This is a genomic window from Embleya scabrispora DSM 41855 (assembly GCF_000372745.1).
Classification (GTDB): Bacteria; Actinomycetota; Actinomycetes; order Streptomycetales; family Streptomycetaceae; genus Embleya; species Embleya scabrispora.
This window is the reverse complement of the sequence record NZ_KB889686.1, coordinates 1-54,814: the sequence shown is the minus strand read 5'-3', so window position 1 is coordinate 54,814 and position 54,814 is coordinate 1. Positions and strand designations below refer to the sequence as shown.

55 protein-coding genes and 2 pseudogenes (1 of these 57 cut by a window edge) are annotated in these 54,814 nt (G+C 72.6%); 26 read left to right on the top strand and 31 right to left on the bottom strand.

Annotated elements, in window-relative coordinates; translation table 11 throughout:
• From A3IC_RS0132230 to A3IC_RS73730, 3 genes are all read right to left on the bottom strand, one after another.
• A protein-coding gene (locus A3IC_RS0132230) for an NAD(P)H-binding protein (RefSeq protein WP_020554205.1) crosses the window boundary here: on the bottom strand, positions 1-208 show its beginning. It extends 662 nt beyond the left edge of the window; the window shows 208 of its 870 coding nt (coding positions 1-208); it begins with the start codon at positions 206-208; the stop codon falls past the left edge of the window.
• Positions 209-391: 183 nt separating this feature from the next.
• Entirely contained in the window at positions 392-658 is a 267-nt protein-coding gene (locus A3IC_RS0132225; RefSeq protein ID WP_158696177.1) for a hypothetical protein, read from the bottom strand.
• Between the two features lie 184 nt (positions 659-842).
• Positions 843-1,103 (bottom strand): DUF3099 domain-containing protein, encoded by a 261-nt coding sequence (locus A3IC_RS73730; protein WP_040877495.1) that lies wholly within the window; start codon positions 1,101-1,103, stop codon positions 843-845.
• 176 nt (positions 1,104-1,279) lie between these two features.
• Here A3IC_RS73730 and A3IC_RS0132215 point away from each other — a divergent pair, with 176 nt between their 5' ends.
• Positions 1,280-1,654 (top strand): serine integrase family protein, encoded by a 375-nt coding sequence (locus A3IC_RS0132215; RefSeq protein ID WP_020554202.1) that lies wholly within the window; start codon positions 1,280-1,282, stop codon positions 1,652-1,654.
• Positions 1,655-1,876: 222 nt separating this feature from the next.
• Here the strand turns inward: A3IC_RS0132215 and A3IC_RS0132210 are convergent, their stop codons facing one another.
• Together A3IC_RS0132210 and A3IC_RS0132205 are read right to left on the bottom strand one after the other, a co-directional pair.
• A complete protein-coding gene (locus A3IC_RS0132210; protein ID WP_020554201.1) occupies positions 1,877-2,722 on the bottom strand; it encodes a bifunctional 5,10-methylenetetrahydrofolate dehydrogenase/5,10-methenyltetrahydrofolate cyclohydrolase in 846 nt (281 codons plus the stop codon).
• Positions 2,719-3,339 (bottom strand): cyclodeaminase/cyclohydrolase family protein, encoded by a 621-nt coding sequence (locus A3IC_RS0132205; protein WP_020554200.1) that lies wholly within the window; start codon positions 3,337-3,339, stop codon positions 2,719-2,721. Before A3IC_RS0132205 ends, A3IC_RS0132210 begins: the two co-directional genes overlap by 4 nt.
• Before the next feature lie 150 nt (positions 3,340-3,489).
• On the opposite strand from A3IC_RS0132205, the gene A3IC_RS0132200 reads away from it, so the two are divergent.
• Positions 3,490-4,332 carry an alpha/beta fold hydrolase gene (locus A3IC_RS0132200; RefSeq protein ID WP_020554199.1) on the top strand — a complete coding sequence of 281 codons (843 nt, stop codon included), beginning with the start codon at positions 3,490-3,492 and terminating at the stop codon, positions 4,330-4,332.
• Positions 4,333-4,575: 243 nt separating this feature from the next.
• Here the strand turns inward: A3IC_RS0132200 and A3IC_RS0132190 are convergent, their stop codons facing one another.
• A complete protein-coding gene (locus A3IC_RS0132190) occupies positions 4,576-5,331 on the bottom strand; it encodes a metallophosphoesterase (RefSeq protein ID WP_020554198.1) in 756 nt (251 codons plus the stop codon).
• Positions 5,332-5,433: 102 nt separating this feature from the next.
• Here A3IC_RS0132190 and pdxR point away from each other — a divergent pair, with 102 nt between their 5' ends.
• The gene (pdxR, locus tag A3IC_RS0132185) at positions 5,434-6,852 is read left to right on the top strand and encodes a MocR-like pyridoxine biosynthesis transcription factor PdxR (protein ID WP_020554197.1); all 1,419 of its coding nucleotides are present in this window, start codon (positions 5,434-5,436) and stop codon (positions 6,850-6,852) included.
• 33 nt (positions 6,853-6,885) lie between these two features.
• On the opposite strand, the gene A3IC_RS0132180 is transcribed toward pdxR, so the two are convergent.
• Entirely contained in the window at positions 6,886-7,488 is a 603-nt protein-coding gene (locus A3IC_RS0132180; RefSeq protein WP_106669080.1) for a dihydrofolate reductase family protein, read from the bottom strand.
• Positions 7,489-7,703: 215 nt separating this feature from the next.
• Here A3IC_RS0132180 and A3IC_RS57685 point away from each other — a divergent pair, with 215 nt between their 5' ends.
• Both A3IC_RS57685 and A3IC_RS0132170 read left to right on the top strand, forming a co-directional pair.
• Positions 7,704-9,116: an oxygenase MpaB family protein gene (locus A3IC_RS57685; protein WP_052173914.1), complete on the top strand. Its 1,413-nt coding sequence runs from the start codon at positions 7,704-7,706 to the stop codon at positions 9,114-9,116.
• A gap of 446 nt (positions 9,117-9,562) precedes the next feature.
• Entirely contained in the window at positions 9,563-10,378 is an 816-nt protein-coding gene (locus tag A3IC_RS0132170; protein ID WP_158696176.1) for a hypothetical protein, read from the top strand.
• A 198-nt stretch (positions 10,379-10,576) separates the two neighbouring features.
• Here A3IC_RS0132170 and A3IC_RS0132165 read toward each other — a convergent pair whose 3' ends face one another.
• The 4 genes from A3IC_RS0132165 to A3IC_RS57675 form a co-directional block, all read right to left on the bottom strand.
• Positions 10,577-11,437: a pentapeptide repeat-containing protein gene (locus A3IC_RS0132165; protein ID WP_020554193.1), complete on the bottom strand. Its 861-nt coding sequence runs from the start codon at positions 11,435-11,437 to the stop codon at positions 10,577-10,579.
• 249 nt (positions 11,438-11,686) lie between these two features.
• Positions 11,687-12,178: a copper chaperone PCu(A)C gene (locus tag A3IC_RS57680; protein WP_020554192.1), complete on the bottom strand. Its 492-nt coding sequence runs from the start codon at positions 12,176-12,178 to the stop codon at positions 11,687-11,689.
• On the bottom strand, positions 12,175-14,478 hold the full coding sequence (locus A3IC_RS0132150; RefSeq protein WP_052173925.1) for a heavy metal translocating P-type ATPase: 2,304 nt from the start codon (positions 14,476-14,478) through the stop codon (positions 12,175-12,177). The genes A3IC_RS57680 and A3IC_RS0132150 overlap by 4 nt, the downstream gene beginning before the upstream one ends.
• A gap of 44 nt (positions 14,479-14,522) precedes the next feature.
• Positions 14,523-14,939: a hypothetical protein gene (locus A3IC_RS57675; protein WP_020554190.1), complete on the bottom strand. Its 417-nt coding sequence runs from the start codon at positions 14,937-14,939 to the stop codon at positions 14,523-14,525.
• 367 nt (positions 14,940-15,306) lie between these two features.
• Here A3IC_RS57675 and A3IC_RS57670 point away from each other — a divergent pair, with 367 nt between their 5' ends.
• Positions 15,307-16,086 carry a hypothetical protein gene (locus A3IC_RS57670; protein ID WP_158696175.1) on the top strand — a complete coding sequence of 260 codons (780 nt, stop codon included), beginning with the start codon at positions 15,307-15,309 and terminating at the stop codon, positions 16,084-16,086.
• Positions 16,087-16,918: 832 nt separating this feature from the next.
• On the top strand, positions 16,919-17,512 hold the full coding sequence (locus A3IC_RS0132125; RefSeq protein WP_020554187.1) for a sigma-70 family RNA polymerase sigma factor: 594 nt from the start codon (positions 16,919-16,921) through the stop codon (positions 17,510-17,512).
• A gap of 327 nt (positions 17,513-17,839) precedes the next feature.
• Here the strand turns inward: A3IC_RS0132125 and A3IC_RS0132120 are convergent, their stop codons facing one another.
• The 4 genes from A3IC_RS0132120 to A3IC_RS0132105 form a co-directional block, all read right to left on the bottom strand.
• Entirely contained in the window at positions 17,840-20,086 is a 2,247-nt protein-coding gene (locus tag A3IC_RS0132120) for a WD40 repeat domain-containing serine/threonine protein kinase (protein WP_079026806.1), read from the bottom strand.
• 743 nt (positions 20,087-20,829) lie between these two features.
• Positions 20,830-20,976 carry a hypothetical protein gene (locus tag A3IC_RS69040; RefSeq protein ID WP_158696174.1) on the bottom strand — a complete coding sequence of 49 codons (147 nt, stop codon included), beginning with the start codon at positions 20,974-20,976 and terminating at the stop codon, positions 20,830-20,832.
• Between the two features lie 52 nt (positions 20,977-21,028).
• Positions 21,029-21,508 (bottom strand): hypothetical protein, encoded by a 480-nt coding sequence (locus A3IC_RS57665; RefSeq protein WP_052173912.1) that lies wholly within the window; start codon positions 21,506-21,508, stop codon positions 21,029-21,031.
• A 248-nt stretch (positions 21,509-21,756) separates the two neighbouring features.
• A complete protein-coding gene (locus A3IC_RS0132105) occupies positions 21,757-22,059 on the bottom strand; it encodes a hypothetical protein (RefSeq protein WP_020554184.1) in 303 nt (100 codons plus the stop codon).
• A 581-nt stretch (positions 22,060-22,640) separates the two neighbouring features.
• Here A3IC_RS0132105 and A3IC_RS0132100 point away from each other — a divergent pair.
• The gene (locus A3IC_RS0132100) at positions 22,641-24,347 is read left to right on the top strand and encodes a bifunctional 3'-5' exonuclease/DNA polymerase (RefSeq protein ID WP_020554183.1); all 1,707 of its coding nucleotides are present in this window, start codon (positions 22,641-22,643) and stop codon (positions 24,345-24,347) included.
• Positions 24,348-24,615: 268 nt separating this feature from the next.
• Positions 24,616-26,124: an ABC transporter permease gene (locus tag A3IC_RS0132095; RefSeq protein ID WP_026218995.1), complete on the top strand. Its 1,509-nt coding sequence runs from the start codon at positions 24,616-24,618 to the stop codon at positions 26,122-26,124.
• On the opposite strand, the gene A3IC_RS0132090 is transcribed toward A3IC_RS0132095, so the two are convergent.
• The gene (locus A3IC_RS0132090; protein WP_026218994.1) at positions 26,073-27,071 is read right to left on the bottom strand and encodes a GlxA family transcriptional regulator; all 999 of its coding nucleotides are present in this window, start codon (positions 27,069-27,071) and stop codon (positions 26,073-26,075) included. The genes A3IC_RS0132095 and A3IC_RS0132090 overlap by 52 nt on opposite strands.
• Positions 27,072-27,211: 140 nt before the next feature.
• Between A3IC_RS0132090 and A3IC_RS0132085 the strand changes: the two genes are divergently transcribed.
• Both A3IC_RS0132085 and A3IC_RS0132080 read left to right on the top strand, forming a co-directional pair.
• On the top strand, positions 27,212-28,054 hold the full coding sequence (locus A3IC_RS0132085) for a S1 family peptidase (RefSeq protein WP_020554181.1): 843 nt from the start codon (positions 27,212-27,214) through the stop codon (positions 28,052-28,054).
• A 246-nt stretch (positions 28,055-28,300) separates the two neighbouring features.
• Positions 28,301-29,245, top strand: a complete 945-nt coding sequence (locus A3IC_RS0132080) for a GlxA family transcriptional regulator (protein WP_026218993.1) — start codon at positions 28,301-28,303, stop codon at positions 29,243-29,245.
• A gap of 36 nt (positions 29,246-29,281) precedes the next feature.
• Here A3IC_RS0132080 and A3IC_RS0132075 read toward each other — a convergent pair whose 3' ends face one another.
• Positions 29,282-29,818, bottom strand: coding sequence for a PPOX class F420-dependent oxidoreductase (locus tag A3IC_RS0132075; RefSeq protein ID WP_020554179.1), 537 nt, complete (start codon positions 29,816-29,818; stop codon positions 29,282-29,284).
• A gap of 221 nt (positions 29,819-30,039) precedes the next feature.
• On the opposite strand from A3IC_RS0132075, the gene A3IC_RS0132070 reads away from it, so the two are divergent.
• The 4 genes from A3IC_RS0132070 to A3IC_RS0132055 all read left to right on the top strand — a co-directional run bounded on the left by A3IC_RS0132070 (position 30,040) and on the right by A3IC_RS0132055 (position 34,021).
• A complete protein-coding gene (locus A3IC_RS0132070) occupies positions 30,040-30,375 on the top strand; it encodes a winged helix-turn-helix transcriptional regulator (protein ID WP_020554178.1) in 336 nt (111 codons plus the stop codon).
• A gap of 85 nt (positions 30,376-30,460) precedes the next feature.
• The gene (locus A3IC_RS0132065) at positions 30,461-30,970 is read left to right on the top strand and encodes a mycothiol transferase (RefSeq protein WP_020554177.1); all 510 of its coding nucleotides are present in this window, start codon (positions 30,461-30,463) and stop codon (positions 30,968-30,970) included.
• Positions 30,971-31,141: 171 nt separating this feature from the next.
• On the top strand, positions 31,142-31,813 hold the full coding sequence (locus tag A3IC_RS0132060) for a class I SAM-dependent DNA methyltransferase (RefSeq protein WP_020554176.1): 672 nt from the start codon (positions 31,142-31,144) through the stop codon (positions 31,811-31,813).
• Between the two features lie 162 nt (positions 31,814-31,975).
• Positions 31,976-34,021 carry an FUSC family protein gene (locus A3IC_RS0132055; RefSeq protein WP_020554175.1) on the top strand — a complete coding sequence of 682 codons (2,046 nt, stop codon included), beginning with the start codon at positions 31,976-31,978 and terminating at the stop codon, positions 34,019-34,021.
• Positions 34,022-34,188: 167 nt separating this feature from the next.
• Here A3IC_RS0132055 and A3IC_RS65530 read toward each other — a convergent pair.
• From A3IC_RS65530 to A3IC_RS0132035, 3 genes and pseudogenes are all read right to left on the bottom strand, one after another.
• Positions 34,189-34,915: pseudogene (locus tag A3IC_RS65530) on the bottom strand (alpha/beta hydrolase); the annotation flags it as partial.
• 86 nt (positions 34,916-35,001) lie between these two features.
• Positions 35,002-35,943 (bottom strand): alpha/beta hydrolase, encoded by a 942-nt coding sequence (locus A3IC_RS0132040; protein ID WP_020554172.1) that lies wholly within the window; start codon positions 35,941-35,943, stop codon positions 35,002-35,004.
• A gap of 283 nt (positions 35,944-36,226) precedes the next feature.
• Positions 36,227-36,373 carry an alpha/beta fold hydrolase gene (locus A3IC_RS0132035; RefSeq protein WP_020554171.1) on the bottom strand — a complete coding sequence of 49 codons (147 nt, stop codon included), beginning with the start codon at positions 36,371-36,373 and terminating at the stop codon, positions 36,227-36,229.
• A gap of 240 nt (positions 36,374-36,613) precedes the next feature.
• Between A3IC_RS0132035 and A3IC_RS0132030 the strand changes: the two genes are divergently transcribed.
• Positions 36,614-37,360 (top strand): Clp protease N-terminal domain-containing protein, encoded by a 747-nt coding sequence (locus A3IC_RS0132030; RefSeq protein WP_020554170.1) that lies wholly within the window; start codon positions 36,614-36,616, stop codon positions 37,358-37,360.
• Between the two features lie 130 nt (positions 37,361-37,490).
• Positions 37,491-37,727 (top strand): annotated as a pseudogene (locus A3IC_RS57660) (VOC family protein); the annotation flags it as partial.
• A 151-nt stretch (positions 37,728-37,878) separates the two neighbouring features.
• Here the strand turns inward: A3IC_RS57660 and A3IC_RS0132020 are convergent.
• A complete protein-coding gene (locus A3IC_RS0132020) occupies positions 37,879-38,421 on the bottom strand; it encodes an MOSC domain-containing protein (protein ID WP_026218988.1) in 543 nt (180 codons plus the stop codon).
• An 89-nt stretch (positions 38,422-38,510) separates the two neighbouring features.
• Between A3IC_RS0132020 and A3IC_RS69035 the strand changes: the two genes are divergently transcribed.
• From A3IC_RS69035 to A3IC_RS0132000, 4 genes are all read left to right on the top strand, one after another.
• Positions 38,511-38,648: a hypothetical protein gene (locus A3IC_RS69035; protein ID WP_020554167.1), complete on the top strand. Its 138-nt coding sequence runs from the start codon at positions 38,511-38,513 to the stop codon at positions 38,646-38,648.
• Positions 38,649-39,084: 436 nt separating this feature from the next.
• Entirely contained in the window at positions 39,085-39,744 is a 660-nt protein-coding gene (locus tag A3IC_RS0132010) for a pentapeptide repeat-containing protein (RefSeq protein ID WP_020554166.1), read from the top strand.
• Positions 39,745-40,097: 353 nt separating this feature from the next.
• Positions 40,098-40,592 carry an ABC transporter transmembrane domain-containing protein gene (locus A3IC_RS69030; protein WP_321184168.1) on the top strand — a complete coding sequence of 165 codons (495 nt, stop codon included), beginning with the start codon at positions 40,098-40,100 and terminating at the stop codon, positions 40,590-40,592.
• 73 nt (positions 40,593-40,665) lie between these two features.
• Entirely contained in the window at positions 40,666-41,451 is a 786-nt protein-coding gene (locus tag A3IC_RS0132000) for an AAA family ATPase (RefSeq protein ID WP_020554164.1), read from the top strand.
• A gap of 146 nt (positions 41,452-41,597) precedes the next feature.
• Here A3IC_RS0132000 and A3IC_RS0131995 read toward each other — a convergent pair whose 3' ends face one another.
• On the bottom strand, positions 41,598-41,804 hold the full coding sequence (locus A3IC_RS0131995; protein ID WP_020554163.1) for a hypothetical protein: 207 nt from the start codon (positions 41,802-41,804) through the stop codon (positions 41,598-41,600).
• 344 nt (positions 41,805-42,148) lie between these two features.
• On the opposite strand from A3IC_RS0131995, the gene gad reads away from it, so the two are divergent.
• On the top strand, positions 42,149-43,522 hold the full coding sequence (gad, locus tag A3IC_RS0131990) for a glutamate decarboxylase (RefSeq protein WP_020554162.1): 1,374 nt from the start codon (positions 42,149-42,151) through the stop codon (positions 43,520-43,522).
• An 80-nt stretch (positions 43,523-43,602) separates the two neighbouring features.
• On the opposite strand, the gene A3IC_RS0131985 is transcribed toward gad, so the two are convergent.
• The 4 genes from A3IC_RS0131985 to A3IC_RS0131970 form a co-directional block, all read right to left on the bottom strand.
• Positions 43,603-44,688, bottom strand: a complete 1,086-nt coding sequence (locus A3IC_RS0131985; RefSeq protein ID WP_020554161.1) for an enoyl-CoA hydratase/isomerase family protein — start codon at positions 44,686-44,688, stop codon at positions 43,603-43,605.
• Positions 44,689-45,028: 340 nt separating this feature from the next.
• On the bottom strand, positions 45,029-45,622 hold the full coding sequence (locus A3IC_RS0131980) for a TIGR03086 family metal-binding protein (RefSeq protein WP_020554160.1): 594 nt from the start codon (positions 45,620-45,622) through the stop codon (positions 45,029-45,031).
• A gap of 164 nt (positions 45,623-45,786) precedes the next feature.
• Complete coding sequence (locus A3IC_RS0131975; protein ID WP_020554159.1) at positions 45,787-46,002, bottom strand: hypothetical protein; 216 nt, start codon at positions 46,000-46,002, stop codon at positions 45,787-45,789.
• A 116-nt stretch (positions 46,003-46,118) separates the two neighbouring features.
• Positions 46,119-46,664, bottom strand: coding sequence for a carboxymuconolactone decarboxylase family protein (locus tag A3IC_RS0131970; protein WP_020554158.1), 546 nt, complete (start codon positions 46,662-46,664; stop codon positions 46,119-46,121).
• Positions 46,665-46,772: 108 nt separating this feature from the next.
• On the opposite strand from A3IC_RS0131970, the gene A3IC_RS0131965 reads away from it, so the two are divergent.
• Positions 46,773-47,330: a TetR/AcrR family transcriptional regulator gene (locus A3IC_RS0131965; protein WP_020554157.1), complete on the top strand. Its 558-nt coding sequence runs from the start codon at positions 46,773-46,775 to the stop codon at positions 47,328-47,330.
• Between the two features lie 37 nt (positions 47,331-47,367).
• On the opposite strand, the gene A3IC_RS0131960 is transcribed toward A3IC_RS0131965, so the two are convergent.
• Together A3IC_RS0131960 and A3IC_RS73725 are read right to left on the bottom strand one after the other, a co-directional pair.
• Positions 47,368-47,982: a CatB-related O-acetyltransferase gene (locus A3IC_RS0131960; protein WP_052173924.1), complete on the bottom strand. Its 615-nt coding sequence runs from the start codon at positions 47,980-47,982 to the stop codon at positions 47,368-47,370.
• A gap of 280 nt (positions 47,983-48,262) precedes the next feature.
• On the bottom strand, positions 48,263-48,607 hold the full coding sequence (locus A3IC_RS73725) for a PNPOx family protein (RefSeq protein ID WP_425387367.1): 345 nt from the start codon (positions 48,605-48,607) through the stop codon (positions 48,263-48,265).
• A gap of 121 nt (positions 48,608-48,728) precedes the next feature.
• Here A3IC_RS73725 and A3IC_RS0131950 point away from each other — a divergent pair, with 121 nt between their 5' ends.
• Complete coding sequence (locus tag A3IC_RS0131950) at positions 48,729-49,481, top strand: helical backbone metal receptor (RefSeq protein WP_020554154.1); 753 nt, start codon at positions 48,729-48,731, stop codon at positions 49,479-49,481.
• A gap of 42 nt (positions 49,482-49,523) precedes the next feature.
• On the opposite strand, the gene A3IC_RS0131945 is transcribed toward A3IC_RS0131950, so the two are convergent.
• Positions 49,524-49,958 (bottom strand): GNAT family N-acetyltransferase, encoded by a 435-nt coding sequence (locus tag A3IC_RS0131945; protein WP_020554153.1) that lies wholly within the window; start codon positions 49,956-49,958, stop codon positions 49,524-49,526.
• Positions 49,959-50,312: 354 nt separating this feature from the next.
• Positions 50,313-50,966, bottom strand: a complete 654-nt coding sequence (locus A3IC_RS0131940; RefSeq protein ID WP_020554152.1) for a M15 family metallopeptidase — start codon at positions 50,964-50,966, stop codon at positions 50,313-50,315.
• 281 nt (positions 50,967-51,247) lie between these two features.
• Between A3IC_RS0131940 and A3IC_RS0131935 the strand changes: the two genes are divergently transcribed.
• Together A3IC_RS0131935 and A3IC_RS62895 are read left to right on the top strand one after the other, a co-directional pair.
• Positions 51,248-52,222 carry a zinc-binding dehydrogenase gene (locus tag A3IC_RS0131935; RefSeq protein ID WP_020554151.1) on the top strand — a complete coding sequence of 325 codons (975 nt, stop codon included), beginning with the start codon at positions 51,248-51,250 and terminating at the stop codon, positions 52,220-52,222.
• A gap of 166 nt (positions 52,223-52,388) precedes the next feature.
• On the top strand, positions 52,389-53,501 hold the full coding sequence (locus tag A3IC_RS62895; RefSeq protein WP_158696173.1) for a WD40 repeat domain-containing protein: 1,113 nt from the start codon (positions 52,389-52,391) through the stop codon (positions 53,499-53,501).
• Positions 53,502-53,777: 276 nt separating this feature from the next.
• Here A3IC_RS62895 and A3IC_RS73720 read toward each other — a convergent pair whose 3' ends face one another.
• Complete coding sequence (locus tag A3IC_RS73720; RefSeq protein ID WP_425387371.1) at positions 53,778-54,311, bottom strand: transposase; 534 nt, start codon at positions 54,309-54,311, stop codon at positions 53,778-53,780.
• Positions 54,312-54,814 lie beyond the last annotated feature (503 nt).

Sequence of the window (54,814 nt, the reverse complement as noted above, 5' to 3'; positions counted from 1 at the left end):
ACAGCGTGTCCGCCCCCTCCAGGGCCCGCCGCATCGCGGCCCCGTCGTCGTACGACGCCGGGGGAGCCTTGACCGCACCGTCGAAGTCGGGCAGCCGGGACGCGTCCCGGCCCACCAGGCGCTGCGCCGTGCCGGCCTCGGCAAGCCGGCGGGCGACCCGGCCACCGATCTGCCCGCTCGCTCCGGTGACCGCGATGACTGGTCCCATGACGACGTCCTCTCCTGGCCCGACGGCCCCACGGCCAGACCCCACTCGACGGCCGCTCGGCACTCGCCGCTCGGGCACCGACCCTACTGCCCGGTTGTCCGACTTCCCTCGAACCGGGCACGCACGGCGCGCCCTTGCGTCACCGACCGCATCGACCCGTCGCCGGCGTCGTGCTCGGTCGGGTCAGCGGAGGTCGTCGATCGAGCCGAGTACCCGGTCCAGAAGCGGCCGGGCCCGGTCGACCAGGTCGTGTGCCTGGTCGGGGTACTTCGCGGCGAGGACCAGCGCGCCGATCACCAGCAGCAGCGTGAACACGCCACCGGCGCCCGAACGCCCGCCGCGCCGGCGACGGTCGTAGGCGGACACCTGCTCGCGAAAGACTCGCCTGTTGGTGTCGTGTTGGAACGCCTGAGCCTGCTGTGCCGCCTGCATACCCGGATCGATGGGCATCTCGGCCCCCTTCCCCCCTGCCCGCGCGCTCGCGGGTCGATGGCTGGGACGGGTCGGACGATTGCCGTGGTTCGTGGTCCCGGCGACTGTCACCGCGTCGGGACGAATCCGTGACCGCACGATCGCCGACCGGACGGTCCCGTGACCGCACGACCGCCGGTCCGAGATTTCGGGACGGCGGACGCTACTCGTCCCACCACCGGTCGCCGGGCTCACGGCGATTGGCCACGATCGCCGCGAACGGAGGGATCGCCATCGCGACCACCGTCATGCCCACGGCGGCCGGGAACGACCAGCGGTAGACCACCGTGCCGGCCAGCAGGAACAGCAGCAGGCAGATGCCCATCATCACGAAGTAGCGCTTGCGTCGACGGCGCTGGGACGGAACCGGCCCGGACGGAGTGGCACCCCCGCCACCGGGGCCGCCCGGATCGTTGGTGCTCATCTCTTCACGGTACGTCCCCGGGCCGCCGGGGGGCCGGCGCCGAGAGCGGGCCGGCCGGTCCCCGGGAGTTACTCCGAGATGACAATATTGGTATAGACCTTTCGGTCGGGACGGTGTTGACTTGCGCCGAGGCGGGACCGCGGGTCCGTGCCGATCGTCGGAAGGAATCAGTCGCCATGACGACCGTCTCCCCCGCGTTCGTCGGCGCACCCGTCGCCTACCTACGGTGCTATCCCCGCGATCCCTGGGAGATGGCCGCCCATCGCAACGCGCTGACCGCGTACGCGCAGGGCCTCGGTCTGAGCCGACCGGTGGTGTGCCTGGACAACGGTGTCTCCTCGCGCGAGGAGCAGCCCGAGTTGGAGAACCTGCTGGCCGATGTCATCGCCGGCGTCGTGCGGACGGTGCTGATACCGGGTCTGTGGGTCTTCGCCCTCGACCCGGAACGGGCCCGCGCCACGGCCGAGCGCTTCCGTGCCGCCGGCGCCGAGATCATCGACCTCCCGGGCCGCCGGCACGAACGAGACGGCCGCCGCGTCGCCCGCTGGTGACTACGCGCCGGCCGATCCGGCGCCACCGCACTCGCAACCGCAGCCGCCGTGCCGCTCGACCGCACCCCGTCGTCGATTCTCGAACCGGCTGCCTGTGCACGCCGAACTCGCCGCCGAGCGTCGATCGGCCCGGCCCGCGCTTGAGCACACCCGACCGGCGCTTGAGTACATCCGGCCGCAGACCGGGCCCGGGCGCACCGCTTCGACGCCCGGGGCACAGGCTCAGGGCGATGCCGCCGCGCGCACCGTGTGGCTCAGCAGCAGCGCCGTGGTCACCGGCCCCACGCCGCCCGGCACGGGGGTGAGCGCGCCGGCCACCGGTGCCACGGACGCCGCGTCCACATCGCCGACCAAGCCGCCGTCGGCGGTGGGGTTGGTGCCCACGTCGACCACGACCGCGCCGGGCGCGACGTGTTCGGCGGTGATCAAGCCGGGTCGGCCGACCGCGGCGACCACCACGTCGGCCGTCGAGGTCAGCCCGGCCAGGTCCTTGGTCCGCGAGTGGCAGATGGTGACCGTCGCGTTGCGGTCCAGGAGCAGGTGCGCGGCGGGCTTGCCGACCACCGTCGAGCGGCCGACCACCGCGACGTGCCGGCCGGCGAGTTCGATGCCGTGGTGATCCAGGATCGCCACCACCGCCTCGGCCGTGGCCGGTGCGAACGCGGGCAGCCCGGCGGCCAGTCGGCCGAGCGAGAGCGGATTGGCGCCGTCCACGTCCTTGCCGAAGGCGATCGCGCCGGCCAGGTCCTCCAGGGCCGCTCCGTCCGGCAGCGGGGTCTGCAGGATGATCCCGTGCACACCGTCGTCCGCGCCGAGCGCCTCGAGCGTGCCCCGGATCGCCTCCGCGTTCGCGTCCGCACCCAGGTCGACCACATCGCAGGTGATGCCGACCTTCGCGGCGGCCCCGGCGATCGAACGCACGTACCACGCACTGGACTCGTCGGCCGTGGCCACCACGACCGCGAGGGTGACCGGGGAGCCGGCCTCGGCGAGCAGCGCCGCCCGGGTCGTGGTCTCGGCGCGGATCGCGGCGGCAAGGTCCTTGCCGGAGAGCACCGTCGCGGTCATCGGGCGATCTCCTTGCGCACGGCCGCGGTGACCTGATCCGCGCGCACGGCGATGCCGTCCACCCGCGCGGCCTGCGCGGTGAACTCGGTGCGGGCCTGCTCGTCCCGGATCCCGCCGAGGTTGATCTCGATGTTCACCCGCGCCGTGGTCGCCGCCGCCCGCGCCGCCTCGGCCGCGGCGGCCACGTCGGTGATCACGTTGGGATTGCCGATCGGCAACAACTTTTCGGCCAGTTCGACGCACGCGGCGGCCAGCACGACCACCTCGGCGGGCGGCTTGGCCGCGCCGACCAGCGCGGCGGCGATCGTGGCCGAGCGCACGGCCTTGGCCTCGTCGGTGTCCCGGGGCAGTTTGTACGCCTCGGACACCGCGGTGAACGCCGCCGCGTCCTCCTCGGCCAACCGCAGTGCCACGCCCCGCAGTTCGTCGGTGAGCGCGACCACCTGGGCGATCGAGGAGGCATGCTCGGCGTACTTGTCGCCGGTGGTGTACCGCGCGACCATCCCCAGCAGCGCGGCCGCCTGTGCCGCGTGCAGTGCGGCGGCCGCACCGCCCCCGGGCGCCGGTACCCGGTCGGCGAGGCGGTCCAGGTATTCGCTGATCTTGTCGTCGCGCATCGCGCTCGTCCTTCGCTCGGTGGGGGCTACCGCACGTTCGGAAATCCTCGCACGAAGCACCGCGAAGCCTGGAAACAAGGAGGTGGAAGCCACCCGCGCGCCGGCCGAGAACCGGTTGTCCGGTTCGGGCGGCCCACTACAGTCGGCCGCATGACGCTTGCGCATGACAGGGACGGCGCCGGGCCGGTCGTGGTGTTGCTGCACTCGGCGGTCTGCGACCGGCGGATGTGGGATCCCCAGTGGTCCGTGCTGATCGACGCCGGATACCGGGTCGTGCGGCCGGACCTGTCCGGCTTCGGCCGCACGCCGCCCGCGACCGACCCGCGGCGCGACGCGGACGACGTGCTCGGCCTGCTCGACGCGCTGGGCATCGGGCGCGCGGCCCTGGTCGGCGCGTGCCACGGCGGCACGGTGGCCCTGGAGGTCGCCGCCCGCCATCCGGATCGGGTCGACTCGCTCGCGCTGTTGTGCGCCGGCCGCCCGGGCCACATCCCGTCCCCGGCGCTGCGTGCGATCGAGGCGCGCGAGCGGGCGCTGCTGGCGGCCGGTGACGCGGCCGCGGCGGTGGAGTTCGTGCTGGACACCCGGCTGGGCCCCGCGGCGGACGCGCTGACCCGCTATCAGGTGGGCGTGATGCAGCGCGACGTGTTCGACCAGCGGCTCGCCGCCGACGCGACACCGGCCCCGGGGGCGGCCGACGTCGACGTCGACCTGTCCGCGATCACCGCGCCGTGCCTGGTCGTCTCCGGCGCGCACGACCTCGCGGACTTTCGCGCGATGGCCGCCGAGACGTCCGGGGCGCTGCCGAACGCGCGGCACCTCGAACTGCCCTGGGCAGGCCACCTGCCCTCGGTCGAGCAACCACGTGAAGTGGCTGCGCTGCTGCTCGCCCACCTGGCGGAGCGACGACCGCACGAGCCCGTGCCGGCCGACGCCGCGGTGAGTGCGCGGGCGGTGCCCGGTGCTCAGGCCGTCCAGCCGTCGGCCGGCTGATCCCCGCGGCGATCCACGCACAACACGATCGCGGTCGCGTTGTCCTGTCCGCCCGCCTCCGAGGTCGTGGCGAGCAATCGGCCCGATACCTGTTGCCCACCGCGGTGCCCGCCGCCGCGCGCACCCGCACCGGCCCCGCCACGAAACCCGCCGAGGCCGTGCCCCCCGTGTGCTGCCGACGTCGTCCGAACATCGGCAGCCCTCTTCGCTCCGTTGGCGTTGCCGCGGCACGCCATCGGGCGATCAGACCACGGTGCGGAAGTGTGTGGTCAGCCGACCCTCGTCGTCGAGCCGGTGGAACGCCAGTGCGGGCGGCAGCTTCGGATCGACGAACGGGGCGTCGTCGTCCGCCCGTTCCCACGGCAGGTTGATCGTGGACACCACGCCGGGCGCCACGATCAGCGGCTTGCCGGCGAACGTGGTGGCCGCCGCGGTGTGCGCGTGCCCGCACAGCAGGCCCGCCACGTTGGATCGGTGGGCGATCACGTCGGCCAGCCGCTCGGCGCCGAACTGGCGGATCCGGTCGATCTCCGGGCTGCCCAGCTCCACCGGCGGGTGGTGGAAGGCCACGAACACCGGTGTGGTGGTGGGGGTGTCATCCAGGACGCCGGTCAACCAGGACAGCGTCTCGTCGGCCAGCAGGCCGTCCGCGCGGCCCGGGATGGACGAGTCGCACAGCGCGAACACCGCGCCGCCGACCGTGTGGTGCACCCGGTTGATCGGCTCGTCGCCTTCGGGCTCGTCGAACAGTCCCGCGCGAAAGGGCCCGCGCACGTCGTGGTTGCCGGGCAGGATCAGCACCGGGTGCCGGGACGCGAGCAGCGCCCGTGCCTCCTCGTATTCGGCGGGCAGGCCGTTGTCCACGATGTCGCCGGTGACCAGCACCGCGTCCAGGTCGTGGGGGAGCGCGTTCAGGTGGGCCATGGCTGCCCGGGTGCGCTCGGCCGCGTGCGGGCCGCCGTCGATGTGGGTGTCACTCAGGTGTGCGAACACGATCATGCGGGGGTCCTTGGGGGAGGCGGATGCGGTGGTTCCGGTGTAGTCGACCGCGATGAAGGCGACGCTACGCGGGCCACCGGACCATCGTTAAGATCCAGTGAAGTGTTCGAGGACTGGTCCAGTTTCCCGGTCGAGGCGATCGACCTGCACGTCGAGGTGGACACCGCCGAGGGTCGCCGCGTCGGCCTGGAGCGCGCACTGCGGGCGGCGGTACGGGCCGGGCGGCTGGCGCCGGGCGCGCCGCTGCCGTCCACCCGCGGGCTGGCCGCCGAGCTGGGCTTCGCGCGCGGGACGGTGACCGCCGCGTACGACCAGCTGGTGGCCGAGGGGTACCTGATCGCGCGTCAGGGGGCCGCGACCCGAGTGGCGGATCTGCCCGAGCCGGCCGCCCGGGACACGGCGGGCGGTGGATCGTTGCGGGCGGTGCCGCGATTCGATCTGCGGCCCGGGATGCCGGACGTGTCCGCCTTCCCGACCTCGGCCTGGTTGCGGTCCACCCGCCGGGTGCTGACCACCGCGGCGCCGGCCGACGTCCACGGCGTGGGCGATCCACAGGGCCGGCTCGAACTGCGCACCGCGCTGGCCGAACACCTCGGGCGCACCCGCGGTGTGCTGACCACGCCCGATCGCATCGTGATCACATCGGGCTTCTACCAGTCGGTCGGCCTGCTCGCGCGGGTACTCGCCGAGGCCGGGGTACGGGCGGTGGGCATGGAGGACCCCGGGCACAACGTCTACCGCGAGGTGATCCGCCGCGCCGGGCCGGCGGTGCTGCCGCTGCCGGTGGACGCCGGCGGTGCGCGGCTGAGGCGGCCCGCCGATCCGGCGATGGGGGCGGTGGTGCTCACCCCGGCGCATCAGTACCCGACGGGCGTGCCGCTGCGCCCCGCGCGGCGACACGAGGTGTGCACGTGGGCGCGCGCGAGCGGCGGGTTGATCGTGGAGGACGACTACGACGGCGAGTTCCGCTACGACCGGCAGCCGATCGGCGCGCTCCAGGGCATGGCGCCGGAGCACGTCGCCTACTGCGGATCGGTGTCCAAGACGCTCGGACCCGGCCTGCGGTTGGCCTGGATGGCGCTGCCCGGACATCTGGTCGAACCGGTGGTGCGGGCCAAGTTCCGGGCCGACTGGCACACCCAGGGGCTGGGCCAACTCGTTCTCGCCGACCTGCTCGCCCGGCACGACTACGACCGGCACGTACGCGCCTCGCGGATGAGCTATCGCCGGCGGCGGGCGTATCTGGTGCGCCGGTTCGAGACGGAACAACGGGCGGGGACGTTGCGGTTGTGGGGCGTGCCGGCCGGGTTGCACGTGCTGATGACCTTCCCCGCGGGCGGGCCGGTCGAGGAGCGGGTGCTGGCGCGGAGCGCGGAGCGCGGGATCGCGCTGCGGGGACTGGGCGAGCTGTGGCACGGGCCGGCCGCGGAACAGGGCGTCCTGGTGGGCTTCGCGGCGCCGCCGGCGCACGCGTGGACGGGCACCGTCGAGGAGTTGGCGGCGGTGCTGAGCGAGGGGTGAGACACGCCCCGGTTTCGGATGCGCGGTGGGACCTCAGCCCTGGCGGACCACCCGGAAGTACAGGTGCGTGACCCGCCGGCCCTCGATCACCCGGGTCGCCGCCAACTCGATCGGGGTGTCGGCGAGATGGTCGAAGAAGCGGATGCCCGAGCCCAACAACACCGGCACCAGATTGACCACGATCTCGTCGACCAGGCCCGCGTTCAGGCACTGGCGCACGATGTCCGCGCCGCCCACCCCCACCGACAGGTCGCCCGCCACCGCCCGGGCTTGCGCGACGGCGTGCTCCACACCGGTGGTGACGAACGTGAACGGCGCGTGCGGATGCGCGGCGACCCAGTCCTCGGGTACGTGGTGGGTGACCACGAACACCGGCACGCCGATCGGATGGCTGCCGCCCCATCCGTCGGTGAGGTCGAACAGGCGGCGTCCGGTCACGACCGCCGCCGTGTTGACCACCAGTTCGCGCAGGTGCCGGGCGCTGGCCTCCGAGGTGCGGAACGTCATCCCCCCGCCCGGTGCGGGCGTCTCCACATTCCCGTTCGAGTACCAGTCGAACAGCTCCGCCACGCCGCCCGACGGGTCGGCGATGAACCCGTCCAGCGACATCGTCTTCTCGGCCATCACGGTTGCCATCCGGCTGCCCTCCTCGGCGGTGGCCCGACCGGCACCGGCAGCGTTGGCCGGGTCGGCCCTTCCAGTCTCGGTGAGGTGGATCGTGACCGCTTCCGAAACTGGTCGGTGGAGCCGGCCCGCGACCCGAGTTCGGCGGTTTTGCGGATCGACCACGACACATGGTGACGAATTGTATCGTCTTGACTACATGCCGATCGGCGCGAGAGAGGCCGCATATGTCGGACACACCCCGAATGCCGGACCACCCCGAACGTTTCCCCGGCGCCGGCTCCCTCAGCTGGCGCTACCTGGGCCAATGGCGCCTGCTGACCACCATCGGTCGGGCGATCGTGCTGGAGACCGCGCATCCGGTGGTCGGTGCCGGTGTGGTGGAGTTCTCCACCTACCGGCGGCATCCGTGGCGCCGGGTCGAGCAGACTCTGCTCAGCCTGCAGCGGCTGCTCTACCAGGACCAGGCGGACCGCGAGCGCGAGGCGGATCGGCTGCGCCGGCTGCACGGGCACATCAACGGCGTGGATCCGGACGGACGCGCGTACTCGGCGCTCGACCCGGAGGCGCAGGCATGGGTGCACCTGACCGTGTTCGACGCGATGGTGCTGATGTGCGAACTCGGGGGCGATCCGCTCGACGACGAGCGGCAGGCCGAGCTGTACGCGGAATGGCTGCTGGTGGGACGGCAATTGGGGGTGCCGGCGAGCGCGATGCCGGACACGGTGGCGGAATACCGGGTCTGGTTCGACGAGACCGTGCGCGAGAAGCTGACGGCCGGGCGCGGGGTCGAGCAACTGCTGGACGCGCTCGGGCGGTTGCCCGCGCCGGCGCAGTTGTCCTTCGTCCCCGAGGCGGTGTGGTCGGCCGGGTGCGCGGTGCTGGGCGGCGCGATCCGCACCGCCGTCGCGACGACCCTGCCGCCGATCTATCGGGAGCGGCTGGGCGAGCGCGTCCGGGTGCCGTTCGGCGCCCGAACCGCGGTGTCGCTCGCGTGTCGAACCGTCGCGGTGGCAAGTGATCTGCTGCCCACGAAGTGGGTGTACATGCCGCTCGCGGCGACCTACATCGCGGCCAGGCGGGAGGCCGGGCGCGGGCTGCGTCGGTTCGGTCCGCGCGATCGCTCGGCCGACCCGGCCGCACAACTCGCCGACCTGTTCGTGCGGATCCTGGACCAGACCGGCGACGGGGTGCTGTCCTGGCCCGACCTGGCCGCTCTCGCCCGGGTGTTCAGCGATCGACTGGATCTGGCCGCAGTGGACGAGGAGGTCATGTACGCGGCCTTTCACGCGTGGTGGGACGAGTTGCGCGCGACGGCGGATGCGAACGGGGACGGCGTGGTCGACGCCGACGAGTACCGGGTGCTCGCCGAGGCCGCGCCGGGGGCCGCGATGGCCGCGCTGATGGTCCGGGTGGCCGCCGCGGTGGACCGGGACGGGGACGGCCGGATCGATCAGGATGACTACGCGCGTCTGCTCGGTGCGGACGACATGGCCCCGCACCGGATCGGTTGGCTGCACGCGATGGACGCGGACGGCGACGGGGTGGTCACCGTCGAGGAGTTCGCCGAGGCACTGCGCGAGAGCGTACTGGGCCGGGCTCGCTCGGACACGCTCGAATACGTGCTCGGCCGGGCCTGAGCGGGCGTGCGTCGACGGGCCCGGTGCCGGTTCGCGCCCTCGGCCCGTCGGCGCATGAGCCCTTCGGTGTGCGCGCCGGACGCGCCCCGGACATGCGCCGTGCGTGCGCCCGGCGGGAAGGGTCACGCGAGGGATTCGTGAGGTGACTGTGGGTGTCACATTCATGGAGAAAAGGGCTTCACGGCTGATATCGTGAACCACGAGGATAGGCGTGTGGCTTTGTTTATAAAGCGCCTTTCTCATCCTCGCGATCCCGCCCGATCCGGGTCGATCATCCTGCGCCTGCGGGCCACGCATAAGCGGTTCCACCGGCCGTTTTTCGTGCTGGGCCTTTCCGAATGTGTTCGATTCGTGTTCGAATTGTGCGCGGCGCCTTCTGTTCGGTCCTCTGGTTCGACGCGCGGTTCGACGTGCGGTTCGCGACATGTGACAGCGGAGGCGGCTCGATGAACATTTCCGACCGGAATCGACGCACGTTCACCGAGTGCGACGCGCGTACGTTGTCGGCCGCGGATGATGTCGCCGATCCGCCGGTCGAGAGCCGGGCATGGGCTCGGCTCGCGGACGCGATGAGCCGGGTGCTGTACACCTTCGAACGTGGGGACCCGGTGGGCCCGGAACCGTGCGCGCCGGTCGGCCGGGGGCCGGTCGAGGCCGCGATCGAACTGCGCGCCCGGACCCGGGAGATCCACACCGGGGTGCTCGGGCACGGGGAAGCGGTGCGACGTTCGTTCCGCGTGCTCGACTCGCTGCTCTCGGGCGGGGCGTGGCACCGGCGGGGAGAGGCGTTGATCGCGCTGTCGCTGGCCGCCGGTCAGGCCCGCCACCTGGGCAACCGCCTGAGCAACCTGCCGCATTCGGCATCCCTGCGGCCGACCGCGCTCGCCGCGGCGCTGGCGACGGCGCTCGCGGACAGCGCGCGTGCGCTGGACACGGCCCAAGCCCTCCTGCGCGAGACGGCCGCGCCCGACGGGTCGGCGCCGCGGGGCGCGATCCCCGGCACGGACGCGTTCGCGGCGACCGCTGCGGCGGTCCGGCTCGCGACCTGCCTGGAGGACGACGTCCGGGCCGAGGTGGTCGACGCGTCGGGGGTGGACCTGTCCCGACTGGACGCGGTCGATCCGGGCCTGCTCGCGGGCGTGATCTGGTCTCGGACGACCGTATGGCCGACCTGTATCGCGCAGCTCCTGAGAGCCCGGTCCGATCGGGTCGCGAACGGGGTGTACCAGGTGCGGTGGGTGTACGGCACGCGGGACGGGTGAGCCGCGCGAGCACCCGCGAGCACCCGCGAGCATTCGCGAATCGATCACGAATCACGACCGGTTCAGTCGGCTCTCACGAACTCTTCAGGAATGCCCGGCGGGGTCGGCGCCATGACCGACAGCGACGACGACCGGACCCACGACCGGACCGAAGACACTTTCGACCGCATCGCCTCCCCGGACGGGCGTGCGCGACGGTTACGTCCAGTGGGTGGGGCGGGTGAGGGTCGGGGGGAGGGTGGTGTGGGGGTCGCCCTTGGCGGCGTCGAGTTGGGACTGGATCAGGTAGAGGGCGTCGGTCAGGTCCGCGCCGCGCAGGTCCGCGTCACGGAAGTCGGCGCCGATCACGTCGGCCAGCCGCAGATCCGCACCGCGCAGGTCGGCGCCGATCAGGTACGCCCCGCGCAGGCTCGCGCCACGCAGGTCGGCCCCCTTGAGTCGGGCGCCGATCAGGTCCGCGCCTCGGCGGTCCTTCCTCTTGCCTCCGACACCGGCCCGGACCAGCTCGCTCGCTTGCAGCAGCAGCGGGTTGAGCTGTTGCCGCAGTGCCCCGATGTCGATCCGGAGCAGCTCGGCGGGCTCGCCCCGGGTGAGCCGCTCGGTGTCCTCGTAGGCGGCACGCAGCCGGCCGTGGATCGGGTGCGCCGGTGCCAAGGACTGCGCCTCGTGCAGATACCGGAGCAGTTCGTGCAGGTCACGCATGATCGGGAACACCCGGAACATCTGCTTCGCGGTATGCGGCGCCCGGCGCCAGTCCTGCCCCGCGTAGGTGACCTGGGCGACCTTTTGTCCCGCGCCGAAGCAGTCGTAGACCGTGCAGCCCGAGAAGCCGATGTCGCGCAGGCGCGTGTGTACGCCGCAGCCGAAGTCGTCCGAGCGCAGGTTGGGGCAGGCGCGCCCGGCCGGCTTGTCGAGGGCGAAGTCCGTCGAGGCGGCGAAGGCGGGCGCGACGCAGCACAGCGCGAAGCAGTTCGCGCAGTCGGCGCGCAGACTGTCGGCTCGTTCGTCGACGAGGCCCGGTTGCCGGCCGGGTACGGCGGGTTCGCGCTGGTCGGACACGGTGTGGGGACTCCTGCCGGATCGGGATGCCGCGAGCCGCCGCTCCGCCGCGCGCTCGGGATGATCTCCCATTGTCCCCGGTCGGCTCCCGACCTTTCGCCGGGGCGGTCGTCCGCGCCGCGGGGCTGCTCTGCGGTGACCACGGACTGCGCGATGCCACCGCACGGTGTCCGGGCGCGGCGGGCGTACAGGGCGGTACAGGGGGAATCGGCGTGCTGCCCGGGCCGGCGGCGGCGATGACCCCGGCGGTCAGGTCGTCCTGGCCGGGGTCCAGGTGCCGGGGCGGACGACGACGGCCGTGGTGTGGATCGGTGGGCTGTGCCGGAAGCGGAGGGTGAACGCGACGATCTGGCCCGGGGTGAGCTTCGGGGGTGTGCCGAGCATGATGTTGGCGCCGCTGGCGGTCATGCCCAGGAGACCGTTGGCCGGGATCGGCAGGGACTCGGTCATCCACATCCGACCGGCGTAGCCGCTGTACGTGTGGAAGCTGAAGCCCACGTCGGTGGTGATGGGTGTGCTGACCGAGACGAGTTCGTCGTCGGATGCGCCGGAGTTGCGGATGGTGAAGTAGGCGGAGGTCGCGTCGGCGTTGGTGGCCAGGTGTACGCGGCCGTCGCTGATCGAGAGCTTCGGGGCGCTGCCGGCTTGGCCACCGGCCGTCCAGGCGGTGAGCAGGGTCAGTGCGAGGGTGGCCGCCACCAGGGGGCCGGCGACCGTCTTGAGCAGGGCGAGGGGCTTCACGTCTGGTCCTGGTTCGCGTCGTCGGAGCGGCGGTCGGTGCGGGGATCGGTACCGCGGTCGGCGCTGCGCTTGGTGCGGTGGTCGGCGTGGTGCTCGGGACGGCGGTCGGTGCGGAATCGGGTCAGCCGCAGGCTGTTGCCCACCACCGCCAGCGAGCTGACCGACATCGCCGCGGCGGCCAGCATCGGATTGAGCAGGCCGGTCACCGCGACCGGGATCAGCACCACGTTGTAGCCGAACGCCCAGCCGAGATTGGCCCGGATGGTGCCGGTCGTGCGCCGGGAGAGCCGGATCGCGTCGGCGAGTGCGGTCAGGTCGTCGCCGACCAGCGTGACGTCCGCGGCGCCGATCGCCGCGGCCGTACCGCCACCCATCCCGATGCCCAGATCCGCCTCGCCCAGCGCGATGGTGTCGTTGATCCCGTCGCCGACCACCGCGATCGCCCGGCCCGGCTGGTCCTGGCGCAGCCCGCGGACCAGTTCGGCCTTGTCGTGCGGATCCAACTCGCTCAGCACCTCGTCGATGCCCACCGCGTCGGCGATCGCGCGCGCCGGCCCCGGACGGTCTCCGGTGGCCAGGACCACCGTGATGCCCAGCCGGTCCAGCGCCCGGATCGCGCCGGCCGCCTCCGGACGCACCGAGTCGCCCAACACCAACACCCCCGCCGGCGTGCCGTTCACCGTGGCGAGCACGGCGGTGTCCCCGGCCGCGTCCGCCTCGGACAGCGCCGCCCGCAGGTTCGCCGGCAACGACGTCACGTCCTCGGCGCCCGGCCGCAGCACCGCCACCCGCGACCCGTCCACCAGGCCGCGTACGCCGGTGCCCGGTTCGGCCGTGAAGTCGGCCACCGGCGGCAACGAGCCGAACCGCTCGGTCGCGGCCCGGGCCACGGCTCGACCGATCGGATGCCCGGACGCGGCCTCGACCGCGCCGACCAGGGACAGCAGTTCGCCCGGATCCACCCCCGGGGCCGGCTCGTGGCGCAGCAGGCTCATGCCGCCCGTGGTCAGCGTGCCGGTCTTGTCCACCACGACGGTGCCCACCCGGCGCAGCCGTTCCAGAGCCGCGGGTTCGCGGATCAGCACGCCCATTCGGGCACCGCGACCGGTCGCGGCCAGGATCGCCGTGGGCGTGGCCAGGCCCAGCGCACACGGGCAGGCGACCACCAGCACGGCCATCGTCGCCCCGGCCGCGGCCTGCGGATCGCCGCCCGCGCCGAGCCAAAAGCCCAGCACGGTCACCGCCGTTGCCAACACGGACGGCACGAACACGCCCGCGATGCGATCGGCGAGGCGCTGCGCACCGGTCTTGCCGGCCTGGGCCTCCTCGACCGCGGCGGTGATCCGGGCGAGCCGGGTGTCCGCGCCGACCGCCGTGGCGCGCGCGGTGAACCGGCCGCCCTCGTTGACGCTCCCGCCGGGCACCGGGTCCGCCGGGCCCACCTCCATCGGCCGGCTCTCTCCGGTCAGATGGGACACGTCCAACGCGGAGCGGCCCTCGACCACGACCCCGTCCGCCGGCACCCGATCGCCCGGCCGCACCACGAATACCTGACCGACCGTCAAGGACGCGGTCGGCACGGTCACCTCGACCTCCCGGCCGCCCCGGCCCGGGTGCAGCACGGCGGCCTCGTCCGGGACCAGCGCGGCCAATTCCCGCACCGCCGATCCGGTGCTCCGGCGGGCCCGTTCCTCCAGCTGGCGGCCGAACAGGACGAACAGGGGTACGGCCACCGCCACTTCGAGGTAGGAGTGGGCCTGCGTGTCGGTCGCGTACGGGAGCAGGGCGAACGCCATCCGCATCCCCGGTTCGCCCGCGCCGCCCCCGAACAGCGCCCACAGGGACCACCCGAACGCGGCAAGCACACCCAGGCTGACCAGGGTGTCCATGGTCGCGCCCGCATAGCGCAGCCCGTGCAGAGCCCGCCGGTGGAAGGGCCACGCCCCCCAGGTCGCCACCGGCGCGGCCAACGTCAGGCACAACCACTGCCAGTTGGTGAACTGCCACGCGGGCACCATGGACAACACCAGGACCGGGATCGCGAGCGCGGCGGTCAGCAACAGGTCCCGCCGGCCGTGATCCGACTCCTCGGCGCCGGCCGGTCGGGGCGCGGTGGGTGTGGCCGTCGTCAGGGTGGCCGAGTAGCCCGCTTCGGTGATCGCCGCCAGCAGGTCCACCACGGGCACCGACGCGGGATGCACCACCCGCGCTCGACCGGTGGCCAGATTGACCGTCGCGCTGACCCCGTCCAGTCGGGACAGCCGCCGTTCGACCCGGTTCACGCAGGCCCCGCAGGTCATCCCGGACACGGTGACGTCGGTGGTGAGCAGGGCCGCCGAGGTGGTCACAGCGCACCTCCGTCGAGCGGGAGGGCGGGCGCGGGACCGGCGAGCGCGCCGAACGCGAGGGTGAGTGTCGGGCCGGCGGGTGCGCCGAGCGCGAGAGCGGGCGCCGCGCCCGCGGGTGTGCCGAGTCCCATCCGGCCGTGTCCGCCGCCGCCCTCCTCGCCCATCGGCACCGGGGCTCGCGGCGGGCCGGGCTTGCGCAGATCGGGGGCCACCGGCCCGGCTTGGCGGCCGACCGCGAACGCGACGGCGAACAACAGCAGGAGCAGGCCGAGGAAGGCGAGCACCGTCCGGGCAGCCGAGGTCGGCCGGGCCGATCCCGAGGCCGCGTTCACGGCGGGACGCGCGGTACCGGTACGCAACGACAGGGGCCAGGGGCGGTTCCGGGCATCGGGTCCGCCGGCGAACACGGGCATGAATCGGGCTCCAGGGATCGAACGGCGGGACGGGACAAGGGCTGCACGGGAGTGTGCACGGGTGGGCGTCGAAGGCGGGCGTCGAGCGTCGGGCGGGGCATTCGGGTAGTCGGTCGGCGATGATCTCCGGTTCCCCCGCCGACCGGGATTCCCGAACGGCGCCGAAAGAGGACCGTATTCGCCCAGGAAGAGCACGAATTACGAAGGAAGAGCAGGTTTTACAAGGATTACCCGGAATCAGGCCCGGAACGGGCCTGCCCCGAAGGCGCGTTCGGGACCGGTTCGGGAAGGATTCGGGAGAAGTTCGGGAACCGGCCGGGCACCCGAGGGTTCCGGTGGAGCCCGCGGATGGGAACATGACGTCACCATGCCTGCCCGGTCCGTGCTCCGAGCCGTTCGCGCCGCGATGTTCGCGGTGATCTGCGTGCTGCTCGCGTTGTTCGGACACACCTTGATGTCCGACGCGCCGGTCCACTGGGCCGCACCCGTCGGCGCCGGCGTCGGGATCGGCATCCTCGCCTGGGCCGTGGCCGATCGCGAGCGCGGCCTCGGAGTGATCACCGGTGCGGTACTGGCCGCCCAGGCCGGCCTGCACACGTTGTTCACGCTGGCCCGCCAACCGGTTCCCGAACCGACCGGCGCGGCCCGCTTCCGCGACCAGTGGCTTCAGATCCTGCTGTGCAACGACGACCGACCCGGCGATGCGCCGACCCGGTCGGTCGCCGAACTCCTGATCCGGATGCGCCTGGACCCGAACCTGGCCGGGCAATCACCGGAGGCGGCCGGCTTCGGTCGAGCACCGTCCGGAGGCCACCACACGGTCGCCGCCGGTGGGATGAACCACGACGGCGCCTTGATGGCGGTCATGGGCAACGGCGCGGGCGGCATGTTCGCCGCGCACGTGCTCGCCGCGCTCGGCTGCGGCGTGTGGCTGCGGCACGGTGAGAAGGCCGTCTTCCGACTGCTGCGCCTGCTCGCCACGATGGCGGGCACCGTGGTGCTCGCCCTGGTGGGCGCCTGGACGGCGCCGGTCGCCACCCGGCTGCCGGGGATGCCCCGCGCGCGCGATCGCGGCGAACGGGCCATCCCGAAATGGGTCTGCCGACCGCTGCCGGGTCGCGGGCCGCCCGCCGCGCTCTTCGCCTGAGCTGTCCACCCGACCCGCGTGTATTCGCACGATCCGGTCGCGTTCGCCCCGCCTTCGGTGTGGTGAGCGTGTCCGGCGCCCTGCCGACGGGTGCGTGTTCGCGAGTGCCCAGGCGCGCGTAGTCGATTCGTGGCCGCCGCACGGCGCAGGGCCGCGCCCCAACGGGTGCCCGGTCCGCGTCGGCTTTCCGCGCCCACGAGAGCGAGTACCGCGCCCGTGATCGTGTGCCGGTGCACCGGCCCACGTTCGCGGTGAGCAGCCGCGACCGAACACCCCGCGGGCCGCGACGCCGACCCGGAACTCGGCCGCGGCGCCGTCGGTGGACCCGGGCGTACCCGCCACCCGAGGAGCGCCCATCGCGCCGACTCGCCCGTCGCCGTGTCCGAAGCCGACACCGCGCGCCGAGCGGACCGGTCGCGTGCCCGGGCGCCGTCGGGTGATTCGCGCACCGCCGTCGAGACCGAGCCCGCGGCTCACGCCGCACTCGGCTCCGGCGGGCGTCCCGCCCACCAGCTCGGCATCGATCCGCCTCGGGGCCGATCGATCGCCGCTCGCATGACGAGGACGTGAAACGTGACTTCCTTGCATCCTTCCGACCACCCGGCACGCCGGGCCGACCAGCCACCGGCAGGCGATCGACACCGCACGCATCGTGCGTACCCCGCGCATGCCGCGCGCGTGGGGCCGGCGGCGTGGGACGACCACACACCGCCCACGGATCGGGCCGTGAGAGCCCACGCTCCGCTCGACCGACCCGCAGCCGCGCACCGGGCCCGGCGATCCTCGACCACGAACCGGTCGACGTACTCCCTCCCGGGTGTGGGGGTGCCCGGTGCATGACCTCGACCTGACCGCACGGGCCCTGGCGGGCGCTGCCGGCGACGCGGACGCCGTGGACGACTTCGTCCGGGGTACACACCGCGACGTGTGGCGCTTCGTGGCGTATCTGACCGACGTACAGAGCGCGGACGACCTCACCCAGGAGACGTATCTGCGCGCCTGGACGGCCCTTCCCCGATTCACCGGGGCGTCCTCGGTCCGCACCTGGCTGCTGTCCATCGCTCGGCGCACGGTGGTCGACCGCTATCGTGCGGCGGCTGCCCGGCCGCGGACCGCCGCGGTCGAGGACTGGGTCGAAGTCGCCGAGCGTCGCCAGGACACCTCCCGTCCCGGTTTCGAGGAGGGACTCGCCCTGGACGACCTGTTCGGCGCGCTGCACCCGGCCCGCCGGGAGGCGTTCGTGCTGACCCAGGTGCTGGATTTCGGCTACGCCGAGGCCGCGACCATCGCGGGTTGCCCGATCGGTACCGTTCGATCCCGCGTGGCCAGGGCCCGAAGCGACCTGATCACCCTGCTACGCGACGCGGAGGCCGGCGCCTACGAAGCACCGACACACTCCCCGGCCACCACCCACTGCCGCGGCTGAACCCACCCGATTCGGGCGGGGGTTGGGTAACCCTCGCCCGAATCGAACCCATCGAGCCCCCGATCGACGCGAGCGCCTTCGTCGGCACGGGAAAGGCACGCCGGCCGGGCCGAGTCGGGGCGGGGCGGGCGTCGAGCCGGGGCGTGCGCGTGAGTGTCGCGCGGGTCGACGCGCTCCGCCGGTTCCGGCTCGCGCAGCCGCCCGGGTCACGCCTCACGATCGGCGAGCACCTCCGGTCGCGGCGGAACGGCCGGCCGTGTGGACCGGGTCGCGAGGGAGCGGGCGCCGGCCCGGCGCGTTCTTCGTCGCCCGGGCTCGTTCCACCGGTCATGGGCGGGCGGGGACTTCCCACAGGGTTACGGTGCCGTCGGTGTCGCTTGCGGTGGCCAGGCTGCGGCCGTCGGGGCTGAACGCCATGGCGCGGACGTCGTCGCGGGGGAACTCCCCGACCTGCTGCAGTGTCGCCAGGTCCCACAGGCGTACGCGGCCGCCCAAGGTGCTGTCGCTCGCCGTGGCCACGGTGCGTTTGTCGGGGCTGAAGGCCACGGTGGAGATGTTGCCGTCGGGGAGTTCGCCGATCTGTCGGCGGTTTTGCACATCCCACAGCCGCGTGGTGCCGGTCGGGCTGTTTCCGGTGGCCAGGATGTGTCCGTCGGGGCTGAAGGCCACGGCGTAGATGCCGCCGTCGGCGGGGAATTCACCGATCGGGGCCTTCGTTGTCAGGTCCCATAGCCGTACGGGGTCGCCCTTCCTGGAACCTGCGGTGGCAAAGGTGCTCTTGTCGCTGAACGCCAAGTCGCGGACGTCGTAGGTGGGAATATCGGGGCCCATTTGCTGGTGCGTGGACACAAGCCACTGTCGTGTCGATCCCTTCTCGGCGCTCGTGAACAGGAAGCGACCGTCCGGGCTGAACACCAGGCTCGGGACGCCGACCCGGAACTTGCTGTCGAGGGGCTCGCCTATCTGCTTGTTGTCGCGCCACAGCCTGACGGTGTTGTCGCCGCCAAAACTGGCCAGGAGGCCGTCGGAGCTGAACCTCATGGTCGCGATCGTGCCGCCGTTTCCTTCGAGGGGCGGGCCTTTTTGCTGGTGGGATCGCGTGCTCCACAGCCTGATGGTGCCGTCGGTGCCGCCCGTGGCGAGGGTGTAGCCGTCCGGACTGAACGCGACACTCGTGACCGCGTTGGGCATGCCCTGCGGGCCCGCGCTCTGGACGGCCAGGACGGCGATCAGGCCGGGTGGGGGCGTGGGAGCAGTCTGCCGGGGTGTCGATGCGCGGCCGGCGCCGGTGCTGCCTTGGGACACGCTGGGGCCGCCGGCCCGGTCCTGTGGTGACGACGACATCTTCCAGGCGATGGTGCCGCCGAGTACCGCGAGGCCGACCACCGAGCCGATGATCGACAGGCGCACGGCACGCCCACGGCCCGCGCCGGCCGCGTCGGCGGTCGGTGGCTTCCCGGCGGGCTCCTCGCCCGGATCGAGGACCCGATCGGGTCGCCGGTCGATGCGAGCGCCGCCGTGGTCGCCGTCGCGGGGGACGCCATCCGGGCGTCGGGGCGGGAGGGGGTCGGTCCGTGTCGGAGCGTCGGCCGGCTCCGAGGCCACCTTGCCGTCCACCGGCGACGCCAACACCGACTGGGCGGTCGTCGAGATCTCCTGCGGCGGCGGCGCGGGGTCGACCGCGGCGAGCGCGGTGGTGGCGACCTGGAGCACGGCCCGGGTCAGCGCCGGGGGCAGCCATCCGGGGTCCGCGCCGACCCGGGTGGGTGGGGCCGGGAGCAGCGCGCGGGCCTGTCCGGCGGTGGGGCGGTGGGCGGGGTCCTTGGCGAGCGCGGCCCGGACCACGGGCACGAGTCCCGTGGGCAGGCCGTCGAGGTCGGGTTCGCGCATGGTCAGGTTGGCGAACAGCACCGGCAGGGTGTCGCCGGCGAAGGGTGGGCGCCCGGTGGCCGCGTAGGCCAGGACCACACCGGCCGAGAACACGTCGCTCTCCGGTCCGACGTCGGAGCGTTCGAACTGCTCCGGCGACATGAAGCCCAGGGTCCCCACCGTCTGCGCGGTGCGGGTCAGGCCCGTCATGCCGGCCGATCGCGCGATCCCGAAGTCGATCACCACCGGCCCGTCCGCGGCGAGCATGACGTTGGACGGCTTGACGTCCCGGTGCACCAACCCCGCGGCGTGGATCCCGTTCAGTGCCGTGAACAACCCGCTCGCCAGGTCCGACAGCGATGCCTCGGGCAGCGGCCCGAACCTGGTCAGCGCGTCACCGAACGCGATGCCCGCGACGAACTCCATGGCAAGCCAGGGTATTTCGGCGTCCGGGTCCGCATCCACCATACGGGCGGTGAACGCCGCGTCCACGGCACGCGCCGACTTCACCTCCCGCGCGAACCTGCGCCGGAACTCGGCCCCGCCGTCCTCCAGCAGTTCCGCGCGCACCACCTTGACCGCCACGGCCGCCCCGTTCGGGTCGCGGCCGAGATACGGCCCATCCCTCCGGATCCCAGCCGCTTCAACAACCGGAACCGGCCTATCCGCCGCGGATCCCCGCCGCCCAAAGGCTCCATGACACATGCCCCCGTTCCGGGAGGGACCCACGCCCTCCACGCACCCGCCCTGTCACGCGGACGACCCCACATCACACCCTTCCTGTGCGAGGGCGTCAACAAGCGGACCGGTCGGCAGTGGAACCCCCGCGGGCAACACGCCGACCGATTCACCCGATCTCGGGTCGAGGCCACACAGCGCGCGGTGCGCAACTCCCTCGGCGGCAGGCGTCGTCGGCCGAGGGACGAGGGCGAACCTCACCCGGCTTCGTTCCTTGGCCGCCAACTCGCGAGCCCGGGCGAGTCGGCCGCCGAACCCGTCGGGGTCGGAGCGGGCTTCGCCGTACAGCCGGCTCCGGGGGCAGCGGCATCCCTGTCGCCGGCCGCGCGTCGGCCCGGGTTGTCGGGCGGCCCGCCTGTGCTCCGCCGCATGGATTCGACAACGGACGCGTGCAACGCGCTGCCGGACTGGCTCGCGCCCGGTTGCGAGCGGCAACACCTCGTCCCGGCAGCGGCGCGGAAGCGCCCGAAGAACGCCGGGCAACTGCTGTGGCGTCGACCGATACATGACCAGCCGTCACGGTCTCGGTGACGACGACGTCCCTGGTTCGCCCTGGGCGGTGCAACCGACGGCGGTTCCGGTCAGGACGGTGCGGAGTAAAAGGGCGACGTGGGTGCGCATGCGTTCCGCCCCGGGAGATCGAACGTGTCGACGGACCCCGGTGCCGGCTCTGCCATGTCCGGGATCACGACGGCGTGGAAGCCGTCCTTTCATGACGTGCGCAGCAGGGCGCGGTGGCGGATGACGGCCTTCTCGACGGCCTTGCCAACGTCGAGGTGGCGGTTGCCCTTCGGGGCGTCGGCGTGCACGTCGGAGTGCCCGGGCAGGTGCACACGAACACTCGTCGCGTGGCACACGATGACAATCCCGAGCCCCGCCTTCCTGGCCGTCGAAGCCGGGCCCACCCTCCTACGACTTCGGCGGTATGGCCGGCGCGGGAAGGTCGGGAACGCGGGCGAGGGCGGCTGTGGCGGGATCGCGGTGGCCGGGCAGGTGTCCGGAGGCCCAGCCGGCTGCCGGTGTGAGGAAGTCGGCCGGGTTGCGCTCCGCACCGGCGAGCAGGTGGCGGAGCTCGGTGACGGAGAGCTCGACCATCGGACTGTCGCTCTGCTCGGCGTCGAGGGTGAGCCGGACGGTATCGCCGAAGCGTTCCGCAACCGGTGACACGGGGCCGTGGCCGAAGCCGAGCAGGCCGCCGTCGTCGACGAGCCGGTGCCGGTCGCGCCGGTCCTGGAGTCCGTCGCGGCAGCCGGGCAGGAAGGTGACCCCCGGGGAGTCGTCGGTGACCCGCAGGCCGCCCGGCCGCGAAGAGGTGGTCGAAGGTCGGCAGTTCGTGAAGGAACGAGCCGAGTGCGTCCGCCGGACAAGGCGGACCGTCGCCGTCGGCATCGTTGTCGTCGCAATCCGCGATGCGCATCACGGCCGTCCCGACCTCGGCGGGTGAGAACTCACCGCCGAGCGGCAGGAAGCCGTGACGGGCTGCATCGTGATCACTCGGCGAAGTGTTCCGCCTCCTCATCCGCATCGCCTCCCGATTGCGCCGAGCGCCCTCGTCCCTCGGCCAAGGGAACCGAGCACGCGCCGGTTGGCACGCTCCGGTACCGGATCGCGCCGGTGGCTCGCGCAGCGGCGTGGGGCTATGCCTTGCGATCGGCGAGGGAGTACGACGCGGCGGCGACGGTGCCGGCCACCGTGAGTACCGAGGGCCAGGCGCCGATCTTCTTCGCGAGGGGGTGGGAGGCGCCGAACGCGATCGTGTACAGCCCGGTCAGTGCGGCGGCGGTCGGCGTCCCGGCTTGCTCGCGCCAGCCCTTGGCGGCGAGGACGCCGGCGGCGGCGAGTACCGCGCCGCCCAAGGGGCGCTTCCTGGTGTAGCGGGCAACGGCGTAGCCGCCGACCAAACCGGCGGCGGCGACGGCGGCGGTGGGGATGCGGGCCATGGGAGACACTCCTCGGATCGACGTGCGAGCACACCCGATCGACCCACCGCGAGGTGACCCCGCCGCGCGGATCGACCGGCACCCCACGAACCTAACGTCCCCGAATCGGCCCGCCCCCCACGCCCCCACCGACACCCACGCCGGCCCCGGCGCGCGTCTACACCCACCGGCGCCGGCGCCGACCCACACCGCTTTCGGACGGCAGCAGGAGTCGCCGGTCACGGTGCCGCGCCTGTCTGCCCCGCGCCCACCCGGCCGCGCCTACCCGGGCCGTGCCCACCCGCGCTGCACTCGCCGTGCCTGCCCGCGCCGCGCCCGCCTGCCCGCTCCGCAGCCACTCATTGCGCCCGCCCGCGCACAAGCGGGCCCGCGTTGTCCTCGGGGGACTCGGCTCGGTGGTGTCAGGGCGGTGGTGTCGGTGTGGGCGGGTAAGGTGCGGCGGTTGGCGGGGTGTTGAATGTGGGGGATTCGTCCGTATTGGATGTCGGGAGGTGGTCGGTCGTGGATCGGGTCGGGTGCGGTGTGTCGGCCGGCGGCGTGTGGTTGCGGGCGTGTTGAGGTCGGTTGCGCCTCGGGTAGCGATGGCGCCGGACGCGTATGGGCACGGAGGTCGGCTTCAGCCGTTGCGCGATGACGGCGTGCCGCTGGGGCCCGCCACGCAGGTCGGCGACCTGATCGCGGCGATCGCCGATTTCGAGGCCGCGCCGGTGCCGCCGAGGTGGGTGTGGGCCTCGGCGGAAAGCGCGTACGCACCGTTGTTGCCCACCCGGGTCGCACGCTGCCACGACCTCGCGCTGGTCGAGTCGTTGCTGCTCGCGCACGAGGGCCGGTTCGGCGAGCCGCGTTCGCTCGGCGCGGCCTGGGCCCGGATCGAGGGCCTGCCGGTACCGGACGACCTGCCGATCGGCGCCGCCGACGCGCAGGACAGCCTGTTCGTCCCCGACCGTCAACGGCTGCCCGCCGGCGCCGATGCCCTCGATGCCGTGGTCGCGGTACACGCGGACCAGTTGCGCCGGATCGAGGCGATCGAGGATCCCACCCGGCGCTCGCGATTTCGGCTGCTGGTCGCCGCCGAGTCGGCGGGTGGCCTGGTCGCGACCGAGATGGCCGCCGACGGTCTGCCCTGGCGGGTCGAGGTACACGACGCGCTGCTCACCGAACTGCTCGGCGCGCGCCCCCGGGTTTCCGGGACGTCGCCGCAGCGACTCGCCGACCTGGCCGAGCAGTTGCGCGCGGCGCTGGGCGGGCGGCCGTTCAACCCGGATTCGCACACCCAGGTGATCAAGGCGTTCGCCGATCAGGGCGTCCGGCTCACCTCGACCCGCACGTGGTACCTGCGCGACATCGGCCACCCGGCCGCCGACCTGCTGATCAAGTACAAGGAACTCGCCCGCCTGCACGCCGCCCACGGCTGGGCCTGGCAGGACACCTGGGTACGGGGAGGTAGGTTCCGCCCCGAGTACGTGGTCGGCGGCGTGGTGACCGGCCGCTGGGCCGGCCGCGGCGGCGGCGCGTTGCAGATCCCGCGGGTGTTGCGCGGCGCGGTCGTGGCCGACCCGGGTTGGCGGCTGGTGGTCGCCGACGCGGCGCAGCTCGAACCGCGCATCCTGGCCGCGATGTCCCAGGACTCCGGCCTGGCCCGCTCCGCCGCCGCCGGCGACCTGTACGAGGCGCTGGCCAAGGCCGCCTTCCAGGGCGACCGGGCCAAGGCCAAGCTCGGCCTGCTCGGCGCGATGTACGGACAGACCAGCGGCGACATCGGGCCGCTGCTGGCCACGCTGCGGCGGCAGTACCCGGACGCGATGGGCTACGTGGAGGCGGCGGCACGCACCGGCGAGGAGGGCGGCATCGTGCGCTCACGGCTGGGCCGGACCTGCCCGCCGCCGTCCTCGGAATGGCTGGACCTGGCCGAGGGCGGCACGCTCGAACCGTCCGGGGACCGCGGCGACCGGGGCGGTGACGATGCCGGCGCCCGGTCGGCCCGCGCCCGAGGCCGCTTCACCCGCAACTTCGTCATCCAGGCCAGTGCGGCGGACTGGGCCCTGGCCCTGCTCGCCGCACTGCGGCGCCGACTCACCGCGTACGACGCGGCGCCGTCCGGGCGCCCGCACCTGGTCTTCTTCCAGCACGACGAGATCATCGTGCACAGCCCGGCCGACCTCACGGACGCGGTGGCCGCTGCGATCGTCGAGGCCGCAGCCGAGGCCCGGACGTTGGTGTTCGGCGACACCCCGGTGCTGTTGCCGCTGATGCCGGTGGTGGTGAATACGTACGCGGAGGCCAAGTAGGCGTCCGGACGCCGCACTCGGGGAAACGGTGCGCCGGGTGTAGCCGCAGGTGGGCCCCGTTCCTCGGCCGGGTGGGCACGACACCGTGGCCCGATGCGGCGGCGGGGGTGGGCGGTACTCGGGCTCGCAACGGGGCTTTCGGTACCCACGGTGGTGGCCACGCTGCTCGGGGACGGGCCGCCCTCGTTGGCCGCGCGACTGTTCCCGCTCGGGGCCGGGATCGCGGCCGGCCGGGCGTTCGTGCTGACCGGCCTGTGGGTGCCCGGGCGTGGCGCGGCGGATCGGACCGGGCCGCGCCGGCAGGCCGGCACCGGGTGCCGACACCCGGGTGGTCACCGCCGAGGGTGTCGCCGGCTGTCGGGTCACCGGCGTGGCCGCCCCGCCCGGCCGGGACGCACGTCCGGCCCGGGCCACGGTGTTCTTCGCGGACGCCACCGCCGCACGGCCGGCCGGCTCGCCGGATCGGTTCGCGTTCGTCGGCGTGATCGCCGAACCGGGCGTGCGGACCGGTGAGTTGACCGATCGGGTCCGGGACGCGTCGGCCGCCCTCGCACCGGCGGTCACGCTCGGCGCCGCCGATACGCCAGAGGACGGCGGAGTTCGTACGGTGCGGGCGAAGCTGCCCACCGCCCACGAGGCCGCCGGGGCCGGCACGCCGGAGGTCGCCGGGCCGCTTGCCGACGCCACGCTGCTGTTCGGCTCGATGGGCGGAGTGGGCGCCTTCGTCGCGGTGTGCGCGATCGCCGGTGCGTTCGGCCTGTCGGCTCTGGGGCGGGCCCGGGAGTTCACCTTGTCACGGGCGGCTGGGGCGACCGGCGGGCAGATCCGTCGGATGGTGGTCGGCGAGGCGTTGCCGGTCGCCCCGTTCGCGGCCGTACCCGGCGTCGCCCTGGGCGTTCCGCTCGCTCACACGCTGCGCGAAGCGCTCGTCGAGCGGGCCGGGATCCCAGCCGAATTCACCGTGTCCGTCGACGCGTTCGCCCTCCTCGGCGGAACCGGGGTCGGGGTGCTCCGGGCGTTGCTCGCCGCGACGGCGGCATCGCGGTACGCCGGACGAACCCGTCCCATCGACGCGCTGCCCGACGTCGGCGAGCCTCGGCGCCCGGTCCGCTGGCCGCGAATCCTGTTGGCCGTACCGGCGTCGGCCGGCGCGGGTGTCCTGTTCGTGCCGAACCAGCGGATCGGTGGCGAGGTGGGCGTCGCCTTCCAGGTACTGGTCCTGCTGCTCCCGTTGGCCGTGCTCCCACTCGCTCCGTCGCCGACCCGGTGGCTCGAACGGGCGATCGGGGCCTTCGTGGCGCTCGTGGGTCGGACCACCGGATGGCTCGCCCACGCCGACTCCGCGGCGGCCACGCGTCGTATGGCCTCGGGCGCTGCCGCGTTGATGCCGAGTGTGGCGATGGCCGGTGACGTGCTGCTCGTGACCACGGTGCTGCGCGAGACCACCCGCGAACCGACCGTCTTGGGCTCACCCCACGTTCTCCGTCCGACCCGCTCGCCCCGACACCCGCCTGCCCCGGCGCCTCCGGCCGCCCGACCCGCCCGCATGCTCCGCTCGCCTCGATGCTTGCCTGGCTCGGCGCCTCCGGCCGTCCGACCCGCTCGCCCCGACACCCGCCTGCCTCGGCGTCCCCGCCCGCCCGCTCAGCCCCGCTCCGAGGCCGCCCGCCCCGAACCCCCCGCCCCGTCCGCCCCCATGCCCCCGCGCGGGCCCTGCTGCGGGGTTTACCCCCTGCCCGTGAGGTTGGTGACGAAGGTGCGGAAGGCTGTGCGGTAGGTGCTGGGGGTGGTGCCGGTCAGGCGTTGGAAGTGGCGGCGGAGGTTGGCCGGTGTGCCGAGGCCGGTGAGTGTGGCGATTCGTTCCACCGGGTCCTCGGTGCGCTCGAGAAGCCATTGGGCACGTTGGATGCGGGTGCGCAGCAGGTACTGGAGCGGGGTGAGCCCGGTTTCGGTGTGGAAGCGACGGGTGAGGCTGCGTACGCCCAGTCCCGCGTGGGCGGCGATGTCGTCGAGGGTCAGTGGGTGGCGGAGGTTGGCCTCCATCCACCTGGTCGTCGGGGCGATGCTGCTGCCGGGCGGCGTGTAGGCGCTGCATGCCGCCTTTGCCGCGGCATCGCCCGCGGGGTCGGCGGTCGGGTCGTGGAGTTGCAGGAACAGTTGTCGTTCGGTCTCGATGGCCACCGGCACGCCATGGTCCAGGGTGATCAGGGCCAGGCAGAGATCGACGCCCCCGAGGACGCCGGCGGCGCTGTGGAAGGGCCCGTCCGTGACCACCGAGCCTTCGGGGTCGACCTCGATCCGCGGATGGAGCCGAGCCAGTTCCGCGGTTTCCCGGCGGCTGGTCGCGGCGCGGCGCCCGTCGAGAAGGCCGGTGGCCGCGAGCGTGAACGTGCCGGTGCCGACGGTGCCGATGCGGCAGCCGCGCGCGGCGGTGGCGCGGAGGGCGTCGACGACCGCCGGCGGCGGCGCGTCCCGGAAGCGGGTGTGTCCCGGCAGGAGCACGGTGTCCGAGTCGTTCAGGCTCGCCAATCCGTCCAGTCCCCAGGGGGTCTCGATGTGGAAGGATGCGAGGCCGCCCGTCGCCTCGAAGCCCGGAGCGGTAAAGATCCGCACGTCGTAGGCGACCGGAGGGTGATGCCGGGCGGCGGTGCCGAAGGCGAGTCCGGGTGCGGTGAGCTGGTGTCCCGGGACCCCGTCGAGGGCGAGGACGGCAATCACTGGCATGTCCGGAATCTAGCCGAGGATGACATTGGAACGGCTGTTTTCGTTGGTGGCGCGGCATCGAGGATGACTGGAACGAGAACGGACGCGGGGGGACGTTCGGCTCGTGTTCGGCAGCACCACCATCTTCGAAAGGTCACCACATGCCCCATTCGAGCTCCCGGCCCACCCTCGATGCCCGCCCCGAACGCCCCCGCCGCCGCCTGCTCGCGAAATCGCTGGCGGCGGTCGGCGCGGCGGTCGTGCTCGGCGCCACCGCGATGGCCGGCAGCGCCGGGGCCATCATCAACGGGCAGGATTCGACGCAGCCCTACCCGTTCATGGCGTCCATCCCGGAGGTCGCGGCAGGAGTCGACGCCCAGTGCGGGGCGACTCTGATCGACCGGCAGTGGGTCCTCACCGCGGCGCACTGCGTCGACACCGCCGAGTTGCCGATCGTGCTGGACGGGACGGTACGGATCGGCAGCCCGAACCGCACCACCGGAGGCACGGTCCGCAAGATCGACAAGATCGTGATGCACCCGGGCTACAAGCTGGACGACCCCAACCAGAACGACCTCGCGCTGATCCGGCTGGATCGCCCGGTCGCCCAGAAGCCGGTCAAGATAGCCAAGAAGGCCGGACCCGTCGGCACGCCGACCCGGATTCTCGGCTTCGGCACCACCGTCGACAAGGACATCGAGCACGCGGTGTTCCCCGACCGGCTCCAGCAGTTGGACACCCGCCGGGGCTCCGAAGCCGAATGCTTCGACCGCGCCGGGGCGACCCGACTGTGCACCGTCAGCCAAAAGCCCGGGGCCATGGCGTGCTTCGGCGACTCGGGCGGTCCGCAGCTCCAGCGTGGCCGGGACGGCCGCTGGGAGCTGATCGGGACCACGTCGGGCGACGGTGACGGCAAGGAGGGCTGCGCGACCGGCCCGGGCCTCTACACCAATGTGACCGTCTACTCGGACTGGATCCACAAGACGATCCGCCACAACCACTGACCCGAAGAGCGGAGAACCCGCGCCGGTGGCCCCCGTTCCGGCCCACCGGCGCGGTCCGCGACCCGCTCCGGGCCGGGCCGACTCGACCCGGCCGCCCGGGCCACCGGCCGGGTGCGGTCGGCCCCGCCCCGAGCGTGCCCCACGCGACCCGGCCCACCGGTGCGGCCCCGGCATGATCCCCCCGACGCGGCTCGCGCCGACCGCGGTACCGAAGGATTCGAAGCAGGGCGGCACTAGATTCCAGGTATGTCAGTGATCGCCGTCCTCGCCCTCGACGGAGTCCCGGGGCATCAACTCACCACCCCCGGTCTGGTGTTCGGGACCGCCTGCCGTGATCACCCGGGCGTGGTGTACGAACTCAGGCTGTGCGCGGCTCCCGGCCTGCGGGCCACCGGCGCCCCGGCCGCACTTCGGATCGACACGCCGTTCGGCCTCGACGGTCTCGCCGACGCGGATGTCGTACTGGTTCCCGGACACGACGGCTATCGCGACGAGCCGCCGCCCGGTGTCGCGGCCGCGCTGCGTGCGGCGGCGGCGCGCGGGAGCCGGATCGCCGCCGTCGGCACCGGGACGTTCACCCTCGCCGCGACCGGACTCCTCGACGGACACCGCGCCACGACCGGATGGCGGCACCTGGAGGAACTGGCGGGCCGGTACCCCGGGATCGAGGTGGACCCACTGGGCACGATGGTCGAGGACGGCCCGTTCCTGACGGCGGCGGGCGTCTTCGGCGGCCTGGATGTCTGCCTGTACGTGCTGCGCGGCGACCACGGCCGGCGTCTGGCCGACGAGACCAGCCGCGAACTGCTCACACCGCTGCACACCTACGCCTACGACGTCCGGGACACCATCGACCGGGAAGTCACCGAAAGTGTGGGCCTCGAACCCACCCTGCGTTGGCTGGAAGCCAATGTGCGGCATCCGCTGACCCTTGCCGACATCGCGGGCCACGCGCGGACCAGCGTCAGCAGCCTCACCCGCCGCTTCCACGCCCACACCGGCCTCAGCCCGCTCCAATACCTGCTCCGCGCCCGCCTCGACGAGGCCCGACGCCTGCTCACCGAAACGGACGTCCCCGTCGAGCGCATCGCGGTCCGTACCGGATTCACCTCGCCGGCCGCACTGCGCCGGCACTTCCGCGCCCTCACCGGCACCACCCCGCGTGCCTACCGCCGAGTGCATCGCGGGTAGTCGGGTAGGGCTCCGGGCAACGCGAGGCGCGCCGGCTCATGCGCCCGGGATGTCCAGTGCCGTGCCATACAGACGGGTGACGGCCAGTCGGATCACCACCCGACGTTCCGCGACGGCACCGGCGAAGAAGGTCTCCTCGTCGGCCGGGCGGAACTCGGCCGGGACCATGGCCAGCAGCTCGCGGCCGGTGGCGTCGCCGGGGACCGTGGACGGCTCGGTGACCTCGGCATCCCCCTCGGCGACCGCGAACGACCACACGTTGCCGCCGGACACGTGCAGCGCGGCGTTGGCGTTGCGCCGGACGTGGTGCGGCTTGGCGCGGTCGGCGGTGGTGGAGAAGCGGATCACCCGGGCGGCCGGATCCCAGGCGAAGAGCATGTTGGACAGGTGCGGCCGACCGTCCCGCTTGATCGTCGCGAGCGTGCCGATGCTTTCGCGGGCCAGGATCTCCAGCACCTCGTCCTCGGTGAGCGGCCGGGGCGGGGGACCGGCGGGGGCTTCCTCGGCGGGGCCCACCGGACCTGCGGGATCCGTCGTGGCGGCTTCGTTCTGCGGGGTTTCGACGGCGTTCATGGTCTCTCGTCCTCACGTTCGGCGGTTGCCTCGTTGTTCGTTGAGTCGATTGTTTGTGACCATGACGGTTCGCGTAAGGAGGCACTTTGACATCCCGAAGTAACACCGATGTACCTGTCCAGGTCACAGGGGTTGCCGCTGCCGGAAAAGCCGCGGACGGCGACCGGAACAAGGAGCGTGAGGCCGACCCGGATCGAGTCACCTGGGCGAACGCGTGTCAGGTGGTCGGCACGCTCGACCACGTCGCGGGCAAGTGGAGCATCGGCATCCTGGTGTCGGTCGCGGAGGGTCCGATCCGGTTCACCGAGTTGGAACGCGCGGTACCGGGGATCAGTCGACGCGTACTCACCCTGAACCTGCGCCGGCTGGAGCGCGACGGGTTGCTGACACGCACCGTGTACCCGACCGTGCCGCCGAAAGTCGAGTACACGCTCACCGACGTGGCGCGCGAGTTGACCGCGTCGCTCACCGGCCTGGTCCGCTGGGCCGAGCGACACGGGCCGACCATCGAGGCCGCCCGGCAGGTGTACGACGGGGAGCAGGCTGGGCAGGAGTAGCAGGGTCGATGGGGTCGAGCGTGGCTGCCGGGTGAACCGGCGCACCGGGCATCGAACGGACGAGCGGAACGAAACGAGGAGTTCGATGAACAGCGCGGAGCTACTGGTCGACGGGTTCGGCCGGGTGCGCGAGGTGGTGCACGAGGCGGTCGAGGGGCTGACGCCCGAGCAATTGGCCGAGCGGCTCGACGACGACGCGAATTCGATCGCCTGGTTGATCTGGCATCTGGCCCGGGTCCAGGACGACCACGTCTCGGACGTCGCGGGCCTGGAACAGGTGTGGACGGCGCAGGACTGGCATGGCCGATTCGAACTGCCTTTCCCGGTCCGGGCGATCGGGTACGGGCACGACACCAAGGCGGTGGCCGCCGTACGGGTCGACTCGGCGGCGTTGCTCACCGACTACTACGACGCGGTCCACGAGCAGACCACCGCCTTCGTGCGCGAACTGTCGGCCGCCGACCTGGACCGGGTGGTCGACGAGGCCTGGACGCCGGCGGTCACCCTGGGCGTGCGGCTGGTCAGTGTGATCACCGACGACCTTCAGCACGCGGGGCAGGCGGCGTTCATCCGGGGCATCCTGCTGCGCCGCTAGGGCGTGGAGCCGGGGCGTCCCGAACCGGGGCGTCCTGAACCGGGGCGTCCCGAACCGGTCGGGCGTGTTCGTATCGCGGATCCGCTCCCGGCTCTGCTCCGCACCCTTTCGGCTCCGCCTCCGCTCCCGCATCACCGTTCGTGTTCCGCCGGCGAAAGGACGCCCTCCTTCATGAGCCCCGAATCCGCCTCGCACTCTCCGCTGGCCCACGGTCCGGAGTCCCCGGCCGCTGCCCTGTTCGATGCCGTCGGGGCCGGGTACGAGACCGCCTTCGCGGATCTGCCCGAGCAACTGGCCGCGCTGGACTGGCTGATCGCCGAGCTCGGGCCCGGCTCGAAGGTGCTCGACATCGGGTCCGGTACCGGCCGGCCGACCGCCGAACGCCTGGTCGCGGCCGGTCATCGGGTGACCGGGATCGACGTCTCGGCGACCATGGTCGAGCTGGCCCGGGAGCGGGTGCCGGGCGCCACGTTCGAACAGTTGGACGCGCGCGATCTGGTCGACGACGACGGCGCGTGGGACGCGGTGTGCGCGTTCTTTGCGTTCCTCCAACTGCCGAGGGCGGACCTGGACGCGCAACTGGACCGGCTCGGCGCGCGCCTGGCACCGGGCGGCCTGCTCGCGTTCGCGACGGTGCCGGCCGAGGCGGACGGCGTGGAGATCGAATGGCTGGGCCACCGGGCGCGGGTGACCAGCCACGGCGCCGAGGAACTGCTCGTGCGGCTGCGCGCGGCGGGTCTGGAGATGGTCCATCACGGGGTCAGCGTGTTCCAGCCGAACCACCCCGCCGCGGGGCCCGAGGAGCAACTCTTCGTGCACGCCCGCAAATCCGTGCCGGCCTGAGCACACGGTCCGCCGGCGCGCGCCGCGGGTGGATGCCGGGCGGGGCGGGGTGGCCGATCGTGCGTGGCGCGGGCTCGGTAACGTGGTCCGCGAAGCGGAATGCCGGACTCGTCCGACCCCGCGTGCCTTGTCCGTCCACCTCGCCTTGTTCGGGATCCTGTGATGACCATGACCGAACGTGACGATCCGAGTGGCCGTGGCGGTGCCGACGGCGCGGGGGACGCCGAGGAGCGTGGTGCGCGGTCCGGCCGGCTCGCGCCGCCCGAGTGGCTCACCCTGACGCTGCGGGCCAATCCCGGCCCGATGCCGAAGGCCGCCGCCGTGCGCGCCGCGATCGGTATCGCGGTGCCGCTCGCGGTCGGCGTGGCGATCGGGGACAGTGCGTCCGGTGCGTTGGTGGCCATCGGCGCGCTCGGTGCGGTGTTCGGGGACACCGCCGACGCCTACCGGCTGCGGGTGCTGAACATCGCCGTACCGCAGATCGTCGGCGCCATCGGACTTGCGCTCGGCAGTTGGCAGTTCGGACACGGCTGGTCGGCTGTCGCGCTGTTGACGGCGGTTGCCCTGGTCGCCGGGATGATCAGCACGATCGGTGCGGTGGCCTCCGCGTCCGGCCTGAACCTGTTGCTGATGGCGGTGATCGGCGCGGGCCTGCCGATGCCCTCGCCGTGGTGGCGGGCGCCGATGCTGACCCTGCTGGGAGCCGGGTTCGTGCTGGTGCTGGCCCTGCTCGCGTGGCCCGCGCGCTCGCGCATTCCCGAGCGGGCAGCGGTGGCCGATGCGTACGACGCGGCCGCTGACCTGTTGGCCTCGGCCGGGACCGCGGAGTGGGAGGCGGCCCGGGCCGAGGTGACGCTGACCCTCAACCACGCGTACGACCTGCTGCTCGGCCGGCGAGCGGTCGCGCCCGGGCGCAGTCGCGGTATGTCGCGCCTGGTGGCGCTGTTGAACTCGGTCGGCCTGCTGGTCGAGGCGGCCACCGCGGTGCACGCCGAGGACCGGTCCGTGGGCGAGCCCGAGGTGGCCACGGTGCGCGAGATCGCGGCGGCGGTCCGCAGCGGTACGGTGCCGTCCGGGGTGCTGCCGACGGCCTCCGCGACCGACCCCGCCGACCGCGCGGTCGCCGCCGCGATCGCGCACGCGCGGGAGACGCTTGCCGGTGCCTACCGCACCCCCGATCGGGTCGGCCGGCCCGGCACGTTGCCCGAGCGGGTGGCCGCCGGTGCGCGCAACCTGCTGGTATCGGCGGAGTCGTGGCGGTACGGGCTGCGGCTGACGTTGTGCATCGGGGTGGCCCAGGCACTGGTGTCCACGGTGGACGTGCCACGCTCGTACTGGGTGCCGCTGACCGTCACCTTCGTGCTCAAGCCCGACTTCGGCTCGGTCTTCTCCAGGGCGCTGCTGCGCGCGTTGGGTACCGCGGCGGGGCTGGTGGTCGCCGGGGTGATCCTGGAGTTCGTACCGCGAGGCGGGTGGGAGGTGCCGGTCGTGCTCGTGCTCGCGGCGGCGCTGCCGATCCTCTCCCGGCGCGGTTACGGCTATCAGACCGCGGTGATCACGCCGCTGATCCTGATCCTGTCCGACCTGCTCGGACACCAGGGCGTGGGGCTGCTGGCGCCGCGCCTGGTGGACAGTCTGATCGGCTGCGCGATCGTGTTGATCGCGGGCTATGTGTTGTGGCCGGAGAGCTGGCACACCCGGGTGGGCGCGCGTTTGGCCACCGCGGTCGAGGACACCGCGCGCTACATCGAGTGCGCGTTCGACGAGCGGACCGATCAGGCCGCGCGGGCCCGGACCCGGCGGCGGATCTATCGGGATCTGTCCGATGTGCGTACCGAGTTCCAGCGTGCGCTGGGCGAGCCGCCGCCGGCCGGCGCCCGGGCCGCGGCGTGGTGGCCGCTGATCGTCGCGGTCGAGCGGGTGATCGACACCGGCACCGCGGCGGCGGTACGCACCGCGCACGGCGCGCCGCCGCCCTCGCCGGAGGCGGCCGCGCACATGGCCGCCGAACTGCGCGCGCTGGCGGCCTCGATGCGCACCGGCGAATCGCCCGCCCGGCCGGCGCGGCCGGCCGTCGCCGAGGATCCGCACGACGCGCTCACCGACGTGCGTCGGGAGGTGCGCTCGGCCCGCACGATGCTGGACGGGCCGGCCGGACCCGGGGAGGGGCAGGGCTCGGCCGGGGTGGCGGACGGCGCTCGTTCGTGACCGCGAGCGTGCGCGGTCGCCGGCACCCGGTCGGCGCGCCCGTCGCGGGCCGAACACGGCTGCGGCCGTCCGGTGTGCCCACGGTGACCTGGCGCGGGTGGACCCGCCGTGCGTGATGCGGAGAGCATCCGCGGGGCGCGCCCACCAACGCCGGGACCCAAGGGTCGGGTCGTCGCGCGGACGGCGACGCGGATCAGGTCCGCGACCTCCTTGGGCCGGGAGACCGCCACGGCGTGGGACGCCCCCTCGATCTCGATGACGGTGGCGCCCGCGCGCTCGGCTCCGAAGCGTTCGACGTCGGGGTTGATCGCCTGGTCCGCGGTGGCCACGAGCGCCCAGGAGGGCTTGGTCCGCCACGCGGCCGCGGTGGCCTTCTCCGTGAAGGCGGAGGCGGCGAGCGGACGCTGACCGACGGCCAGGGCCTTGGTCATGGATGCGGAGACGTCGGCGGCGAAGATGTCCGCGTACGCCTCGGTGGCGATGGTGACCTATAACGCGGACGTCGCGCCCTCGGTCGGGTAGGTCGCCTGCTTCAGGTTGGCGGCAAGCGGCAAGCGGCGAGTCGGGGAATCGGCCCTGGAGCTCGCCCAGGCTCTCGCCCTCCTCCAGGACGTAGGCGGCCATGTAGACCAGTCCGACGACGTTCGGCGTCGTGCCGGCCACGGTGATGAGCGCGCCGCCATAGGAGTGGCCGACCAGGACGACCGGGCCGTCGATCCGGGCGGCCGCGGAGGCGATGTACGCGGCGTCGGAGGCCAATCCACGCAACGGGTTCGGCGGGGCGACAACGGGGATGTCGTGGCTCTGCAGTTCGGCGATGACCCCGAGCCGGCTCGTGGAGTCGGCGAACGCGCCGTGGACGAGGAGGGCCGTGGGGGTGGGACGTGCGGTCATTTTGCTGCTTCCTTCGTGTTCTCGATGTGCTTCATCGGATCCGGTTCACCGAGTCGGCGCGTGCCGGGGCGGCGACGCGTGCTTGGTCAACGGGCGTGCAGCGCGCGGCGCAGGGCTTCGGCGGCCATCGTGATCGCGGCCTCCGCGGCGTGGGTTCCGCGCAGGGCGTTGAGCATGACGAAGTCGTGGATGATGCCCTGGAAGCGCACTGCGGTGACCGGGACACCGGCCTCGCGAAGCTTGTCGGCATACGCCTCGCCCTCGTCGCGCAGGACGTCGGCCTCGCCGGTGATGACCAAGGCAGGCGGCAGGCCCGCGAGTTGGTCGGTGGTGGCTCGCAGCGGCGACGCGGTGATCCGGGCACGCTCGTCGGCGTCGGTGGTGTACTGGTCCCAGAACCACTGCATACCGTCGCGGCGCAGGAAGTAGCCGGTGGCGAACCGGTGGTACGAATCGGTGTCGAAGTTCGCGTCGGTCACCGGGTGGAACAGCGTCTGCTGGACCAGCGGCACGTCGCCGCGCTCCTTCGCCATCAGCGTCAGCGCGGCGGCCATGTCGCCGCCGACGGAGTCGCCGACCACGGCGAGCCGCGAGCCGTCCAGGCCCTTGGACGTGCCCTGCGCCACGACCCATTGGGCGACCGTGTAGTTCTGCTCGATGGCGACCGGGTACCGCGCCTCGGGGGAGAGGTCGTACTCGGGGAAGACCACGGCGGCGCCGGCACCGACGGCGAGTTCGCGAACCAGGCGGTCGTGCGTGTGGGCGTTGCCGAAGACCCAGCCCGCGCCGTGGATGTAGAGGATCACCGGGAGGGTGCCCGCGGCGTCCGCGGGTTTGACGATCCGCGCTCGCACGCTTCCCGTCGGGCCGCCCTGGACCGTGATCCACTCCTCGTCGACGTCCGGCATCTCGACTTCGCCGGACTGGACCTCGTCGACCGTCCTGCGTCCGGCTTCCGGACCGAGGTCGAACAGGTAGGGCGGCTGGTCGGTCGCCGCCGTGAACGCCGCGGCTGCCTCTTCGAGCACCGGTCGGACCGGCTCGACGATTTGTGTGTGTGTGGGGGAACAGCGGCCGCTCCGGTGGTGTCGACACGGAACGGCCGGTCCGTGGGCGTCGACGACGGAGTCGAGTCGAAGCGCACGGAAGTGTGTGGGGCCGGCGACCCATCGACGCATCGAAGCGGACGGGTGGGAAAGCGCAGAGGATGTGCGGGGTGGGGTGGGGTGGGGTGGGAATTCCACGGTGATACCGCGTTCGCGGTTCACCGTGGACACGCCCGACTGGGGGTGCGGCTTTTCCCTGTCTGAATCAGGACAGGAATTTGTCGACCACCGCATTGAACGCGGCCGGATTCTCCAGGAAAGGGAAGTGTGAACTCGCCACGTCGGTCGGGAAGATGTGCAGTTGTGCGTCCGGGATCCGTTCGGCGATGAAGCGTTGCGAGTCGGGGGACACGTGGTCGTCGCGCCGGACAGGACGATCACCGCCGAGGAGGCCGACCGCATCGCGCGGACCGCACACGTGTTACGGCTCAGTAACTTGCAAGGGCGGCATGGGCGGGGCCGGCGGGGCTCCGAACGATCGGAGCCGCGTCGATGCGGTCGATGTCGTGGGTGCCGAGGAGGACATCGCGACACCGACGCGACTCGTCAACCCATGGTTGACGAATCATGATCGTCAACCTAGGGTTGACGCATGGAGAATCCCGTGCGCCTGACGAATCCGGTTCGGCTCGACGACCTCATCGAGACCATCAAGAAGACCCATTCCGACGCCCTCCACCAGCTGTCCGACGCGGTGATCGTCTCGGACCACCTCGGCGAACTGGCCGACCACCTGATCGGGCACTTCGTGGACCAGGCACGCCGATCGGGGGCGTCCTGGAAGGACATCGGTACGAGCATGGGCGTCACCAAGCAGGCGGCGCAGAAGCGCTTCGTCGCGAAGGGATCCGGCGAGGCCGACCTCGATGTCAGCCAGGGCTTCGGCCGCTTCACCGACCGGGCCCGCAACGTGGTGGTGGCGGCGCAGAACGAGGCCCGTGCCGCGGGCAACCCGGAGATCGGGCCGGCCCATCTGGTGTTGGGACTGTCGGCAGAGCCCGAGGGGCTCGCCGTACGGGCCCTCGCCACGCAGGGGGTGAGCCCGGAGGCCGTGCGCGAGGCGGCGCTTGCCGTGTTGCCGCCCGGTGTCGACGCGCTGCCCGACCTGATCCCGTACGACCAGTCGGCGCGCAAGGTCCTGGAACTCACCTTCCGCGAGGCCCTGCGGCTGGGCCACAACTACGTGGGCACCGAGCACATCCTGCTCGCGCTGTTGGAACTGGAGGACGGCGCGGGCGTGCTCACCGGCCTGGGGATCGCCAAGGGCGCCACCGACGAGTACGTCGTCTCCGCCACGCAGGCCGCGCTGCTCGCGGAGCACCACGAGCAACAGCCCTGACGTCGACCGCCCCTTCCGACAACCGATCCGAGAGGCGCCCTCCGCCCCGCCGAGGACGGCGCCTCTCCCCGCATTCGCCCCGCCGCCTGTCCGTGCTCGTGCACTCGCGCCTGCCCGTGCCCGGTGCTGAATCCGCCCGGAGCCGGATCGCCTGCCGGGGTTGGACTTCGTCCGGGTCGACGAGACCAGGAAGGCCAAGAGCCGACTGCATCTCGACTTCAGGCCCGACGACCAGGATGCCGAGGTGGCCCGTCTGTTGGCTCACGGCGCACAGCGTGTCGACATCGGCCAGGGCGATCAATCGTGGGTCGTGTTGGCAGACCCCGAAGGCAACGAGTTCTGCATCCTCGGCCGGCGGCGTCAGTAGGGCTCACACCCGGGTGGGACCGAATCGAGGAACCGGTCCTGTCGAATCCGTGTGACGTCGATTCCCATCCGACCGCGAAGCGCTTGCGGAACAACCGGCGTATCTCCGGAACACCTTCCGGTTCACCCGGCGCGGCCGCCGGGGCGGTTGTTCAGACGCGTTCGAGGGAGTGGTGTGGGGGCGCCGGGAGTTCGACACGGATCGGGTCGCCGGGGCGGAGGTCGCCGCCAATTCGCACGATGCCCATGATGCCTGCCTTGCGGACGATGTTGCCCGCCTCGTCGCGGCCTACGACGGCCTTGAGCAAGCCGGCCTGGAAGGCGTTGATCTGGGGGCACGGGTTGCGCAGGCCGGTCACCTCGACCATCGCCTCGGCGCCCAGGTGCAGCAGGGTTCCGGTGGGGAGCGCGAGCAGGTCGATGCCTCGGGTGGTGACGTTCTCCCCCAACTCGCCCGGCGCGACGGTGAAGCCGGCTGCGGCCAACTCCTCGTGGAGTTCCGCGTGGATCAGGTGCACCTGGCGCAGATTGGGCTGGGTGGGGTCGGCCGCGACGCGGGAGCGGTGCCGGACGGTGACACCGAGGTGGGCGTCACCCTCGACGCCGAGGCCGGCGAGCAGCCGGATACTGCCCTGGTTCGGCTTCGTGAACAGATGCTCCGAACTCCGACTGACCGCCGTCACCGTACCGTTCACGACCACCCGCACTCCTCGGTATCCATTCGATACTCACCACCATATTGCATACCTGCCGGCGTTGACCGCCGAGGTGGGGCTGGAACCACGTGCTGTTCGCGGGGGCGATGTCGCCGATCGCGATCGAGGACGACCGGGCCGCCGCGGGCGTGTCCGCGATGGACATGGGCGAACTCTCCGAGCAACTGGCCGCCGGCGCCGAACCCGTCGTCCCGTTTTCCACCTGAGGCACGGAGCGGGCAGCGCTACCGCGGAAAGCGGTGAGCGGTAAGTGGGCCCCGACCGCAGAATGCTTTTCAGGGAATCCGGCGCCGGGCGTCGGTTGCGAGACCGCCGGGCGGTGGGCCTTGGGAAAACGGCCCTGATGGGACGCATGATCGGCGGATGGACGGGGCTCGGCGGACAGCGAATCCAGCCCTGCGATGTCGTCGGGTGACAAAGATTACAGGTGCCTTTTCCTGATGGAATGCGACGATTCGTGACTCCCGGTGCGGCGGGTATGCGGCCATCGCCTCGACCCCCTCCAGCGCATTCGCCGATTCGGTGAAACGCCCTGCCGCGCGATAGGCATGGGCCACTTCCCCGCTCCGCCGACCGGTCCACGGTCGGGGGCGGGGTGCCCACCGGGACCAGGTCCCGACGATGCGTCCGTGGAGGACTCCGATGCGTGTCCGCAGCCCCCGTGAACTGGCCCAACTTCCGTACGCACACCGGCTCGTGACCTTCGACGGCGATCTCGACCGGGAGGGCGACCACGAGTTCGCGCACTTCGACGGCGGTGCGTTTGCGGAACCGGAGGCCGGGGGGTCCGCCTTCACATCGTCGGCCTTCTCGTCGGTGACGTTCACCGGCGGTCGGTATCGCCGCTCCCGGTTCGACGACGTGTGGCTGCACAGCGTGCGCGTCGTGGGGGTCGACCTTGTGGAAACCTTTTGGATGGACGCCGAGTTCGCCGCGTGCGTGCTGGCCGGGATCGAGGCGTTCGGGGCGACGATGCGGCGGGTGGTCTTCCACCACTGCAAGTTCGACTCGGTCAACCTGCGCAAGACCACACTCCGGGAGGTCGCGTTCGTGGACTGCCTGCTGCGCGACGTGGACCTCGCCGGCGCGACGCTGACCGACGTGACCTTCCCGGGCTCGACCCTGGAGCGGATCCGTCTCGACAACGCGCAGCTGAGCAGGGTCGATCTGCGCGAGGCGGGCGCCCTGGACATCGCCTCCGGGCTCGACGCCCTGCGCGGCGCGACCATCGACACCGCCCAACTCCTCGACCTGGCCCCGGCCCTCGCCCACCTCCTCGGCCTGATCGTTCGGGACCGCTGACCCCCGGCGCGAACCGCGCCCGCCGCCCGAACTCCCGTCGCCCGAACCCCTACCGCGCTTTGCCGGCCCGAGCCGCGTCGGCCTCGCTCTTCCACGCGGCAATTTCGATACCGAGACGGAGACGCCCGCCGGGCAGTCGGATTCACCGGCGCCGCCGGCCGGCGCGGTATCGGGGCAGGCGGCGGGGGTCTCATCGGCACTCGGCGAGGTGCTGGGACCCGTGCGCGGGCGGCTCGTGGTCGGGGCGGGGCTCCAGATGCTCGGATCGGCCGCGCCGGGCTCACGCCGTACGTCGCGGTCGCCGAGATCGCCCGGGAACTGCTCGCCGCCGGACCGACCGACCACGCCGAGGTGTGGTGGTGGGTGCTCGCGGCTGTGCACGGACTGCTGTTGCGGACCGCGTGCGCGGGCGTCGCGTACACGATCACCCACTACGCGGACGCGGACACCGGGCTCCTGGTGCGTCGCGGGCCGCCGACCGGCTCGGCCGGGTGCCGCTCGGGTGGTTCACCGCGCGCAGCTCGGGTCGGGTCAAACGGCTGCTGCTGGACGACGTGCACGCCCTGCACCACCTGGTCGCACACGTGCTCAACGACCTGGTCGCCGCCACGGTCACCCCGCTGCTCGCGCTCGGCTACCTGTTCTGGGTGGACTGGCGGCCGACCCTGCTCGCGATCACGCCGCTGCCACTGTACGTGCTCGCCTACGGGTGGATGATGCGCGACGGCAGAGCCAAGATCGCGGCCTGGAGCCGGGCCGTGGACCGGATCAACTCGGCCGCCGTCGAGTTACGAAGCGGGCGGCTTGTCGGCGCGTCCGTCCCCCGGGACATCGGGCGTCGGGGATGATTGTCGGCGGCGGCCCCGGCTGCCCCGCAGGCGGCGCGACCTGTGAGGATGTCCGCTTGTGGGGGAGGCGACAGTGGACGAGACGCACGGGCCGGATCGGACCGATGCCGCACGGGACCCGGCGGCCGATTCCGGCCTGCCGCTGCATCCGCGCGGGCTCGTCGACCTGCGTGGGCGAGAGCGCGGGCCCGCGGTGTTGGGCTATCCGACCGGTGCCGTGGTGGTGGTCTCCGGGTTGCCCGGCAGCGGCAAGAGCACGTTGCTCAACCGCTGGTCCCGATCGGCGACGGTGATCGACCCGCGCACAGCGCATGTCGAGTATCAGGCCCGGATGCCCCGATGGCTGCCGTACGCGGTGTATCGCCCGTGGGTGCGACTGCAACACATGCGGCGGCTGCGCGCGCACGTGCGCGACGGGGGACCGGTGCTCGTGCACGACTGCGGCAGCCGGCCGTGGATGCGTCGCTGGCTGGCCCGATCCGCCGGCAGGCAGCGGCGCGAACTACACCTGGTCCTGCTCGCGGTGGACGCGGCCGACGCGTTGGCGGGACAGGAGAAGCGCGGACGCTGGGTCCCCGGACGGGTCTTCGACCGACACCGGCGCGGCCTGGCGCAGTTGCTGTTGGCACTGTCCGTACAGGGTGGTGCGGTGGTGCCGGAGGCGGCCTCCGTCGTACTGCTCGACCGCACCCTGCGCGAACACGTGGTCGCCCTCGAATTCGGCCCGGGTCGGGCCCCGCGGCCGCTGCCGAAGCCGTTGCCGGAGCCCATCGAGCCGCCGCCGATCCCGCCCACCACCACCACCACCGCGCGTGTGGCCACCCGCCGGGAGCCGCGCACTCCCGAACCGACGCCTTGACGGTCGCGCCCCCGCAACCCGCGCCGCGGATCGGACCCCTGCGACGAACCGGACCCCCGCCGCGGACCGGGCGGGCGTACTCGCCTGCTCCCCGACCAGGCGCACGCGGTGGGTTCGGCTCGTCGCGTCCGGCATGATCACGACACTCACCGCGCCAGCAGGTGCAGGTGCCGGTGCATGTCGCCGGCCTCGATCACCGCGAGGGTGGTCACCGCCCCCGCGGCCGCCCGCTCGGCCCGACGGATCCTGGCCTGCGCCCGCCGCGCGCGCCACGCGGACTGCCGCACCCGGGCCCGCTCGGCGTCGGCGAGGATCTCGCGCTCACGTGCCTTGAACAACTCGTACTCGACCATGACCGGCTCCCGTTCTCCCGAGCCGGTGGTTCCGGCCCGTGATCACAGCTTCGCGGCCCAGTGGGGTACCCGGCATCGGGCGGATGCCGCATCCTCCCGCCCACTTTCGAGCGGCATCGCCCTAAGGGCGTCCGGGGATGCCCAGGCACCCCTGTAGGTATGCCGTAGGCATCCCCTCGGGCGTGCCCGGACACCCCCGGGATGCCTGCTGCGAGCCGAGGCCCCGTGGGCATCGGCGCACCGCCGGGTGGATCGGCCCACTCTTTCGGGCCGCCCCGCTTGTGTCGCTTCGTCGGCCCGTCGAGCGTGGAGAGGTACGGCACACGGCAACGAAGGGTCGGTCCATGTCACAGGAGCACGTCGTCGCGGTGAACCCGGTCTTCGCCCGCCCCGGCGAGGCGATCGCGGTCGAGCGCTTCCGGATGCCGATCGGCGAGATGTTGCCGGAGACCGCCTACCGGATCGTGCACGACGAGATGATGCTCGACGGCAACTCCCGGCAGAATCTGGCCACCTTCGTCGGCACCTGGATGGACGAGCACGCGGACCGGCTGTACGCCGATTCGGTCGACAAGAACATGATCGACAAGGACGAGTACCCGCACACCGCGACCATCGAGGACCGCTGCTGGAAGATGCTGGCCGAGCTGTGGAACGCGCCCGACCCGCTGCACACGATCGGCACCTCCGCGATCGGCTCGTCCGAGGCGTGCATGCTCGCCGGGCTCGCCTTCAAGCGCCGCTGGCAGCACGCCCGCCGCGCGGCCGGCAAGCCCACCGATCGGCCGAACCTGGTGATGAGTTCGGCCGTCCAAGTGGTGTGGGAGAAGTTCTGCAACTACTGGGACGTCGAGGCGCGCCTGGTGCCGATCAGCGAGGAGCACCGCACGCTGGACGGCCACGACCTGGCCTCCTACGTGGACGAGAACACGATCGGCGTGGTCGCGATCATGGGCGTCACCTACACCGGGGTCTACGAGCCGGTACGGGAGATCGCCCGGGCCCTGGACCGGATCCAGCAGGACACCGGGCTGGACGTACCGATCCACGTCGACGGTGCCTCGGGCGCGATGATCGCGCCGTTCCTGCACTCCGACCTGGAGTGGGACTTCCGGCTGGAGCGGGTGCACTCGATCAACACGTCCGGGCACAAATACGGTCTGGTCTACCCCGGCCTGGGCTGGGTGGTGTGGCGCAGTGCGGACCTGCTTCCCGAGGACATGATCTTTCGGGTCAGCTATCTCGGCGGCGTCACCCCCAGCCTGGCGCTGAACTTCTCCCGCCCCGGCGCACAGGTCCTGCTCCAGTACTACCAATTCCTGCGCCTGGGCCGCAGTGGTTACCACGCCGTGCAGAAGTCGTCCCAGGATGTGGCCCGCCACCTCGCCGACGGCATCGGCGAGATGGGCGCGTTCGACCTGTGGAGCGACGGCTCGGACATTCCCGTGTTCGCCTGGCGGCTCAAGGCCGGCCACACCGAGAACTGGAACCTGTACGACCTGTCCGACCGGCTGCGGATGAAGGGCTGGCAGGTGCCGGCCTATCCGATGCCGGACAACCTCGCGGATGTGACGGTGCAGCGGATCGTGGTCCGCAACGGCCTCGGTATGGACCTGGCCCGCGACCTCCTCGACGACATCCGCGAGGAGACCACCTTCCTGGACCGCCTCACCGGCCCGATGCCGACCGAGGGCCGGGCACCGGGCTTCCACCACTGAGCCCACTCGGCCCACTCAGGCCCCCTCGGCTCGTTCAGCCCGCCGAGCCCGGTACGGCCGCGCCGACATCCGCCGCCCGCTCAGCCCGCCGAGACGCCCGATCCCAACCCCAACTCCCGCTCACCCAGCGGCGCGAAGAACGCCTCGACCTCGGCCACGTCGACCTGCGCCAGTGTCGCGGGCGACCAGCGCGGATTGCGGTCCTTGTCGACCACCTGCGCGCGGATGCCCTCGACCAGGTCGTCCGTGCCCAGCGACGCGCACGAGACCCGGTACTCCTGGTCGAGCACGAGCGCGAGCGAACCCAGCGCCCGAGCCCGGCGCAGCGCGGCCAGGGTGACCTTGAGCGAGGTCGGCGACTTCGCCTCGATCAGTTCGGCGGCCTCCTTCGCCGCGGGTTCGCCGCTGCCCAGCAGCCGGTCCACGATCTCCTCGACGGTGTCCGCCGCGTAGCACACGTCGATCCACCCGCGCCGCTCGTCGAGCTCGCCCGCCGGTGCGTCCTCGGCGTGCCGTGCGACGGCGTCGGCCGGGTCCTCGGCGGCGAGCGCTTCGAGCAGCGCCGGCAGCCGCTCGACCGGCACGAAGTGGTCGGCGAGCCCGCACAGGATCGCGTCGGCGGCGCCGATGGTTCCGGCGGTCAGTGCCAGGTGGGTGCCCAGTTCGCCGGGGGCGCGGGAGAGCAGGTACGTGCCGCCGACGTCGGGCACGAAGCCGATTCCGGTCTCCGGCATCGCGACCGCCGAGCGCTCGGTGACGATCCGTATGTCGCCGTGGGCGGAGATGCCGACGCCGCCGCCCATCACCACGCCGTCCATGATCGCCACGTACGGCTTCGGGAAGGCCGCGATCCGCGCGTTGAGCAGATATTCGTCGCGCCAGAACTCGCGCGCCGCGTGCCCGCCCACCAGCGCGTCCGCACGAATCGCCCGGATGTCGCCGCCCGCACACAGCCCGCGCTCGCCGGCCCCGGTCACCAGCACCGCCGCGACCTCGTCGGCACTTGCCCAGTCGGTGAGCGCGGCGTGCATCCGGCGCACCATCGGGTGGTCGAGGGCGTTGATCGCCCGCGGGCGATTGAGCGTGATCCGGCCGAGCCGACCGGCCGGGCCCACCCGGTCGAGCAGGACGGTGTCCTCGTGCGGTTGTCGCGGTTGCGGCGTCATGGTCCGGCTGGTTCCCTTCGCGGTCCGCGATCCGACCGGATCCGGTACATCCGTGCACCGTACCCGGCCGCCTCCCCGGCCCCGCACACGCGTCGCCCCCGCCCGCGCGATCGGGTACGCCGAGGTCGTCGACGAGCCCGAGGAACAGCACTTCGCCACCCGCGCCGAGGTCACCGTGCATTGGCTGCGTCGCGACCGAGTACCGCCCGGACAGGGTGACGCGCTGCTCCGCGCGGTCCGGGCCGGGAAGCTGCGGCCGAGGTCGGGGAACGGTGGGCGGACGCGGCGGGCGGGCCCTGACCGACCGGACCCGTCCGACTCGCCGCCGGGCCCGGGCGGGCTATGCCTTCGACGGCTGCCATGCAGGCGGGCGACCGGCCAGGGCCACCACGCGATCGAGCAGCGGGGCGTCGGTGGGTACCGGTACCGCAGGGGCGAACAGGGCCTGGGTGTCGGGGGCGTCACCGGCATCCGGCGCCGGGGTCAGGAACGCCAGGGAGGTTTCCAGGCTTGCCGAGTCCACGGCGTAGTCCCGTCCCAGGGCGCGGGCCAGGTCCCAACCGTGCAGCACGAGTTCGTTGTGGGCGACCAGCCCCATGATCTCGGCGGGCAGGGTCACCCCGCCGGCCCGGGTGACGCCCTTCCACGCGCCCGGCTCGCGCCAGGTGTCCACCAACTCGTGCAATTGCCGGGGCAGGATCAGGCGCCAGTCCGGATCCAGCGGCGGCATCGGGCCGCCGGGGGCGGTGTCGGTCAGCGGACCCGACTCCTTGCGCCCCGCGGCGCGGAACGCGGCGGTCAGGCCGACCAGGTGGGAGAGCAGATCGCGCACCGCGTACCGCGTACACGGCGTCGGGTCGTCGAGTCGGGAATCGTCGAGCCCGGCCACGAGCCCGGCGATGGCCGCGGCGGGAGGTTGCAGGTCCGGTGTCACGGGGTGACTCCTTTGCGCGTCGTCGTTCGAGTCCATGAAGGGTGGACCGGAGCGGCCGGCAAAACTCATCGCGCCCACTTAATCTCGCCGACGCACATGCCGGACGCGGTGTCGACCGGGCGCGTCGGCCGTACCCCCGTGCCGGCCGGCGCGCCCGTGCTCGTTCAGTCCGTGGCGCGCTCCGTGCGGTAGGTGATCAGCCGTACGGCCGGCGCCGAGACGACCTGGACGACACCGGTACCGGGGATGTCGAGGTGCGCGAAGCCGCCCTCGATGGCGACCCGGGCGGCCGGCACCGAAACGGTGAGGGTGCCGTCGGCGCCGGTCACCGGATAGTGGTCGACGAGCTCGACGGACGCGTCGTGCCAGGTGCGATTCATGCCTGTGTCTCCGATCGTGGTTGTGCTTTCGGCCGAGGCGCCGCCTCCGCGGCCGGTCGTTCCTGCGGTCGGGTCCGGGCCCGGAGCCGTGGCCGTGGCCGTTTCCGTTCTTCCGGTCACGCGCGCGCCTCCGGGAAGTCCAGCTCCGGGCGGGCCAGGTGGTTGTAGTAGTTGGACAGCGTGTTCAGTGCGATGTGCGCGACGATCTCGGCCTGCTCGGCGTCGGTGACACCGGCCGCGTGAGCCGCCGCCCGGTCCGCGTCGGTGACCCGGCCCCGGGTGCGCATGATCGTGCGGGCCAGACCCAGGACCGCGTCGGCGTGCGGATCCGCGTCGTGCCCGTCACGGGTGGCCCGGAGTTGCTCCTCGGTCAGCCCGATCAGCCCGCCGCGGAAGGAGTGCGCGCTGACGCAGTAGGTGCACTCGTTCTCCTGCGCGATCAGCAGCGCGAGCTGCTCGCGCAGGCGCGGGCGCAGGACGCCCCGGGTGAGGTGGTCGCGCATCGCGAGGTAGCCCTCGAGGGCGGCCGGTCCGCTCGCGAGCGCCGCGTACAGGTTCGGCACCCGGCCGAGCTGCTGTGCGACCCGCGCGAGGAGTTCCTCGTTGTCGGGCGTGGTGTGCTCGACCGCCGAAGCCGTGGTCGGGATGGGTGTGGACGACATGCGGACCCCCGTGATTCTGGAGCGGAGCAAAAACGGTACCGATCGGTGCTGTTTCGCAGACGGTACTGATCGGTACCGTTTTTGGTCAAGGGGGGTTAGGATCCGAATGTGCCCGTCAAAGCCCGAGACCGCCTGCTCGCCACCGCCGAGGAACTCTTCTACGCGGAGGGGATCCGCGCCGTCGGCATCGAACGCATCCTGGCCGAGTCCGGCGTCGGCCGCGCGTCGCTGTATCGGCACTTCCCGAGCAAGGACGACCTCGTGGTCGCCGTCCTGGAGGCTCGCGACCGGCGCTGGCGGAGTTGGCTCGCCGAACGGGTCGAGGCGCTGGGCGGCCACCCGCTCGCCGTCTTCGACGCGCTCGCCGAGCGGTTCGCGCACAACGACTTCCGGGGCTGCGCGTTCATCAACACGATGATCGAGTCCGCCGATCCGGACAGTCCCGCGCACCGGGTCGCCGCGGCGCACAAGGAACGTGTGGTCGACTACCTCGAACAGCTCCTGACCGCCGCCGAGGTTACCGAACCAGCCCTACAGGCAAGGCAGTTCGCCCTCCTGATGGACGGCGCCATCGTCACCGCCCTGCGCGAGCGCACCCCCACTCCGGCTGCCCGGGCCCGCCGACTGGCCGAAACCCTCCTCACAGCCGACGACCCGGCCCCCTGAGACGCCCGCGCGCTTACGCCACCTTGGGCAAACCCGGTTACCGCGCGCCCGGTTCCGGCACGACCGCGGCCAGGTCGGCGACCGTGCCGGACATGATGGTGCGTACGTGGCGGGTGATGTGTTCGATGGGCCAGTCCCACCAGGCCAGTTCGAGCAGGCGGGCGATGTCCGCCGGGCTGTGGCGGGCGCGGATCGGGCGGGCCGGATTGCCGCCGACGATCGTGTAGTCCGGGACGTCGTCCACCACGACCGCGCCGGAGGCGACGACCGCGCCGTGGCCGATCCGGACGCCGGGCATCACGGTGGATCGATAGCCGAACCACACGTCGTTGCCCACCACCGTGTCGCCTCGACCCGGGAGCCCGGTGATCAGATCGAAGTGCTCGGCCCAGGAGCCGCCCATGATCGGGAACGGAAACGTCGAGGGCCCGTCCATACGATGGTTGGCACCGTTCATGATGAACCGTACGCCCTCGCCCAACGCGCAGAACCGGCCGATCAACAGCCGCTCCGGACCGTAGTGGTAGAGCACGTTGCGGGTCTCGAACGCGGTGGGATCGTCCGGGTCGTCGTAGTACGAGAATTCGCCGACCTCGATCAGCGGCGAGGTCACCAACGGCTTGAGCAGGACCACGCGCGGCTGCCCCGGCATCGGGTGCAGCACGGTGGGGTCGGCGGGCGGCAGGGCATCCACGGGCGCGTACTCCAAGGGTCTCGCAGGGGGTTCATGGGAGCTTCGCAGACGATTCGCATTCGCGGCAGGTTCTTCGGTGGACCGGACCGGTCGGCCGGCACTCGGTTCCTTCGACGGTCCACCGGTGAGTCGGCCGGCGGGTCCACCGGCGCGTCGGCCGGAACGGAGATCGCATTCCCCGATTCCGGCCGCTGCCAACCCCGACGCGGCCGGCCGTCCCGCTCGCCGGCCGCCTCGGCTATTCGTAGCGGTACTTGAGCGAGTCCTCCTCCGCCTGCCGGACGTCCGCGATGGTCAACCCCGGCATGCGCAACCGAGCCGGCGTCACCTCGGCCGAACTCGGCTGCGCGTCGGCGGGCAGCCACCCCTCGGGCTTCCGGGCCGAACTGCGCAACAGGGCCTTGGGGCAGTGCGGGTAGACCTCGTTGGCGGCCGCCGCCGCGCCGGGTTGTTCGTACAGTTCGCGCAAGCCGGTGAGGTTGGCTGTCGCGTCCGCCCGCAGGGCGTCGAACGGGCCGCTGTCGAAGGGGCGGTCGGTGTCGCCGGCCCGGTCGGAGGTGCCGTTCTCCATGCTCGTGGTCATGGAGCCGGCCTGGAAGACACCTTGATCGCCGCCGGGGCCCAACCCCCGCGGGCCCGGGCGGGATCGGCCATGCGGGCATCCCGAGGACCGCTGCCCGCAATCCGAGTCGTAGGGTCGAGCCATGCGCGACGACCTCGACCTCACCGTGCCCGTACCGGCCGACGTGCGCCGGGTGGTCTCGCTCGTCCCCTCGCTCACCGAGGCGGTCGCGGCGAGCGCGCCCGGTCTGCTGGTCGGTGCCACCGACTGGTGCTCGCATCCCGCCGAGCTGGACGTGGTCCGGGTCCGCGGCACCAAGAACCCCGACCTGGACACGATCCGCGCGCTCGGCCCTGACCTGGTCCTGGCCAACGAGGAGGAGAACCGCGCGGCCGATCTGGCCGCCCTGCGCTCCGCCGGAATCGCCGTGTGGGTGACTCGGGTTCGCGCTCTGGACGAGGCGTTCACGGCACTGGAGCGCATGCTCGTGCTCGGTTGCCGGCTGCCCGCCCCGCCCTGGCTCGATCGGTGCCGGGCCGCGTGGACCGCGGTGCCGCCGGCTCGGCCGCGGCGGGCGATCATCCCGGTGTGGCGCCGGCCGTGGATGGCGGCGGGCCGGGACACCTTCGCCGCCGACGTCCTCTCCCGCTTCGCGATCGAGAACGTCCTCGCGACCCACGCGGAGCGCTGGCCCAAGGTCTCCCTGGACGAACTCCTGGCCACCGAGCCGGACTTGGTGGTGCTGCCGGACGAGCCCTACGCGTTCACGGCCGAGGACGGCCCCGAGGCGTTCCCGGGCATCCCGACCGCGCTCGTCAGCGGACGCCACCTCACCTGGTACGGCCCGTCCCTGGCCGAGGCGCCCGCACTGCTGGCCGGGCAACTCGCTCGCTGACCAGGGGCCGCCGCGGATCGCCGTGCGCGGTGGATCGCCGCGTCAGAGGCCGATCTGGTACAGCACGAAACCGCGGTTCAGCCCCACCCGGTCGTAGAGCCGGCGGGCCGTGGCGTTGTCCTGGTGGGTGGACCAGTACACCCGCGAGCACTCCCGTTCGCGGGCCCAATCGGCCACCGCGGCGATCAGTGCCCCGGCCACGCCCCGACCCCGGGCCTCCGGCGCGGTGAACAGGTCCTGGAGGTAACAGACGTCGGGCGCCGTGGTGCTGGCATGCACGAGAAAGTGGGTGATGCCGACCAGTCGGCCGTCCACCTTCGCGCCCAGCGCGTGCATTCTGGTGTCGTCCTGGAACGCGGTCCAGGCCCGGTCGAACAGTTCGGGGGCCAAGGTGCGCTCGTAGAACGTGTTGTAGCCCTCGAACAGGACCTGCCAGTCCGCCCGGTCCGCCGGTGTGAGTCTGCCGATGTCGACCACGTGCCGCCTCCTTGGATGATCCGAAGAACGCAACGCACCCTATCCGCGGGTCCGCCCGGCCGGATCGAGCCGATCCCCTCGCGCCGATCCTCGAACGCGCCGCGGCCCACAGGCGGGTGCCTGTGGGCCGCGGCGACGGCCGAGGGCGCGCATCGGGTCGTGGGTCAGGAGCGAAGAACGGATGACGTGCCGTGTACGGCCGCACGTCCGCTGCCGATCCCACCCATCCCGAAAGAATGTCCCGACTGCCTGGACTGATGCACGCCGACGGTCACGACCCGCCACCGACCGTGGTCCTCGGGCGTCCGTCGTCCTCGGCCGTCCGCCGTCGGCTTCGGGCGCCCGAAGCGGCCGTCAGTCGAGCTCGCGAGGCCCGTACAGGGCGACCTCGGCGCCGGTGGCCAGCGCCCAATAGCGGTCGCCGTAGGACCAGTGCCACCACTCGGTGGCGTAGTTGACCAGGCCGGCGGCGGTCAGGGCGGCGCCGAGCACGTCGCGGTTGGCGCGGGCGGCCGCGGTGATGTTCTCGGCGCCGGTGTAGCACGCGCCGTCGCTCTCCTCGGGGCTGGCGTTCATCGGGGTGCCGAGGTCGAGTTCGCGTCCGTCCGGGTCCACCAGGGTCAGGTCGACCGCCGCCCCGGCGCTGTGCGGGGCGATGTCGGGCGGCGAGACGTAGCGGCTGGCCGCGGCGTGGATTCGGTCGGCGGACCAGTCGGGGTTGGCGGCGCGCAGTTCGGCCGCGTACTCCTCGAAGTAGTCGCGTTGCAGGGACAGCGGCCGATAACCCTCGACGAACAGCAGTCGCAGCCCGTGCGGCAGCGCCGCCTGGGCCTTGATCAACCGGTCGAGCACCCCCACGCGCAGGAACGAGAACGCGGCAGTGCGCTCGGCCTGGCGCAGGTCCACCGGCAGCGAGCCGTCGAGGCGGACGTCCACGAGCGGCTCGTCGCAGTCCCGCACCGGGATGGCGGCCACGCGGGGATCGGACATCAAGATGATCTGGTGCATGCGGCGATCATCTCGCGTCGGCCCCACCGCACTTGCACGCGACCCGGGTCGCCCCCCGGCCCGGTCGGGCGGACAGGATCCGGGCCCTGTCCGGCGGCCGTCGGTACGTGGGCGCGGGAACTCGCGGCCGGCGCGGGCAGGTCCGGTACGCCGCCGACCGACCGTCGGCCGCGCGCTCGACCTTGACTTCAAGTCGACTTGAGGTTCGATAGTGATCCCGGCGCCCGGCGTGCGCGGGCCGGACGGCCCGCGCACGCCCACCATCGAACTCGGGAGACACCATGCGCGCGATCCGACTGCACTCCTTCGGCCCGGCCGAGAACCTGTGCCTCGAAGAGGTCCCCGACCCGGTGCCCGCCGCGGGACAGGTACGCATCGACGTGCGGGCGAGCGGCGTCCACCTGATCGAGACCAGACTCCGCCGCGGCATCGCGGTCGGCCCGCACCGACCGCCGCCGTTGCCGATCACCCCCGGTGCCGAGGTGGCCGGTGTGGTGGGTGCGGTCGGCCCCGGGGTGTCCGCGGACTGGCTGGGCCGCCGGGTCGTCGCGCAACTGGGTCGCGAGGGCGGATACGCCGAGCAGGCGCTCGCCGACCTGGCCGCGCTGTATCCGCTGCCCGACGAACTGGCCGACGACGTCGCGGTCGCGGCGATCACCACCGGGACCACGGCGCGGGGCATCCTCGGCGTGGCCCGGTTGACGGAGCGGGACGTGGTGCTGGTGATGTCCGCCGCCGGTGGCCTGGGCGGCCTGTTCGTCCAAGCGGCGCAGGCCGCCGGCGCGCTGGTGGTGGGGGCCGCCGGCGGCCCGGCGAAGGTGGAGCGGGTACGCACGCTGGGCGCCGATGTCGCGGTGGACTATCGCGCGCCGGACTGGCCCGAGCAGGTCCGGAAGGCCCTGGCCGGATGGGAGGTCGGCGTCGTGCTGGACGGCGTCGGCGGCACACTGGGCCGGCAGGCGTTGGAACTGCTGCGCCCCGGTGGGCGGTTCCTGATGTACGGGTGGGCCTCCGGCGAGCCGACCGAGATCGGCACCCGCGACCTGGTCGAGCGAGAACTGACCGCGACCTGGGCGATCGGCCCGAACATGGTGCCGCCCGGTGGTTGGCGCGAGACGACCACCCGGGCGCTGCACGACGCGGCCGCGGGTGTGCTGGTCCCGACCATCACCCGCTTCCCGCTGGCCCGGGCGGCGGAGGCGCATGCCGCACTGGAGAGCCGGGCGGCCGAGGGAAAGGTGGTGCTGACGGTGTAGGCCGGTGGCGACCGGATGTCGCACCCGGACGGCGACGGGTACCCGCGGGCCGACGTCGAGTCGGGTGCGGAAGGCGGGCGGGGCATCGGGTCGGGCGTCGATTTCTCGGCGCGGTATCGGCCCGGCGGCCGTGCGCACGGTGGGTGACGGCGGGCACAATGGTGATATGTCCAATGTTGTGCAGGATGGCATCTCCTGGCTCGCGGCGGGCGACGTCGATGACGTCCGCGGCGACGACGGCACGTCGACGGAGCCGACCTCGGCGAACCACCCTGCCGGACCCGAACTCCCGTCGCGGTGGCGGCTGGACTGGGTGACCGGGCCGTGGGCGGCGGCCCGCCATCCGGTCGCGCGAGATGGCGCGGACGCCGCCTCGCCTGCCGCCGATACGGCTGCCGCCACGACGGCCGCCGATCCGGACGCCGCCGTCCGCGATGCCGCGCCGTGGGTCCGAGCACTGGTGCCCGAGCAGCCGATCGGTGAGCCGCTGCTCGGGCACGACGGACCCGTGGACGCGGTGACCACCGCGTGGGTCGGCGGGCGCCCGGTCGTGGTCGCGGGCACCGCCGGGTGGGGTACGACGGTGCGGGTGTTCGACCTCGACCGCGGGCACCAGCTGTGCCGGCCCCTGGTCGGCCGAACCGCCTGGGTCGGTGCGGCACGGGCCGTCGTGGCCGGTCGCCCGGTCGCGGTCACCGGCGACGCGGCCGGCGTACGCGTGTGGGATCCGGCCACCGGCCTGCCGGTCGGCGAACCGCTGACCGACGCGGTGTGGGCGGTGGCGTCAGCCGTGGTCGAGGGTCGCCCGGTCGTCGTGGCCGGGGCCGCGTCCGGCCGGGACGCCGCGTGCGAGAACGCGGTGCGGGTCTTCGACCTGACCACCGGGGCGGAGTCCGGCCCACCCCTGACCGGGCACAGGTGCGTGGTCACCGGAGTGGCCACGGCCGTCGTCCGGGACCGCCCGGTCGCGGTGACCGGCAGCTGGGACGCGGCGCGGGTATGGGACCTGACCACGCGCGAGCCGCTCGGTGCTCCGCTTGCCGAGCGCGTATCGGCCGTGGCCACCGGACTGCTCGACGGCCGGCCGATCGCGGCGATCGGTGGCTCCACCGGCGCCCCCGACGAGCGCGGCACGGTACGCGTATGGGACCTGACCACCCGCACCCCGCTCAGCCCCTGCCTGCTCTTCCCCTTGCCGGTGGACGCCCTGACCGTGGCCCCGGGCAACCGCCTGGTGATCGCCTTCGGCCGCGAACTCGCCACCCTGCGCCACACCTGATCCCCTCGCGGGGGCGCGGGCATGCCATCGCGGCTGGTGAGTCCGGTTTCGGCCCGGCCGCCGCGTCGACCCCGCCGGCCGAAAGCCGGAAGGCAGCGGGCGGGATGACTGCCGGGATGTGGCGAAGACGGTCGTCGGCCGGCCGGCCCATCGTTGTGGTGGTGTACCGCTGCCGGAAATACGCCGGGTGGGCGCGCACCCCAACCCGCCTGCGCGGGTTTCGTGACGGGGACGGGACGGGGACGAGGCTGTCGCACAACTTCACCGGTGTAGTTGTCAAGACGTTGGAATCGCCGTGTGCCGGAACAGTTTGTTCAGGTTGTGGACAAGGCCCAGGAGCTTGACCTCGGTGTCGACACCGTCGCGCCCGCGGTAGTGGAGGTCGCGCCCGAATCGCTGAAACAGCTGGGCGAAGCCGGGCTCCACCAGCGCGGCTCGGCGTTTGTAGAGGCGGCGGCCTTCTGGAGTGGCCAGCCGGTCGGCCATGGGACGATGCGCTGCGCTGATCGAGGTGACATCCGGCTGGGCGGTGAGCTGTGGTGCGCCGCCGGTCACCGCGACGAGCAGCGGCAATTCGGCGAGCGCGTCGAAGTTCGCGGCCGACGCGTAGCCGTTGTCCGCGAGCCAGACGTTCACGTCGTCGACAACGCCGGCGGCCCGGCAGTTGCGCTGTGTCTGCCGCACCATCGGGACCAGAGCGGTCATGTCGGCAGGGTTGTCGTGCATCTCGATCGCCAGCAGCACCTGTCGGCGCGCGCACGCGATCTGCACGTTGTAGCCCTGGACGTAGCCACCGTGTTTGCCCACCATCAGGCGGGAGTCGGGATCGTTGAGCGAAGCATGGGCTGTGGATGACGGCGCCGGTCGAGGGTCGCGCACAAGTGCCAGATGTGCCAGTGCCCGTTCCAGTCGGGCGCGTTGCCGGATGACGACCGTCTTGGATTCCAGTGGCACGGGCGGCCGCCCATTGGCCCCGCGCCGACCCGCCGTCGTGTCGGCCTGTCGCCGCGAGGCGTGGTCGTCCAAACGTGCCTGATGAGCGGCAACCTCGGCGGCCAGGCGCTTGTTCGCGCGGGCGACGACGCGCTCGGCGGCATCGACCTTGATCTTGATCTCGCCNGCCGAGGGCCGCGCTCGCTCGACCAGGCGCGTCATGGCCGTATGGGCTCGGCCCCGCCGATCGCATAGACGGGCGTATCTTCCGGAGGCCGTCCCGAAGTTCGACTCGGCCTCCAATTCCTCGGTGACCTCGACCCCGCAGTCGTTGACGATTCGTTCGAGCGCTTCGGTGGAGCGGTTCGAGTCCCGGCTCG

What these genes read in the sequence shown, in the direction of transcription:
- A3IC_RS0132225 (WP_158696177.1), bottom strand. Translation starts at nt 658, where the DNA reads ATGCCCATCGATCCGGGTATGCAGGCGGCACAGCAGGCTCAGGCGTTC.
- A3IC_RS73730 (WP_040877495.1), bottom strand. Translation starts at nt 1,103, where the DNA reads ATGAGCACCAACGATCCGGGCGGCCCCGGTGGCGGGGGTGCCACTCCG.
- A3IC_RS0132215 (WP_020554202.1), top strand. Translation starts at nt 1,280, where the DNA reads ATGACGACCGTCTCCCCCGCGTTCGTCGGCGCACCCGTCGCCTACCTA.
- A3IC_RS0132210 (WP_020554201.1), bottom strand. Translation starts at nt 2,722, where the DNA reads ATGACCGCGACGGTGCTCTCCGGCAAGGACCTTGCCGCCGCGATCCGC.
- A3IC_RS0132205 (WP_020554200.1), bottom strand. Translation starts at nt 3,339, where the DNA reads ATGCGCGACGACAAGATCAGCGAATACCTGGACCGCCTCGCCGACCGG.
- A3IC_RS0132200 (WP_020554199.1), top strand. Translation starts at nt 3,490, where the DNA reads ATGACGCTTGCGCATGACAGGGACGGCGCCGGGCCGGTCGTGGTGTTG.
- A3IC_RS0132190 (WP_020554198.1), bottom strand. Translation starts at nt 5,331, where the DNA reads ATGATCGTGTTCGCACACCTGAGTGACACCCACATCGACGGCGGCCCG.
- A3IC_RS0132180 (WP_106669080.1), bottom strand. Translation starts at nt 7,488, where the DNA reads ATGGCAACCGTGATGGCCGAGAAGACGATGTCGCTGGACGGGTTCATC.
- A3IC_RS57685 (WP_052173914.1), top strand. Translation starts at nt 7,704, where the DNA reads ATGTCGGACACACCCCGAATGCCGGACCACCCCGAACGTTTCCCCGGC.
- A3IC_RS0132170 (WP_158696176.1), top strand. Translation starts at nt 9,563, where the DNA reads ATGAACATTTCCGACCGGAATCGACGCACGTTCACCGAGTGCGACGCG.
- A3IC_RS0132150 (WP_052173925.1), bottom strand. Translation starts at nt 14,478, where the DNA reads ATGACCTGCGGGGCCTGCGTGAACCGGGTCGAACGGCGGCTGTCCCGA.
- A3IC_RS57675 (WP_020554190.1), bottom strand. Translation starts at nt 14,939, where the DNA reads ATGCCCGTGTTCGCCGGCGGACCCGATGCCCGGAACCGCCCCTGGCCC.
- A3IC_RS57670 (WP_158696175.1), top strand. Translation starts at nt 15,307, where the DNA reads ATGCCTGCCCGGTCCGTGCTCCGAGCCGTTCGCGCCGCGATGTTCGCG.
- A3IC_RS0132120 (WP_079026806.1), bottom strand. Translation starts at nt 20,086, where the DNA reads ATGTGTCATGGAGCCTTTGGGCGGCGGGGATCCGCGGCGGATAGGCCG.
- A3IC_RS57665 (WP_052173912.1), bottom strand. Translation starts at nt 21,508, where the DNA reads ATGCCGACGGCGACGGTCCGCCTTGTCCGGCGGACGCACTCGGCTCGT.
- A3IC_RS0132105 (WP_020554184.1), bottom strand. Translation starts at nt 22,059, where the DNA reads ATGGCCCGCATCCCCACCGCCGCCGTCGCCGCCGCCGGTTTGGTCGGC.
- A3IC_RS0132100 (WP_020554183.1), top strand. Translation starts at nt 22,641, where the DNA reads ATGGCGCCGGACGCGTATGGGCACGGAGGTCGGCTTCAGCCGTTGCGC.
- A3IC_RS0132090 (WP_026218994.1), bottom strand. Translation starts at nt 27,071, where the DNA reads ATGCCAGTGATTGCCGTCCTCGCCCTCGACGGGGTCCCGGGACACCAG.
- A3IC_RS0132085 (WP_020554181.1), top strand. Translation starts at nt 27,212, where the DNA reads ATGCCCCATTCGAGCTCCCGGCCCACCCTCGATGCCCGCCCCGAACGC.
- A3IC_RS0132080 (WP_026218993.1), top strand. Translation starts at nt 28,301, where the DNA reads ATGTCAGTGATCGCCGTCCTCGCCCTCGACGGAGTCCCGGGGCATCAA.
- A3IC_RS0132075 (WP_020554179.1), bottom strand. Translation starts at nt 29,818, where the DNA reads ATGAACGCCGTCGAAACCCCGCAGAACGAAGCCGCCACGACGGATCCC.
- A3IC_RS0132065 (WP_020554177.1), top strand. Translation starts at nt 30,461, where the DNA reads ATGAACAGCGCGGAGCTACTGGTCGACGGGTTCGGCCGGGTGCGCGAG.
- A3IC_RS0132060 (WP_020554176.1), top strand. Translation starts at nt 31,142, where the DNA reads ATGAGCCCCGAATCCGCCTCGCACTCTCCGCTGGCCCACGGTCCGGAG.
- A3IC_RS0132055 (WP_020554175.1), top strand. Translation starts at nt 31,976, where the DNA reads ATGACCATGACCGAACGTGACGATCCGAGTGGCCGTGGCGGTGCCGAC.
- A3IC_RS0132030 (WP_020554170.1), top strand. Translation starts at nt 36,614, where the DNA reads ATGGAGAATCCCGTGCGCCTGACGAATCCGGTTCGGCTCGACGACCTC.
- A3IC_RS0132010 (WP_020554166.1), top strand. Translation starts at nt 39,085, where the DNA reads ATGCGTGTCCGCAGCCCCCGTGAACTGGCCCAACTTCCGTACGCACAC.
- A3IC_RS0131995 (WP_020554163.1), bottom strand. Translation starts at nt 41,804, where the DNA reads ATGGTCGAGTACGAGTTGTTCAAGGCACGTGAGCGCGAGATCCTCGCC.
- gad (WP_020554162.1), top strand. Translation starts at nt 42,149, where the DNA reads ATGTCACAGGAGCACGTCGTCGCGGTGAACCCGGTCTTCGCCCGCCCC.
- A3IC_RS0131985 (WP_020554161.1), bottom strand. Translation starts at nt 44,688, where the DNA reads ATGACGCCGCAACCGCGACAACCGCACGAGGACACCGTCCTGCTCGAC.
- A3IC_RS0131975 (WP_020554159.1), bottom strand. Translation starts at nt 46,002, where the DNA reads ATGAATCGCACCTGGCACGACGCGTCCGTCGAGCTCGTCGACCACTAT.
- A3IC_RS0131970 (WP_020554158.1), bottom strand. Translation starts at nt 46,664, where the DNA reads ATGTCGTCCACACCCATCCCGACCACGGCTTCGGCGGTCGAGCACACC.
- A3IC_RS0131960 (WP_052173924.1), bottom strand. Translation starts at nt 47,982, where the DNA reads ATGCCGGGGCAGCCGCGCGTGGTCCTGCTCAAGCCGTTGGTGACCTCG.
- A3IC_RS73725 (WP_425387367.1), bottom strand. Translation starts at nt 48,607, where the DNA reads ATGACCACGAGCATGGAGAACGGCACCTCCGACCGGGCCGGCGACACC.
- A3IC_RS0131950 (WP_020554154.1), top strand. Translation starts at nt 48,729, where the DNA reads ATGCGCGACGACCTCGACCTCACCGTGCCCGTACCGGCCGACGTGCGC.
- A3IC_RS0131940 (WP_020554152.1), bottom strand. Translation starts at nt 50,966, where the DNA reads ATGCACCAGATCATCTTGATGTCCGATCCCCGCGTGGCCGCCATCCCG.
- A3IC_RS0131935 (WP_020554151.1), top strand. Translation starts at nt 51,248, where the DNA reads ATGCGCGCGATCCGACTGCACTCCTTCGGCCCGGCCGAGAACCTGTGC.
- A3IC_RS62895 (WP_158696173.1), top strand. Translation starts at nt 52,389, where the DNA reads ATGTCCAATGTTGTGCAGGATGGCATCTCCTGGCTCGCGGCGGGCGAC.
- A3IC_RS73720 (WP_425387371.1), bottom strand. Translation starts at nt 54,311, where the DNA reads ATGGTGGGCAAACACGGTGGCTACGTCCAGGGCTACAACGTGCAGATC.